The organism is Candidatus Symbiopectobacterium sp. 'North America', from assembly GCF_015762685.1.
Classification (GTDB): Bacteria; Pseudomonadota; Gammaproteobacteria; order Enterobacterales; family Enterobacteriaceae; genus Symbiopectobacterium.
On sequence record NZ_PEHF01000091.1, the window covers coordinates 1 to 45,785 of the forward strand.

Below are 45,785 nucleotides of genomic sequence, written 5' to 3' on the forward strand. Positions count from 1 at the left end.
CGTTGAAAAGTCAACGTTAATTTTTCAATTTCGCGTTTAACTTTCCGACTGTTACCGCAACCGCATGTTGCTGTTGCTGTTGCTGTTGCTGTTGCTGTTGCTGTTGCTGTTGCTGTTGCTGTTGCTGTTGCTGTTGCTGTTGCTGTGTCAGTGGAGCCGCATTATAGACACTTCTCGCGCCCTGACAAGGGCTAATTTCAATTTTATTTCTGAGTGGATGTTTTTTCGGCGAATCGCATAGCAAACCAGCATAGATGACGCTATTTCATCCCAATCAGCCCATTTTATACTGCGTCGTAAATCCCATTTACCGATGAGCCACCGACTCGCGCATCACCAACTCAGGCGTTAATACCAGTACCGTTGGCTCGATTTCAGGATGTTCCAAACGGTATAACAGCGTATCCACCGCCAGTTCCCCCAATTCATCTTTAGGTTGATGAATGGTCGTTAACGGTGGAGACATATAACGCGCCAGTTCGATATCGTCATAACCCACCACGGCCATATCCCTTGGAATAGACAATCCCGCCCGATAGAGCGCGTGATAAACCCCAACCGCCATAGCATCGTTACTACAGAACACAGCATCCGTCCTTTGCGCCAACGACAGTAGTTTACGCATCGCTTGGTATCCGGTTTTAAACTCGAAATCCCCTAACACCACGTAGTCATCAGGAACGGGCAAACCTGCACACTGCATCGCCTGCCGATAGCCTAACAGTCGGTTATAGGCCGTTGTTTTATCTTGTGGACCAGCGATACAGGCGATATTGCGGTAACCGCTGTCGATCAGATGGCGGGTTGCAATATCTCCGCCAAGCAGAGAATTGTCCTTGATAACATCACTCACGCCTTCAAACGGCGACCAGTCCATCATCACCAGTGGAATTGACGGGTAACGGCTAACGGTTTCCGAGGAAGGGCGGTGGTTCTCGGTACACATCAGTAACAAGCCATCAACCCGCTTTTGCATCAAGGTCTCCAGGCTACGGTCCAGGCGGTTATGGTCGCCTTCGGTATTGCACAGGATCAGGCTATACCCGCGCTCATAGCAACTGCGCTCAACGCCACGCACCACTTCAGCATAAAACGGGTTACTACTTGCCGTTAGCAACATACCGATAGTTTGCGTCTGATTGATCTTCAAACTGCGCGCCAGCGCAGACGGTGAGTAGTTGAGAGCATCAACTGCCGCCAATACCCGCTCGCGCACCGTGTCACTAACAAAGCGATCATTATTGATTACATGTGAAACGGTTGACGTCGACACGCCCGCCAGGCGAGCAACATCCTTCATTGTGGCCACATATCACCCCTGGGAGTGTAAAAATGCGTCGATCTCATTGCGCCACGGCACAGAGGACTGAGCACCAGCGCGAGTTACCGCAATGGCAGCGGCAGCATGAGCAAATTTCACGGCGGCTTGCATCGGTTGATTTTCCAAAAGTGCAGTGACCAGCGCACCATTAAAGGTATCGCCCGCCGCAATCGTATCTACGGCCTGAACCTGAAAACCGGGAATACGCTGACCTTGCCCGTTTTCACTCAGCCATACGCCGCGACGACCCAATGTAATCAGCACGGTAGTAATACCTTTATTATGCAACAGTTGCGCAGCCTGTGCGGCATCTTGCTCGTTCTGCACGGTGACACCGGTCAGACGCTGCGCTTCCGTTTCATTCGGCGTAATCATATCCACCAGCGCCAGCAGCTCATCCGGCAAGTCACAGGCGGGAGCCGGGTTTAAAATTACACGCGTTTGGTGCTGGTGCGCCAACTGTGCAGCGGCAATAACGGTCTCCAACGGAGACTCGAGCTGCATTAATAAAGCAGAAGCATCAATGATTTTTTGATGGTGACGCGCCAAAACATCGGGAGTGATCGCCGCATTGGCACCCGCGTTAATGCCAATCATATTCTCAGCATCGCCATTCACAAAAATCAGCGCAACGCCCGTGGTTTCATCGGCAACGGTTTCAACAGCAGAAACGTCTATCTGATCACGAGACAACTGCTCGCGAATACGGGCACCAATATCATCCTCACCCACGCCAGCGATAAAGGCAATATCGGCACCACTGCGTCCGGCAGCGACCGCCTGATTGGCACCTTTACCACCAAAAGCGACCTGATATTGCTTACCGATCACCGTTTCGCCCGGTTGAGGGAAGTGTGTCAGATTGAGGATATGATCGGCATTAATACTGCCCAACACCACGAGTTTGCCCGTTTTCATAAAATCGCCCCAAAAGTGATTAAAAGCGCCGCCTTGTTCCGGCGGCGCTGCTTGTCGTTGTTATGCGTTATTCTTTAGCAACCAGTTTTAGATCAACCGGGATAATCGCCTGTACCTTTTCACCTTTGATGACCTTATCAGCGGTTTGCACGCCAATTTCACCGATTTTTTCAGGACGTTGTGCAACAGTGGCAGCCAATTTCCCGCCCTCTACGGCTTTTACGCCATCCTGCGTGCCATCAAAACCAACCACCATGACATCTGTTTTACCCGCAGTTTGCAGAGCACGCAGCGCACCCAGTGCCATTTCATCGTTTTGTGCAAACACGGCTTTTACATCAGGGTGTGCGGTGAGCAGGTTCTGCATCACGTTCAGCCCTTTGGTACGATCGAAATCAGCAGGCTGGCTGGCCAGCATGACAAATTTGTTTTTCTCAGCGGATTTCATAAAACCGGCTTCGCGTTCACGGGCAGCAGAGGTTCCGGCAATACCTTCCAACTGAATCACCTTGGCACCCTCACCCAATTTTTTCGCGATGAAATCGCCAGCAACTTTGCCACCGAAGGCATTATCAGACGCCACGTGGCTTACCACCGTGCCGCTGCCCGCTACGCGGTCCAGGGTAATCACCGGAATGTTGGCCTGATTCGCCAGTTTCACCGCGTTACCTACAGCATCAGAGTCTGTCGGGTTGATGAGTAGCAGTTTGGTACCGCGCACGGTCAGATCCTGAACGTTGGAGAGCTCTTTTGCCGAGTTGTTTTGCGAATCCAACACCACCAGGTTGTAGCCCAATTTATCAGCTTCTTTTTGCGCGCCGTCTTTCAGTGACACGAAGAACGGGTTATTCAAGGTAGAAACCACCAATGCTATCGACTCTTTCGCCAGCGCATTGGCGCTCACCATGGCACTTAATGCAACAGCAGAAACCAGCGTAGCCAGTTTTTTCATATTCATAATACAATTCCTATGCGTGAGAATGAAGGTTATTTACTGCTTTTGTTATCTACCAAAACCGCCAGCAAAATAACGGCTGCCTTAACGATCATTTGGTAGTAAGAAGAAAGACCTAACAGATTCAGTCCATTGTTGAGGAACCCAAGAATCAGCGCGCCAATGAGAGTGCCGACAATGCGCCCTTTACCGCCCGCCAAACTGGTCCCTCCCAGCACCACTGCCGCAATCGCATCCAGTTCATACCCCGTGCCTGCCGTTGGTTGTGCCGATGACAAACGCGCGACTTCGATAATCCCAGCCAATGCGGATAACAACCCACATAAGGCGTAGACGATAATCTTGACTTTATCGACTCTGATGCCCGACAAGCGGGTTGCCGCTTCATTGCCGCCCAACGCATAGATATAGCGCCCGAGCCGCGTGTGGTGCAGCATGTACCAGGCAGCGATAAAAACGATAACCATCAACCAGATCGGTGTAGGAATCCCCAGAGGGCGACCAATGCCAAACCAGCCAAAAGTATCGGCAACGTCAGAAAAACCGGTGTTTATTGGGCTGCCGTTGGTGTACACCATGGTGACGCCGCGCAGCAGCAACATCATCACCAGCGTGGCGATAAACGCCTGCACCTTTCCTTTCGCGACAATCACGCCAGTGCCCGCCCCGATTGCCGCACCGAGCGCCAACGCGCCAAACACCGCCAACAGCGCATTCACTTCCAGGCCAACAATCGATGCCGCCACCGCGCCAGTCAGCGCCAACAATGACCCGACCGACAAATCGATACCCGAGGTCAGAATCACCAGCGTCATCCCTACCGCCATGATGGCGTTCACCGATGTCTGTTGCAGGATATTGAACAGGTTGTTGACCGTGAAAAAGTTAGGGCTCATAGACGAAACCACTGCGATCAGGATCAGCAGGGCAATCAGCGACTTTTGCTCCAACAGCCACTCTTTACTGAACCAGCGCTTTGCCGTGATAGATTCGGAACTCACGTCTGACTTACTCCTGCTTTACGCTATATTGCTTGCCAACCGCCGCCGCCATCAGCACTTCCTGAGTGGCCTGCTCAATGGAGAATTCACCGCTCAAACGGCCTTCATGCATCACCAAAATACGATCGCTCATACCGATTACTTCCGGCATTTCCGATGACACCAAAATGATGCTGAGGCCTTCTTCTTTGAACTGGTTGATTAACTGGTAGATCTCTTTTTTGGCCCCCACATCGACGCCGCGCGTAGGTTCATCGAGGATCAGCACTTTCAGCCGCGTCATCAGCCCGCGAGCAATCGCGACCTTCTGCTGATTTCCGCCGGACAACAGGCCAATGGGCTGTGCCATTGAGGGAGTTTTAATATTGAATAAACGGATAAAATCACTGACCGCGGTGCGTTCGTCTTCATGTTTGAGTGCGCCAAAGCCACGGCTGAAATAACTCAATGCCGTCAGCGACATGTTCTCTTTGACGGACATCCCCAACACCAGGCCATCGCGTTTGCGATCTTCGGAGATATAAACGATGCCGTTTGCCAGCCCATCCTGCGGACTGCGCGTCACCACCTCACGGCCATCAAGCGCCACATCACCGCGCGTGCGGGGAAGTGCGCCATACAGGATCTTCATCAGTTCGGTACGCCCTGCGCCCATCAGGCCGGACACACCAAGAATTTCCCCCTGCCGCAGCGTAAAACTGACGCCTTCAACACCCGGCCCCGTCAGGTCTGTAACGCTCAAGCGAATATCGCCCGGCACGGTATTCAACCGAGGGTACTGCTCTTCCAGCTTACGCCCCACCATCATTTCAATGAGCTGCTCTTCATGCAGCTGGTTGACCGGGAGCTCACCGATAAACTGGCCGTCACGCAGCACGGTCACGTCATCACAAATCTCGAAGATCTCTTTCAGGCGGTGGGAGATATAGGCGATACCGCAGCCCTGTGCGGTCAGTTCCTTAATCACGGTAAATAAGGACGCGGTTTCGGTATCCGTCAGTACATCCGTGGGCTCATCCATGATGATCACTTTGGATTCAAAACTCAGCACCTTGGCAATTTCGACCATTTTCTGGTCACCAATGGACAACTCGCCGACCAGTCGGCGGCTGTTGTAACGCAGGTTGAGCTTTTTCAGCAGTTTATCGGCTTCGGCGTACATCTTTTGCCAATCAATGCGCCCCAAGACTCCGGTAAACTCACGGCCAAGAAAAATATTTTCGGCAATCGTCAGTTGAGGAATCAGGTTGAGTTCCTGGTGAATAATACCGATACGCGCGTGCTGCGATGATTTTAGCCCGTTAAAGGCAACCTCCTGCCCGAGAAAGCGAACATGACCGGCATCTTTGCGGTAAATACCGGTGAGCACCTTCATCAGCGTTGATTTCCCGGCACCGTTCTCCCCCACCAGCGCCATCACCTTGCCGGGATAGACATTCAGGGCAGCACCGGACAGCGCTTTTACACCGGGAAAGGTTTTTACTATTCCCTGCAACTGTAATAAAGGTTCCATCTCGGCCTCAGAAGGTTACGCCAGCACACAAAATATATTGGCATAGGGCGAGCATTCACCGCTGCGAAAAACGGCCCTGCTCTGCCCGCTTTGCGTCTTGAATGCCTCATGACTGACATAGTGCAACGCAATGGTGTTTCCCTGGTGTTGTTCAAGCTGTTGCAAATGCTCACGAATAGCTTCATGGAGCACTGGGTTCTTCTCGATAATCTCTTGCGCAACAATCGCCGCTTCTACCTGCATCTCCTGCGTAATCACGCTCAGCACCTGTATATAGGCACATTGTGTGTTAACGCCAGATCTACACGGGCGGTGGTGGCAGGGATGGGTAACCCTGCATCACACACCACCACTTGGTCAGTGTGTCCAAGTCGGGCAATCACGCTCGAGACTTCGGAATTGAGTAATACGCCTTTTTTTATTATGTCACTCGTTTTGATAACGACAGCGAAACGTTTCGCTATCACAAAAAAGAGATATAAGAAAAACATTAGGTTAGAAAATAGCCGCTGACCACCGGTGTCGGAAGATTGATCGTTATCACAAATGAAAAAACAATGAAACAATATAATTAATTTATTAAAATATTGTTTCTTTTTTCGCATGATTTACCTCACTTCCTAAAGCTCACATCACCATACTCACAATTTAAACAATAACGGCACTCTGACGCCTGCCGAAAAAACTCTGGTTTGTTAACAAGGACTCTAACGATGAAAAACATATCCCTCTCTTTGGCAACCCTATGCTGTATGGCTGCACTCACCGCTCAGGCGCACAGCGCCGATCGTTTGACGATCGTAAAACAGTATGCCGATATCGTCTTAGATAAAGCGGGAGACCATTATCACAGCACGCAGCCTTCACCGTTATTGGCGAGCGGTGTCGATCCGCGCACCGGTAAACAGCTTGAGTGAGTTTTCCCCGATGGGCGCACAGCGGTACTCTACAATTTTTCCGCTCAGCAAAACTTTATGCGCGTATTGGTTGGCCTCTCTAACCTGACGGGCGATGAGCGTTATTAACAGCGCGCCAAAACCAGCGTGCGTTACTATTTCGATCGCTATCAGGATAAAAGCGGTCTGCTGATTTGGGGGAACACCGTTTTGTCGATTTGAAAACGCTACAGCCCGAAGGCCCCAGTGAAAAAGAGTTGGTGCATGAGCTGAAAAATGCCTACCCCTACTACGAATTGATGTTTGCCGTGGATAAACCGGCGACGGTTCGCTTCATTCGCGCATTCTGGAATGCCCACGTTTATGACTGGCAAATCCTGGAAACCAGCCGCCACGGTCAGTACGGTAAGGAGATCGGTAAACTGTGGGACAACAGCTTTACCCAGCAACCGCCTTTCTTCGCCACCAAAGGGCTGAGTTTTCTTAACGCCGGTAATGACCTGATCTATTCCGCATCCCTGCTCTATAAAAACAACCATGAAGCCGGCGCGCTGGTATGGGCAAAACGGCTGGCGGAGCAGTATGTGTTGCCGCTCGATAAAAAAACTGGCCTCGGCGTTTACCAGTTCACCCAGGCATTAAAACGCGCTGAAACCAGCGATGACAGCGATACCAACTCCAAATACGGTGACCGTGCTCAACGTCAGTTCGGACCAGAGTTTGGGCCTGCTGCATTGGAAGGCAACATGATGTTGAAGGGGCGCACCAGCACGCTCTATTCCGAAAATGCGCTGATGCAGTTACAACTGGCGAAAGATCTCGGTAAAGACGGCGACGATATCAAGAAATGGACGCTGGACGGCCTGAAAGCGTTTGCCAAATACGCCTATGACGAAAGCAACAACACTTTCCGTCCGATGCTGGCCAACGGCACCGATCTTTCCAACTACACGCTGCCGCGCGATGGGTACTACGGTAAGAAAGGTACGGTGCTGAAAGCCTACCCAGCCAGCAGTGATTTCCTGTTGTCCTACGCCCGCGCTTACACGCTGGAGAAGGATGCCGATTTGTGGAAAGTGGCACGCGGTATCGCCAAGGGGTTGGATCTGGGGGATATAGGATCAGCACCGGGTAAAGGCGTCAGCGTCAATGTCAGCACCAAGAACAGCGACCCGTATGCTATTTTTGCGCTGATCGATCTGTGGCAGGCAACGCAGGATAAAACCTACCTGACGGTGGCCGACAACATTGTCAGCAATAATCTGCACAACGGCTTCTTTATGAACTCCGCCAAATATCAATATGCATCCATTGATAGCATCGATCCTTACGCACTGCTGGCACTGGAAGCCACACTGAAGAACAAACCGCAGGCCGTTGCCCCGTTCCTCAACGGCTCCGGCTTCACCGAAGGGGCTTATCGCATGCCGGACGGCAGCCCCCGCGTCTCCACCCGTGATGATGAGCTGTTTGCCCTGAAGGAAGGGGAAACCTTAAAACCGAACGGTAAATAGAACGGTAAATAATTACCAAAAATGACGCCCTCTTTTTTGAGGGCGTCATACACTAAATTTCTACCTGAATCCCCAGCTCTATCAGCCGGTTCGGCGGTATCTCAAACTGATCGGTCGCGCGCAACGCATTACGACTCAGCATCATAAACACCTTGCCGCGCACGCGCAGATACCAGGGCCGTTTGCCCATGGTCAGCGACTCATTGGACATGAAAAACGATGTTTCCATCATTTGGCAAGCTAGCCCCTCCTGCCAACAGCGGTGAAACACCTCTTCCACGTTGGGCGTTTCCCGCCAGCCGTAGTTGGCAATCACGCGCCAAAAGGTCGGGGAAAGCTGTTCAACCGTAAGGTGCTGCACATTATGCACATAGGAAACCGCTTCGGTACGCATGGTCAGCAGCACCACCCTTTCATGCAACACTTTGTTGTGTTTGAGATTATGCAGTAATGCAAACGGGATGACGTGCGTCACGCGCGCGAGATAGACCGCCGTACCCGGCACCCGCACCGGCTGGTTTTTTTCGAGTGAGGCAATCATCGCATCCAGTGAATTACCATGCTCATGCAAACGACGCAGCAAACGGAAACGCTCGCTTTTCCAGGTCGTCATAATGGTGAACATGATTAATCCCAGCGCCAGCGGCAACCAGCCGCCGGAAAGGATATTGACCACGTTGGCAAGAAACGGCGGGATATCAATCAACAACATCGCCACCAGCAGCAGCCAGTTTATCGCTGGAATATAAATCTGCTCGGATTCCATGTCTGATGTATGCACAATGCGCATCGGCGGCAGATACCCCAAACGCACCTCCTGGCGCGTCAGCGAGAATACGCCCGAGATAACGGCCTGAGAGGCGATGATGGTCGCCAGCGTTGCCAGGATCAGCAGCGGAATCAAAGCCCAATCGCGAGCCAGCAAAAAGAAGGGGTTTTTGATGGCTTCCGGGTTACACAGCAGTAACGCACCCTGACCAAAATAATTGAGCACCAATGACGGCAACACCACGGTAAACCACGCCAGGCGAATAGGGAATTTACCAAAATGCCCCATATCCGCGTAGAGCGCCTCCACCCCAGTGATCGCCAGCACCACAGCACCCAGCGCGAAGAAAGAGATAAACTTGTACTCTATAAAGAAACGCACGGCGTAAACCGGGTTCAATGCCTGAAGCACTTGCGACGTGTCCATGATGCTGCGCACTCCCAGTACCGCCAGTGTTAAAAACCAAATCAGCATCACTGGCGCAAACAGCTTACCCACACTGCTGGTACCGTGTTTCTGAATGGCAAACAGCAAGGTCAGCACAATCACCGACAGCGGCACGATGTAGCTATCCAACTCGGGGGCAGCAATCTCAATCCCTTCCATTGCTGAAAGCACCGACATCGCCGGGGTGATCACCACTTCGCCATAAAAAAACCCGCCGCCAATCAGCCCCATGATCACCACGATGGATGTCATGCGATCGCTGGTGTGGCGTCCGGCCAGTGACATCAGGGTCAAAATCCCCCCTTCTCCGGCGTTGTCGGCTCGCATCACATAGGAGAGATACTTGAGCGACAACACCAGCACCAGCAACCAGAAGATCAGCGAGAGAAAACCAAATACTGAATGCTGCTCGACGCCAAACCCAAACTGTCCGGAAAGGCATTCCCTTAATGTATAAAGTGGGCTGGTGACGATATCCCCGTACACCACGCCAATAGCTGCCAAGGTAATGGCAGGAAGCGATTGCTTATGCTCTGAGCTCATAGCGCCTATCTTCTGTTTTCACTTTGCGACTTCCGCTGTTTTCACTGCGTAGAGAGCAACGCGTTTTTCGTAGACTTAGCCCGAAAGCGCACAGTATGCATATATTCATGCAAAAACCTATCCCTTCACTCCGTATCGAAACATCCAGAAATAAACTGGTTTATTGATTAATATAGCCAAAAATGGCAATAATCGATGGAGATACGATTAAAAAAAATCTGTGATCTGCCGTATATTATTGCATCATCGTTGATGACTTTATCGCTTGCCACCCTGTTTTGCGTCATCAGAGTAAAAACGGATCTCTTATGCTTCAATCAGCCTCTTTGGCCGATCGTATTACACACCTCAGCCAAGCCCTTGAACACGGCCTGTATGAACGTCAGCACGCTATTCGCCTGTGCCTGCTCGCCGCGCTCAGCGGCGAAAGCGTGTTTTTGCTGGGGCCGCTGGGCATCGCCAAGAGCATGATCGCGCGTCGCCTGAAGTTCGCGTTTCGTGACGCCCGCGCTTTCGAATACCTGATGACACGCTTCTCTACCCCGGAAGAGGTGTTTGGCCCGCTGTCGATTCAGGCGCTAAAAGATGAAGGGCGTTATCAGCGTCTTACCGGCGGCTACTTGCCGGAGGCAGAAATCGTTTTTCTGGATGAAATCTGGAAAGCCGGCCCGGCCATTCTCAATACCCTGCTGACAGCCATCAATGAGCGGCGCTTTCGCAACGGCAGCCATGAAGAAACCATCCCCATGCGGCTGCTGGTAACGGCCTCCAATGAACTGCCTGAATCAGACAGCAGCTTAGAAGCACTCTATGACCGCATGCTTATTCGCCAGTGGCTGGATAAAGTGCAAGAAAAACAAAACTTCCGTGCATTTTTGACGCACACCGGTAGCGATCGCGACAACCCAGTGCCGCTGTCACTGAGCGTCAGTGACGAAGAGTACCAGTCATGGCAAAGCGCCATCGATCGCATCGCCTTGCCGGATGCCTGCTTTGAACTGATTTACGCACTGCGCCAACAGTTGAATACCACCGACAACGCGCCGTACGTTTCCGATCGACGCTGGAAGAAAGCGCTGCGACTGCTGCAAGCCTGTGCGTTTTTCTCTGGCCGTGAAAGCATTGTTCCGCTTGATATCATCTTGCTGAAAGATTGCCTGTGGCATGACAGGGATTCACAAACGCTGGTGGAACAGCACACCGAGCAGCTCATCACCGCACACGCCTATCAGCAACAGGCACTGCTGTTCCGCTTGCAGCAGTTAAACGTGAAACGGCAGCAATATCAGCAGCAAGAAAGCGAGTTGCAGGCTATCACTGTCGAAAAACAGGGGGCATTCCTCAGCCGTAAAGCCCTCTACCTGCTGCCAGACGCCCTGAGTAAAGAGACGCTAACCGTGGTGTTGCAGCGCCCGCTGGTACTGAATAATATTGATGTGACACATATTGTGTTAGAAAAAAACGCCTTGCAGTCATGGCTGCAAAAAGGCGGAGAAGGCGAAATCAGGGGAAAACTCAACGGCATCGGGTTTACCCAGCACCTCGACATGTACGTGGATGACCACCTTCATCTTGCGGTGCGCGATATCAGCCTACAGACCACTATTCTTTCTTTACCTGAAAAACGAGACTGTACCTTACCGACAGAACTTACTGATGAATATGAGAAATTACGTCAACAACTGCGCGAGCAGCAACGTCTGTTTCACCACCATCAGCCGTGTTTGTTCATCCCTGCTGACTGGCTGGCAAAAATAGAAGATAGCCTGCAACAGGTCGACGAACAGATACAGCTCTCGTTACAGGATTGATCAAATGTTGACGTTGGAATCGCTGGAAATGCTGTTGTCCATTGACGAAAACGAGCTCTTGGACGACCTGGTTCTCGCGCTGTTGGCGACGCCGCAGCTTGCGGCCTTTCTTGAACAGCACCGGAGAATGAAAGCGGCGCTGCTGCACGATCTGCCCGAATGGAAAGCGTCACTCAAACAGCGCCTGCGTGCAACCGTGGCACCCGCCGATCTGGAGCGGGAATTTACCTGCTATCAAAATACCCAGACCATCGACAATCTGACCTTTCAGTCACGTATTCCCCGTATCGTTGATACGCTACAAACGGTGGACTCGCCTTTTCTTTCTCAGGCCAACAAGCTGATCGCTCAGACAGAACCGACGCTTGGGCAGCGGTTTAGCAACGCCTTCCACGCTTTGTTCTTGCAGCGCTGGAAAATGAGCCTCTCTTTGCAAACGGTCTCCTTGCACCATCAATTGATGGAGGCAGAAAAAGAGATCCTGCTCGATGAATTACAGCAGCGGCTAACGCTGACCGGCAAACTGGAAGCCGTTCTGGCGGAGAACTAGACAGCCGCCGGACGATTATGGGATCTCAGCGCGGGAAAATTGATAAAAACCGAGCAGCAAACCCTGATTAACTTCTGCGACTTTCTACAAAAGCAGCCTTCATTGCAGCGCCTGGCCGAGCGTTTAGGTCGCAGCCGGGAGACCAAATCCATTCTCTCCACTGAAGCACCGCGCGAAGCGTTCCGCGTGATGGTTCGTGAACCGGATACGGTGCCAGAGCAAGTGGATGGCATCCATCAAAGCGATGATATTCTGCACCTGCTCCCCGCCGAATTGGCCGACATGAGCATCAAAGAGCTGGAATATGAATTCTATCGTCGCTTGTTGGAACGGCGGTTGTTGACCTATCGGTTACAGGGGGAAAGCTTGCACGAAAAGGTAATAGAGTGCCCGGTTTCACATCAGCAAAACGAACAGCAGCCCAGAGGCCCTTTTATTGTTTGTGTAGATACTTCAGGGTCGATGGGCGGTTTCAATGAACGCTGCGCCAAAGCCTTCTGCCTGGCACTCATGCGCATCGCCCTTGCCGATAATCGCCGCTGCTACATTATGCTGTTTGCCACCGACATCGTGCGCTACGAGCTGACTGCCGTCACCGGTATCGAACAGGCCACGCGCTTTCTTGGTCAATCATTTCGTGGCGGCACCGATATGGCAGCCTGTATGTCAGCGCTGCTGGACAAACTGGAAGATGATGTGTGGCACGATGCCGATGCGGTTATGATTTCTGATTTTATCGCACAGCGCTTGTCTGAAGAGACAGTGCAACGCGTGCGGCAACGACATCACCATCGTTTTCATGCCGTTGCGATGTCACAGCATGGAAAAACCAGCATCCTGCACATTTTCGACCATATCTGGCACGTGGATACCGGGTTAAAAGGACGTTTACTGCGGCGATTGCGCCACGCCTGAGCGTAGCGCTTCTACAGCAATTACAGCAATGCAGGCACGGATTCTCTGACCGGCTGTGGCCATACACCGCACTGCACCTGACCAATGTGCGCCAGTTGCAGTAGCAGCACCGCCACCAATGGTTTGCGGCATGTCACCACGCATCAGCGCCTGATGCCACTCCAGTGCCAGACGATCGACATCCCCCGTCAGCGTCAATTGACGTTGGAGCGCCTCAGCATCGACACAAATCCCCATGGAAGAGAGCTCGAAAGCATCGTTTAACGCCGGGTTCCACACCAGGATATCATCGTTCAACCCTTTCAGACCCTGTTCACCCGCTGACGACCAGTCATCATAATCCGGCGCACGCACATCATGACGCTCACCGTGAGACAATGCCCCGCCAATGCCTATTAGGAGTACGGCACCCAGCTCTTTGGCGATGGCACGTTCGCGCCCTTTGGAATCCAGTTCAGGATAACGCTTGAGCAGCGTATCGCTGTAAACAAAATGAATGGTTTCCGGCAGGAAAGGGGCCAGACCAAACTTGCTGCTAACCTCGGCTTCGGTGCTTTTTATTGCCTGATAAATATTGTTAACGGTGGATTTCAAATAACCGATGGAACGCTCGCCATCCCCCATTACGCGTTCCCAATCCCACTGATCGACATAAACAGAGTGGATCGGGCTCAAGCGATCTTCATCCGGGCGCAGTGCCTTCATGTGGGTATAGATCCCTTCCCCGGCGCTAAAATCATAGTCACCCAAGGTTTTACGCTTCCATTTCGCCAGGGAGTGCACCACTTCGAACGTGGCGTCAGGCAATGCTTTCACGTGTACCTGTACCGCTTTCTCGCTGCCGGAAAGGTTATCCTGAGTACCATCGCCCACGCGGCTCAGTATCGGGGCCTGAACTTCAATCAGACCCAGTTTCTGCGCTAACTGTACGGAGAAAAAGGATTTCACAAATGCAATTTGTTGTTGTTTTTCGATATAGCTCTTTTTCATTTACCCATGTCCGTCGTCACTGTCTATTGTGCAATTAAGCAATATAATGGCGGTGAAACTCAATAATCCAGCAAAGAAACAGGCATCGTGGTTTTGATTCCTCATTTAACGCATGCTAAAAATGAGAAAGAGCTAAATATAAGGAAAAATTATGACTGAAATTTATCAGATCGATAATCTCGATCGCGGCATTCTAAACGCTTTAATGGAAAATGCCCGCACCCCTTATGCCGAATTGGCCAAGCAGTTTTCGGTGAGCCCTGGCACCATCCACGTTCGCGTCGAAAAAATGAAGCAGGCAGGCATTATTGTCGGCACCCGGGTTGATGTCAGCCCCAAGCAACTCGGTTATGACGTGTGCTGCTTTATCGGCATCATTTTAAAAAGCGCCAAGGATTACCCCTCAGCCCTGGAGAAACTGAATAACCTGGAAGAAGTGGTAGAAGCCTACTACACCACCGGGCATTACAGCATTTTCATCAAAGTCATGTGCCGTTCCATTGACGCACTGCAACACGTACTTATCAACAAGATCCAGACCATCGATGAAATTCAGTCCACGGAAACCCTGATCTCGCTACAGAACCCGATCATGCGGACGATCACCCCGTAAACGTCAACAGGTATATCCCTATTATCCACAGGTAGATAACAGCTCGATCACAGCGTACAATACCGCATCTTTTATTCGGACGGGATCGAGCATGGCAGACATTACGCTTATCAGCGGCAGTACGTTAGGCAGTGCGGAGTATGTGGCAGAACATCTGGCCGAGTTACTGGAACAGCAAGGCTTTTCCACTGATGTTCAGCATGGCCCGCAACTGAACGACCTCCCGCAGAGCGGAGTATGGCTACTGGTGAGCTCAACCCACGGTGCCGGTGAATTACCGGATAACCTGCAACCGTTGTTTAAGCAGATTAGCGATCGGAAAGCGGATCTTTCGCAGGATCGGCAGCAAAGAGTACGACACCTTCTGCGGTGCGATCGTTACCGTGGATCGAATTCTTGCGGATCGTGGCGCAAAAAGGATCGGCGAGATGTTGCAGATCGACATCACCGAGCACGATATTCCCGAGGATCCAGCAGAAATCTGGTTGGCTCCGTGGGTAGAATTACTCGATTAAGCGGTTTATTTAGCCACTTAATTGTGTATAACGTTATGTATATCCGGGTGAAAACCGGTAGTTATCCCAATAACTACCGTTGTTCGTTTTTTGTCATGTGAATAACCAACTGTTTTGATCCCAAGCTATACGGTACAGAATAACCGATCATTCACAGCAAACGATCATCAACAATTTGTTGATCTTCATCTGGAAAAAGTACTTATCCACAAGCAGTATGGATCATAATAATAGATCCAATAAAAAGATCTCTATATAAAAATATCTTTCTTTAACTACCGACGATCCAACGGGCTTGTCGTTTGCGTAAACTTGAGTAGAATCCCCTTCCCCAAGGCAAGCAATGATCTTAGGCACACATCGTTAACCCGACTATTCTCGTTAACACCACGCGAGGTGCAGTACCATGTTTTATCCAGATCCTTTTGACGTCATCGTGATCGGCGGTGGCCATGCGGGCACAGAAGCCGCCATGGCAGCTGCACGCATGGGGCGTCAAACCCTGTTATTGACACACAATATCGATACACTTGGACAAATGTCCTGCAATCCGGCTATTGGTGGGATCGGAAAGGGACATCTGGTTAAAGAGATCGACGCCATGGGCGGCCTGATGGCTCGCGCGGTCGATCGGGGCGGTATTCAGTTTAGAATACTAAACAACAGTAAAGGTCCTGCCGTTCGTGCTACCCGTGCGCAGGTGGATCGCGTGCTTTATCGTCAGGCAGTACGCACTGCGCTGGAGAACCAGCCGAACCTGACTATCTTCCAGCAGGCGGTTGACGATCTTATTGTTGAGAACGATCGTGTGGTCGGTGCTGTCACCCAAATGGGACTGAAATTCCGCGCCAAAACGGTGGTGCTGACCGTGGGGACATTCCTTGATGGTAAAATTCACATCGGTCTGGATAACTACAGTGGTGGACGTGCTGGCGATCCGCCCTCCATACCGCTATCGCGCAGACTGCGTGAGCTGCCGTTGCGTGTCAGCCGCCTTAAAACCGGTACTCCACCGCGTATCGATGCGAGCACCATTGATTTCAGCGTGCTGGGGCAACAGCACGGTGATAACCCAATGCCGGTGTTCTCGTTCCTGGGGAACGCCAGCGAGCACCCGGCGCAGATGCCGTGTTACATTACGCACACCAATGAAAAAACCCATGAGGTGATCCGCAATAACCTGGATCGCAGCCCGATGTATGCCGGTGTGATCGAGGGGATTGGTCCGCGTTATTGTCCGTCGATCGAAGACAAGGTGATGCGCTTTGCCGATCGCAATGCGCATCAGATTTTCCTTGAACCTGAAGGGCTGACCAGTAACGAGATTTACCCCAACGGTATTTCGACCAGCCTGCCCTTCGACGTACAGTGGCAAATCGTTCGTTCGATGCAAGGCATGGAAAACGCCAAGATCGTGCGCCCTGGCTATGCTATCGAATACGATTCCTTCGATCCGCGCGATCTTAAACCTACGCTGGAAAGCAAATTCATCCACGGTTTGTTCTTTGCCGGACAGATAAACGGCACAACCGGTTACGAAGAGGCCGCTGCTCAGGGCATGTTGGCTGGCTTGAACGCCGTACGTCTGGCGTTCGATCAGGACGGTTGGTTCCCGCGTCGCGATCAGGCGTATCTGGGTGTGCTGGTGGACGATCTGTGTGCGCTCGGTACCAAAGAACCCTACCGCATGTTCACCTCGCGTGCCGAATACCGCCTGATGCTGCGCGAAGACAACGCCGATCAGCGTCTCACTGAAATTGGCCGTGAACTGGGGATGGTAGACGATTATCGTTGGGCGCGCTTCAACGAGAAGCTGGAACAGATTGAGCAGGAACGCCAGCGTCTACGCGAAATTCGCGTGCATCCCCACATTGAACAGAGAGAGGCGGTGAACGCGTTGCTGAAAACGCCGCTGTCGCGAGAAGCGACTGGTGAGGAACTGCTACGTCGCCCTGAGATGGATTACGCTACCCTGACCTCGTTACCGATGTTCTCGCCCGCGCTGACGGATGTTCAGGCGGCAGAGCAGGTTGAAATCCAGGTGAAGTATGAAGGGTACATTGCGCGTCAGCAGGACGAGATTGAAAAACAGCTGCGCAATGAGAGTACCGTGCTGCCAGCGGATCTGGATTATGGTCAGGTGAGCGGGCTTTCCAACGAAGTGAAAGCCAAACTCAACGACCACAAACCGGGATCTATTGGTCAGGCATCGCGTATTTCGGGAATTACCCCAGCAGCGATCTCTATTCTACTGGTTTGGCTGAAAAAACAAGGGCTGCTGCGCCACAGCGCCTCATAACCGATGCAGATAGGCGCACTGTGGTGTGCCATTTTGTGGCTGTTCCTGGCAGCCACGTTTCATCAGATATGGAAGGATAAGCGCGTGAAACACAAATTAGACGCTCTGTTGCAGCGGGCTGGCATTTTGATCAGTGAACAACAAAAAAATTCGCTAATCCAGTATGTCGAACTGCTTCACAAGTGGAACAAGGCTTATAATCTCACGTCAGTGCGCGACCCGCAGGAGATGCTGGTACGGCATATCATGGATAGTATTGTGGTTGAGCCGCATTTGCAGGGCGATTGGTTTATCGATGTGGGAACCGGGCCGGGATTACCGGGTATTCCACTGGCTATTGTACGCCCCTCAGCTTCATTCACTCTGCTAGATAGCCTGGGAAAACGTGTGCGTTTTCTACGTCAGGTTCAGCATGAACTCAAGTTGGATAATGTCTTTCCGGTGCAGTCTCGGGTCGAGGAATTCACCGCTGAACCGCCTTTCGATGGCGTTATCAGCCGTGCTTTTGCCTCTTTGCTTGATATGCTTGCGTGGTGCAAACATCTGCCTGCACCGGCAAACGGACGTTTTTATGCCCTGAAAGGGGTAGTGCCGGAAGAAGAATTAACCGCATTACCTACATCGATAGCGGTAGAGCGCATTGTACGTTTATCGGTACCTGAATTGGACGGTGAACGCCATTTGGTGATTCTTAAAGCAAACTAATTTTGCGTTTTATCAAATAAATTATAACTAATTGTATCAGAGAGACCTTTTAATCCCGAAGGGTATTATTTGAGAAAAAATGGACACCCGATCACCATTTTTTACAAAACCTGGCAGCCTTGCACACTATTTGTTTCTCTTCGAATAGTAACCTAAGAAATTAATTGCCGTTGTAGATTGCAGATGAAAAATCCAGATGTTAAAGACATAAAAAATAATGTTAATGATGTCAATACGCAGTGCACGGGATGTTTTCGGGGCGTTTTAAAAAGAGTCGTTATTTAACTATTTGAATTTAATTAAGATAAATAGCTATTTTTGCTAAAGACTTAAAAAAATCAGATCTGATATAAAGCCTATATGTCATTTTTATGTGATTGATATCACATATTATCGGGTTATTGAAAGGCTTACGGGCCGCGGTTGCCGCCTGGATTGTTAGTAAAAATAGGGCTTGAATAAGAGATTTAAATTATTGTTCACCTTTTTGCTACTTATCGATTGAATTCGCAGGCGTGAACCGTATAATTTGCTCGTTTTTTGCCGCTTGACTCGATGGAATAAAGGCAGTTTTATACGTCAGTCAGCCTCTGGAACAGGAATGAAGAGCAAAACGCATGTCTGTCTCCCTTTACAGTGTAAAACCGGCCTTTTTGGGGTTGATGCTACAGGCGGTTACGTTCGTTTTGGTCAGCGCTGTTTTTTGCCTGCGGAGCGTTGAGGTGGGGCTTCCGCTTTAGCCGGGGGACTGGCGGTGTGGCTGCCGAACGTGTGCTTTGTGCTGTTCGCCTTGCGGCATCAGGCGGGTAAGCCCATAGAGGGGCGCGTTGCCTGGTCGTTTGCTATTGGCGAAGCGTTAAAAGTATTTATCACCATCGCGTTTCTGGTGGTGGCGTTAGAGTTGTTCAAGGCGGCGTTTGTTCCCCTTGGTCTGACCTACCTGGCGGTGCTGATCATGCAGATAGTGGCGCCAGCCATCGTTAACCGTTACCGTATTAACAACAACAGGGTAAGGAACATCATGTCTGCATCTACTCCCCAAGAGTATATCGGTCATCACCTGAAACATTTACAGGTAGGTTCGGGGTTCTGGTCGATTAACGTCGATTCTATGTTTTTCTCAATCGCACTTGGGATCCTGTTTCTGGTCATTTTCCGCAAGGTTGCAAAGAACGCGACCAGCGGCGTGCCCGGTAAACTGCAAACCTTTGTGGAGATGATCATCGGTTTTGTTGATGGCAACGTGCGTGACATGTTCCATGGCAAAAGCAAACTTATTGCCCCTTTGGCGCTGACCATTTTCGTTTGGGTGTTCCTGATGAACGCCATGGATCTGTTGCCGATCGATCTTCTGCCCTTTATCGGCGAGCATTGGATTGGATTGCCTTATCTGCGCGTAGTACCAACGGCGGATGTCAACATCACACTGTCAATGGCGTTGGGCGTGTTTATCCTGGTGCTGTTCTACAGAATCAAAATGAAAGGCGTTGGCGGTTTTGTTAAAGAACTGACCATGCAACCTTTCAACCATCCGGTCTTTATTCCCATCAACCTGATTCTTGAAGGTGTCAGCCTGCTGTCCAAACCGGTTTCACTCGGCTTGCGACTGTTTGGCAACATGTATGCGGGTGAGTTGATCTTCATCCTGATTGCCGGTTTGCTGCCGTGGTGGTCGCAATGGTTGTTGAATGTGCCTTGGGCAATATTCCACATCCTGATCATTACGCTTCAGGCCTTTATTTTCATGGTTCTGACGGTTGTTTATCTCTCGATGGCATCTGAAGAGCATTGATTTTTCTTTCAACACAATAACGTTCTAACTGAAACAAACTGGAGACTGTCATGGAAAACCTGAGTGTGGATCTGCTGTACATGGCTGCCGCGTTGATGATGGGTCTGGCGGCGATCGGTGCTGCGATCGGTATCGGCATTCTGGGTGGTAAATTCTTGGAAGGCGCGGCTCGCCAGCCTGACCTGATTCCTCTGCTGCGTACACAGTTCTTTATCGTTATGGGTCTGGTTGACGCCATTCCGATGATTGCTGTTGGTCTGGGCCTGTATGTGATGTTTGCGGTCGCCTAACCCGGTAACACCGGTTAGGTATTTAACATCAATTATTTAACTTAAAAGAGGCATTGTGCTGTGAATATTAATGCAACAATCCTCGGCCAAGCCATTGCGTTCGTCCTGTTTGTCTGGTTTTGCATGAAGTTTGTATGGCCGCCGTTAATAGCTGCCATCGAGAAGCGTCAGAAAGAGATTGCTGACGGTTTGGCTTCTGCGGAACGTGCCAAAAAAGATTTGAACTTAGCTCAGGCCAATGCCACCGATCAGCTGAAAAAAGCCAAAGCGGAAGCTCAGGTGATCGTCGAGCAAGCCAATAAATGTCGTGCTCAGATCCTGGATGAGGCCAAAGCGGAAGCAGAAGCTGAACGTAGCAAAATCGTGGCGCAGGCGCAGGCTGAAATTGAAGCCGAACGTAAACGTACTCGTGAAGAGCTGCGTAAACAGGTTGCCATGCTGGCGATTACCGGTGCCGAGAAGATTATTGAACGTTCCGTGGATGAAGCTGCTAACAGCGACATCGTTGATAAACTGGTCGCTGAACTGTAAGGAGGGAGGGGCCGATGTCTGAATTTGTCACGGTAGCTCGCCCCTACGCCAAAGCAGCTTTTGACTTTGCGGTTGAACATCAGGCCGTTGAACGCTGGCAGAACATGCTGGCGTTTGCCGCTCTGCTGTCCGGTGCTATGGCACCGAATCTGCTGGCGAGCACTTTCATTGACGTGTGTGGCGATCAGCTGGATGAGTCCGGCCAGAACCTGATTAAGGTGATGGCGGAAAATGGGCGTTTACTGGTGCTTCCTGAAGTTCTGGAACAGTTTGCGCAACTCCGCGCCGCGCAGGAGTCGACGGTTGACGTCGAAGTCACCTCCGCGAGTGCACTGAGTGAACCGCAGCTGGACAAGATTACTTCCGCCATGGAAAAACGCCTGTCACGCAAAGTGAAGCTGAATTGCAAAATTGATAAGTCTGTTGTCGCAGGCGTGGTGATCTGCGCGGGCGATATGGTGATAGATGGCAGCATTCGCGGCCGTCTGGAACGCCTAGCAGACGTCTTGCAGTCTTAAGGGGACTGGAGCATGCAACTGAATTCTACCGAAATCAGCGAACTGATCAAGCAGCGCATTGCTCAGTTCAATGTGGTGAGCGAAGCTCACAATGAAGGTACTATTGTTTCCGTCAGTGACGGGATCATTCGCGTACACGGCATGGCCGATGTGATGCAGGGGGAGATGATCTCCCTGCCCGGCAACCGTTACGCTATCGCCCTGAACCTGGAGCGCGACTCTGTTGGTGCGGTGGTGATGGGTCCGTACTCTAACCTCGCCGAAGGCATGAAGGTCAAGTGTACCGGCCGTATTCTGGAAGTGCCGGTTGGCCGTGGCCTGCTGGGCCGCGTGGTGAACACCCTGGGTGCACCTATCGACGGCAAAGGCCCGGTTGAGAACGACGGGTTCTCTCCGGTAGAAGCGATCGCACCGGGCGTTATCGAACGTCAATCTGTTGATCAGCCGGTACAGACGGGCTACAAGTCCGTTGACGCCATGATCCCGATTGGTCGTGGTCAGCGTGAATTGATCATCGGCGACCGTCAGACGGGTAAAACCGCACTGGCTATCGACGCCATCATCAATCAGCGTGATTCCGGCATCAAGTGCGTGTACGTTGCCATCGGCCAGAAAGCTTCCACTATCTCCAACGTGGTGCGTAAACTGGAAGAGCACGGCGCATTGGCCAACACCATTGTTGTGGTCGCAACGGCGTCTGAATCTGCCGCACTGCAATATCTGGCTCCGTATGCCGGTTGTGCGATGGGTGAATACTTCCGTGACCGCGGTGAAAATGCACTGATCATTTACGATGACTTGTCCAAACAGGCCGTCGCTTATCGTCAGATTTCCCTGCTGCTCCGTCGTCCGCCAGGTCGTGAAGCTTACCCTGGTGACGTTTTCTACCTCCACTCCCGTTTGTTGGAGCGCGCGGCACGCGTTAACGCCGATTACATAGAAGCGTTTACCAAGGGTGAAGTTAAAGGGAAAACCGGTTCATTGACGGCGCTGCCGATCATCGAAACTCAGGCAGGTGACGTTTCCGCGTTCGTTCCGACCAACGTAATCTCGATTACCGATGGTCAGATCTTCCTGGAATCGAACCTGTTCAACGCCGGTATCCGTCCTGCAGTTAACCCAGGGATTTCCGTATCCCGCGTGGGTGGTGCAGCGCAGACCAAGATCATGAAGAAACTGTCCGGTGGTATTCGTACCGCTCTGGCGCAGTATCGTGAATTGGCGGCGTTCTCCCAGTTCGCTTCGGATTTGGATGATGTAACGCGTAAGCAGCTGAATCATGGTCAGAAAGTAACTGAACTGCTGAAGCAGAAACAGTATGCGCCGATGTCGGTTGCGCAGCAGTCTCTGGTGCTGTTCGCCGCTGAACGTGGCTATCTGGCTGATGTTGAACTGGCGAAAGTAGACAGCTTCGAAGCGGCGCTGTTGGCGTATGCCGACCGCGAACACGGCGATCTTCTGCAACAAATCGACCAGACTGGTGTTTATAACGATGAGATCGAGGGTAAGTTCAAAACTATCCTTGATACCTTCAAGGCAACCCAGTCCTGGTAACGCCCGTAGGCCTGCCTGATGGCAGGCCTACGGGCATTGAGGAGATGCAAAGATGGCCGGCGCAAAAGAGATACGTAGTAAGATCGCAAGCGTCCAGAACACGCAGAAGATCACTAAAGCGATGGAAATGGTCGCCGCTTCCAAAATGCGTAAATCGCAGGATCGTATGGCGGCCAGCCGTCCTTATGCAGAGACCATCCGCACGGTGATTGGGCACCTGGCGTTAGGGAATCTGGAATATAAACATCCGTACCTGGAAGAGCGTGACGTTAAGCGCGTCGGGTATTTGGTGGTGTCCACGGACCGTGGCCTGTGCGGTGGCTTGAACATTAACCTGTTCAAAAAATTGCTGGCAGACATGAAAGCCTGGAGCGATAAAGGCGTACAGAGCGATCTGGCGATGATCGGTTCCAAAGGGGTTTCGTTCTTCGGTTCTGTGGTCGGTAACGTTGTTGCTCAGGTTACCAGCATGGGGGATAACCCTAGCCTGTCCGTACTGATCGGGCCGGTAAAAGTGATGCTGCAAGCCTATGACGAAGGTCGTCTGGACAAGCTGTACATTGTGAGTAACAAGTTCATCAATACCATGTCTCAGGAACCCCAAGTGGTTCAGCTTCTGCCTCTGCCGCCTGCGGACGATGGCGAACTGAAGAAGAAATCCTGGGATTACCTGTATGAACCCGATCCTAAGTCGCTGCTGGATACCCTGTTGCGCCGCTATGTGGAGTCTCAGGTTTATCAGGGCGTCGTAGAAAACCTGGCCAGTGAACAGGCCGCTCGTATGGTTGCGATGAAAGCCGCAGCGGATAACGGCGATAGCCTGATCAAAGAGTTGCAGTTGGTTTACAACAAGGCTCGTCAGGCCAGCATCACGCAGGAACTCACCGAGATCGTATCGGGAGCCTCCACGGTTTAAACCAGGTTTACGAATTAGGTATTGTCGAATTACGTAGAGGATTCAAGATGGCAACTGGAAAGATCATCCAGGTAATCGGCGCCGTGGTCGACGTCGAGTTCCCGCAAGATGCCGTACCTAACGTGTACGATGCGCTTGAGGTTGAAAACGGTGCTGAAAAACTGGTGCTGGAAACGCAGCAACAGTTGGGCGGCGGCGTTGTTCGTTGTATTGCAATGGGTTCTTCTGACGGTTTGCGTCGCGGGCTGAAAGTGACCAGCCTGGGTCATCCGATCGAAGTCCCGGTAGGTAAAGCCACGCTGGGCCGTATCATGAACGTACTGGGCGAACCGGTCGACATGAAAGGCGAGATCGGCGAAGAAGAGCGTTGGGCGATTCACCGCCAGGCGCCGAGCTACGAAGAGCTCTCCAACTCCCAGGAACTGCTGGAAACGGGTATCAAGGTTATCGACCTGATGTGTCCGTTCGCCAAGGGCGGTAAAGTGGGCCTGTTCGGTGGTGCTGGTGTAGGTAAAACGGTAAACATGATGGAGCTGATCCGTAACATCGCGATCGAGCACTCCGGTTACTCCGTATTTGCCGGTGTAGGGGAACGTACCCGTGAAGGTAACGACTTCTACCACGAAATGACCGACTCCAACGTTATCGACAAAGTATCACTGGTCTACGGCCAGATGAACGAGCCGCCAGGCAACCGTCTGCGCGTAGCTCTGACTGGCCTGACCATGGCGGAAAAATTCCGTGATGAAGGCCGTGACGTATTGCTGTTCGTCGATAACATCTACCGTTATACCCTGGCCGGTACGGAAGTATCCGCACTGCTGGGTCGTATGCCTTCAGCGGTAGGTTATCAGCCGACGCTGGCGGAAGATATGGGCGTGCTGCAAGAACGTATCACCTCCACCAAAACCGGTTCTATCACGTCTGTTCAGGCCGTATACGTCCCTGCGGATGACTTGACTGACCCGTCGCCAGCCACCACCTTCGCCCACTTGGATGCGACCGTGGTACTGAGCCGTCAAATCGCGTCTCTGGGTATCTACCCGGCTGTTAACCCGCTGGATTCCACCAGCCGTCAATTGGATCCGCTGGTGGTTGGTCAGGAACACTACGACGTTGCGCGTGGCGTGCAGTCCATTCTGCAACGCTATCAGGAACTGAAGGATATCATCGCGATCCTGGGTATGGACGAGCTGTCTGAAGAAGACAAACTGGTCGTTGTCCGTGCGCGTAAAATCCAGCGCTTCCTGTCGCAGCCGTTCTTCGTGGCAGAAGTATTTACCGGTTCTCCGGGCAAATACGTGTCACTGAAAGACACCATCCGCGGCTTTAAAGGCATCATGGACGGTGAATACGACCATCTGCCGGAGCAGGCGTTCTACATGGTTGGCTCCATTGACGAAGCAGTGGAAAAAGCCAAGAAACTGTAACGTCTGTTAGGAGGTTGATATGGCTATGACTTACCATCTGGATGTCGTTAGCGCAGAACAGGAAATGTTCTCCGGCCTGGTGCAAAAGATCCAGGTGACGGGGAGTGAGGGCGAACTGGGTATCTACCCTGGCCACGCCCCGCTGCTCACTGCCATTAAACCTGGTATGGTGCGTATCGTTAAGCAACACGGCGAAGAAAAGTATATCTATCTATCAGGCGGCGTTCTTGAGGTGCAACCGAACTCCGTGACCGTGCTGTCCGATACCGCCATCCGTGGGCAGGACCTTGATGAAGCGCGCGCGCTGGAATCCAAGCGTAAAGCGGAAGATCACATTCGCAATTCGCATGGAGATGTGGATTTCGCACAGGCTTCCGCAGAATTGTCGAAAGCGATTGCGAAGCTGCGTGTTATTGAGCTGACGAAAAAAGTGATGTAACTTGCTCAGTTAAAAAGGCCGATCGATAGATCGGCCTTTTTTTATAGACAAAAAACGGCGGGGTTATCCCCGCCGCTTATCCGGACTTTTTTCAGTCAATCATTTCTTCTTGAGGAAATCACCCAGTACCAGGTTGCCTTTCGCATCGCGTGCGAAGGTTTCCGGCACTTTGACGGAGACAAAGTTCTTCACGGTGATCTCTTTTCCCTGAGCGTTAACAGAGCGACCGTCTTTGATAAAGAAGTTGCTGTTGTCCACGTTACCCACCACGGCGTCGTCGTACTTGCCTTCTTGAGTTTTCAGGGACACGTTATTTTTAAACACGCCTTGTTTTTCCGGGCCAGAGTAAGGACTTGGACGGAAAATAAAGTTGAAGCGTTGGTTATCCAGCGCCGTGTTGTTTTCTACCACCAGCGCGCCGGGGTTGACGTTATCAGTAAAACCATCCAGTTGGTTGCCAACAGCGATGCTGTTTTTCACTTTGTGCGCAACTGGCTGACCTTCGCCGCCCATTTTGAAACCGTTGCTGGTGTTGTTAATGGCAATTGAATTCTCGATCACCACAACGCCGTTAGCGCCGTCTTCAATCTTGTTGAATAGGTCAAAACCATCGTCGATGTTGTTGTGAGAGAACGCACCGCGAATCACGTTGCCTTCACCCACGCGCATTTTCACCGCAAAACCGTCGGCGTTGATTTTGCCTGGATCCTGGTTGCTGTGTGATTCCGAGTTCAGAATCAGGTTGTGGCTTGCCCACAGCGGACGGCCTACGTCACCGGAAGAAGAAACCTGAATCCCTGTGTCGTCACAGTGGTGCGCCAGTACTTGTTCGATGGTGTTGTAGCTGCCTTCGATACGGAACGGCTTCTCAGTGATTTCGACGCCTTTCACATGCCAATGGCTGGCATTCAGTTGCAGGCCGTGAATCACTGCTTTTTTGTCCTGAGCGAACAGTTTTTTCGGTGCTTTCTGGCTACCGCTGGCGCTGACGGGAATGGAAGAAGCACTGTAATCGCCGTCTGCTAGCCATAAGGTTGCTCCTGCTGGCAATACGTTAATAGCGGTTGCGAAATCTAACGGGGCAGTTTTGCTGCTATCGTTGCTTGCCTGACCTTGCGCAGAAACATAGACATTTTTGGCATCGGCCAGTTTGACTTTCTTTACGCTGAACGTTGCTTCTTTCGCTGTTTTATCATCGCCTTCTGTTGGCAGATAAACGATTTTGAAGTCACTGCCTGCGCTCAGCTTGGCAGGAACGCTGAGCGTCTCACCGGCTTTAAAGGTATGTGCTGCGCCCAGCGCTTTATCGCCCTGAGTGATGGTGACGGTACCAGCATAGTTGGCACGTAGTTGCACGTCATAGTTATCGCTCGTGCTCTTGGTCGAGGACATCACCTGCAATACCGGGGCAAATGCGGAAAATTTGAATTCCGGAGACGCTTTGGTTTGTGCCGGAGACGTAGTCAACTGCGCATCACTGACAGTGATTTTGGCGTTACGTGATGCGAAGAAGCCCACATAGTAATGATCTTTATCCAGTTTGGTGACGAGGTCCGCCCCTTTCACGTCTTTGCTTACCCAGTTGTCGCTGTCTTTGGGCGCATAGGATGTCACAAAACCGTCATTGGTACGTTCCACCTTCATACGGAAAGAAGGGGTCTGTTCCAGGTTAATTTTTTCCTGAATATTGGTCTTGATGATCTTGGCACCCGCGTTAACCCACGGTTGCAGCACGCCGTTACGCACTATGGCTTGCAACCGGACTTCCGTATGGGATTTCTTATCCTGCGTCATGATGGCATTCATCACCATATTGTAGGCAGCAGGGAACTCCTCATAGCCTTCCTTCAACGGATTTTGACGCGGTGCCCCAATAATGTCGCGCACCAGAATCCCAGCCCCTTCCTGTGCGGCCGGTTTAGCGCCATTTTCGGGGCCAAACTGATCGACGGTCACGGTGGCTTGCAAGGTAAAGTTCACATTGGCAGGCAGCGTAGTGTAGAAGAAGGTTAGTCCATCGTGCGTGTTGGCGATTTTACCGCCGCGGCTCTCGATAGTGATCGGCTCTGAGAGGTCGGCCTTATCGTCAACCGTCAGTTTTTTGCCGTTGATGGTGACATCGTTAACGCCAACTTTTTCCGGCAGAACGTTGGAGGAGAAGTTAACGTCGATCGATTGGCCGAAGGCGATGCTGTGGCATACCGGAGCGGGTTGTTCAGTTGCGTGTGCAGTCATGCTAAGGAACAGAAAGGACGGCGCCAGGGCTACCGTGGCAAGCTGTAAAGCACTGAGTTCCATTGTATCCCCTTGGGTATTGTTTATTGAGTTGTGGGGCTATGATGACATAAATGAAACGATGTTTCTTTTATGTTTGTCACAAATGGAAACATATAAAACAAAAGTCTTTTTTTCATGAAATAGGAATTCACTATCCGCCGTCGCGTTTTAGCCATTTTTCGGAAAAGATGAATTAAAAAAACCACCAGTGAGGTTTAGATTTGGGTACACTTTCTTTTTCCTCGCCACGCGCGGCATTGTGGTATTTTTCGTTGAAAAATATGTAGTAATCCGCAGCGATAACGGGTTTACTTTCATCCAATTGAATCCGTGGGTTATCAATTCGTTTCATCAGGGTGGTGCATGTCTAACAGTGTCATAAGCGTGGTTATCCTTGCCGCTGGCAAAGGAACACGTATGTATTCCGATCTTCCAAAAGTACTTCATCCGCTCGCTGGCAAGCCGATTGTTCAGCATGTGATTGATGCGGCTATGGAAACGGGTGCCAAACAGGTGCATTTGGTCTACGGACACGGTGGCGATTTACTGAAAGACAGGTTAACCAACCCGGATTTGAATTGGGTTCTGCAAGCGGAGCAACTCGGCACCGGGCACGCCATGCAGCAGGCGGCGCCGTTTTTTGCTGATGATGAAGATATTCTGATGCTGTACGGTGATGTTCCTTTGATATCACCCGCCACGCTGGCGCGCTTGCTGGCGGATAAGCCACAGGGCGGCATTGCGCTTCTGACGGTGAAACTGGACGACCCCACCGGTTATGGCCGCATTGTGCGCGATGAGAACGGGTCTGTGGTCGGGATTGTCGAGCACAAGGACGCGACGGAACAGCAGCGTCAGATTAACGAAATCAACACCGGCATTCTGGCAGCAAACGGTCAGGATCTGAAACGCTGGCTGAGCCAGTTAAACAATAACAACGCGCAAGGCGAGTATTACATCACCGACATTATCGCTATGGCCGCTTCAGAAGGCCGCCGTGTTGAAGCTGTACATCCTGATAATCTGAGCGAAGTGGAAGGGGTTAATAACCGCCTGCAACTGGCGACGCTGGAGCGTGTCTATCAGCGGGAACAGGCCAATAAACTGCTGCTGGCGGGCGTCATGTTTTTCGATCCCTCTCGTTTTGATCTGCGTGGGACATTGACGCACGGACGTGATGTGAGTATTGATGCTAATGTGATCATTGAAGGCCAGGTCTCATTAGGGAATCGGGTTGAGATTGGTGCAGGCTGTATCATCAAAGACAGCGTGATCGGTGATGATTGTGTCCTCAGCCCGTACACCGTGTTAGAAAATGCGGTTCTGGACGCTGAGTGTACGGTAGGGCCCTTTGCGCGCCTGCGACCGGGGGCCGAGCTGGCACAGGGTGCACACGTTGGCAATTTTGTTGAGTTGAAAAAGGCGCGCTTGGGTAAAGGTTCCAAAGCAGGCCATTTGACCTATCTTGGCGATGCGGAAATTGGTGATGATGTGAATATTGGTGCAGGCACCATCACCTGTAACTATGACGGTGCCAACAAGCACAAAACCGTGATTGGAGATCGGGTGTTTGTCGGTTCTGACAGTCAACTGGTGGCTCCTGTGACCGTAGCCAGTGGCGTGACCATCGGTGCTGGCACCACGGTAACGCGCGATGTGGAAGAGAATGCGCTGGTGATAAGCCGGGTAAAACAGCGTCATATTTCAGGTTGGGCGCGGCCCGTTAAGAAAAAATAAGTGATCTCGCCTCCCATTTCGTGGAGGCAGTTTTGCATAGTGTTTTAGGCTAAAGCACTCCGCAAAACATAATAATCCCTCACTCTCTACAAGGCTCAGGGACGCCGGAAAAACCGGCACGATCAGGTCTAAGACGTCGAAAGTGACACAATATGTCACGCGTATAGGAATACACATCCATGTGTGGAATTGTAGGCGCAGTTGCGCAACGCGATATTTCTGAAATTCTGTTAGAAGGGCTTCGCCGCCTTGAGTACCGTGGTTATGACTCTGCGGGGTTGGCGGTGGTTGACGCAGAGGGGCTCGTTGTCCGAGTACGTCGGTTGGGTAAGGTACAGATGCTGGCGCAAGCGGTGGAAGAGCATCCGCTGGCGGGCGGTACGGGCATTGCTCATACCCGTTGGGCAACGCACGGTGAGCCGTCAGAAGAGAATGCGCACCCGCACGTCTCCGGCCCTATTATCATCGTTCACAACGGCATTATTGAAAACCACGAACCGCTGCGTGAAACGCTGATCGGGCGCGGCTATCGCTTTGTTTCTGAAACCGATACAGAAGTGGTTGCACACCTGGTGCATTGGGAACAGCAACAGACCGGCGGCGCGCTGGTTGACGTGGTCAAACGCGTGATCCCTCAACTGCGTGGCGCTTACGGCATGGTGGTGATGGACAGCCGCGATCCGAGCGTGCTGGTGGCTGCCCGTTCCGGTAGTCCGCTGGTGATTGGTCGTGGTGTCGGTGAAAACTTCCTCGCGTCTGACCAACTGGCTCTGCTGCCGATTACCCGCCGCTTTATGTTCCTCGAAGAGGGCGACGTGGCTGAAGTGACGCACCGCACTGTGCGTATTTTCAACCGCGCGGGCGAACTGGTTGAGCGCGAAGAGATTGAGTCCAAAGTTAACTATGACGCCGGCGACAAGGGCGCTTACCGCCATTACATGCAGAAAGAGATTTACGAACAGCCGATGGCGATCAAAAACACCCTGGAAGGGCGTTTTAACCACGGTGAAGTGAATCTGTCTGAACTGGGTCCGAAGGCGGATGAATTGCTGGCTAAAGTGCAGCATATTCAGATTATTGCCTGCGGCACGTCCTACAACTCAGGCATGGTTTCCCGTTACTGGTTTGAAGCATTGGCGGGTGTGCCTTGTGATGTGGAAATTTCCTCTGAATTCCGCTACCGCAAACCGGCAGTGCGCGCCAATAGCCTGATGATCACTCTCTCTCAGTCCGGTGAAACGGCGGATACGCTGGCAGCGCTGCGTTTGTCCAAAGAGCTGGGGTATCTGGGATCGCTGGCCATTTGTAACGTGGCGGGATCTTCGCTGGTCCGTGAATCCTATTTGGCGCTGATGACCAAAGCCGGTACGGAAATCGGCGTGGCGTCTACTAAGGCGTTTACCACCCAGTTAACGGTGCTGCTGATGCTGGTGGCGCGTATTGGCCGTCTGCGCGGTATGGATGCCCAGATAGAGCACGATATCGTCCACGGCCTGCAAGCGCTACCTGCGCGTATTGAGCAGATGCTGTCGCAGGACAAGCTGATTGAGTCTCTGGCAGAAGGTTTCTCTGATAAGCACCATGCGCTGTTCCTGGGGCGCGGCGATCAGTACCCTATCGCAATGGAAGGGGCGCTGAAGCTTAAAGAGATCTCCTACATCCATGCAGAAGCCTACGCGGCGGGTGAGTTGAAGCACGGCCCGCTGGCGCTGATTGATGCGGATATGCCTGTGGTGGTGGTTGCGCCCAACAATGGGCTGTTGGAAAAACTGAAATCCAACATCGAAGAAGTGCGCGCGCGCGGCGGTGAGCTGTATGTGTTTGCCGACGAAGAAGCGGGCTTTACCAGCAGCGAAAACATGCGCATCATTCTGCTGCCTCATGTGGAAGAGGTGATTGCCCCAATCTTCTACACCGTGCCGTTGCAGTTGCTCTCCTACCACGTAGCTCTGATCAAAGGCACTGACGTTGACCAACCGCGTAACCTAGCGAAATCGGTGACGGTAGAGTAACTGCCGTTATACTGCGCTGCATAACAGGACCTGCCCTATATGCGCAGGTTTTTTTATGTGATAAGCGTTCAACGTCGCGCCAAAGCCAACAACATCCCCAATCCCATCAATACGCCGCCAAAGGTTCTGTCGATCCAATGACGCACGTCGAGCAGTCGTTCACGGATCGCGCCGGAAGAGAAGAACAGGGCGACCAGACAAAACCATGAGATGTGCGCTACCGAGATAAAAATACCGTAACCGATTTGCACCGCCAATGGCGTCTGTGGGCTTACTACCTGCATAAACAGGCTGACGATGAATACCGTTGCTTTGGGATTTAACGCATTGGTGAGAAAGCCGGTCCGTAGCGCTATCCAATCAGAGACGGAGGCGATACCGGTATCGGGCTGGGCGCTGGCGGGTTTGGCTCGAACCATTTTCACTCCAAGCCAAATGAGGTATGCCGCGCCAATCAGTTTGATCATATTGAACAGCCACAGTGATTGCTGAATGATCAACCCGATGCCTATCAGGGTATAGCTCACATGGACCAGAATGCCACCACCGATCCCGACAGCTGTTAAGATTCCCGCACGGCGCGACAGCATCAGGCTATTGCGCGTCACCATGGCAAAATCAGGTCCTGGGCTAATAACGGCAAACAGTGTTATTGTGAATACAGCGAGATATTCAAACATACATAACCTTTTTTAACATCGAATTAGATATCAATATACTATGCAAACGATGTAGGGATAACTAACGATGATTTCTGACAGTAATGGTGAGTTAGACTCACCATTAGACGTAAATCAAAACCGCCTTCCTTCACTGATCGCCTTGCGCTGTTTTGAAGCCGCAGCACGGTTTGAGAACTTCACGCGTGTCGCCGAAGCGTTACATCTTACGCACGGTGCAATTAGTCGTGCGGTGCGTATGCTGGAGGATGATTTAGGTGTTGCGCTGTTTGAACGGCGCAGTCGTCGTGTTTTTCTGACGCAAGCAGGCCGCACGCTGGCACAGGCAGTACATGAAGGGCTGACGGCAATGCAGCGCGCCACCAGTGAACTGCGCGCCAGCAGTGGCGCTGGGTGGTGTCATGTGAACCCACATTGCTGATGCGTTGGCTGATCCCCCGTTGGCCAGCGTTTCAGGCAAAACATCCGGATCGGGATATTCATCTGGTTGCTGGCGGAGGCGCATTTTCATTTAACACTGGCATTGATTTGGCTATTCGGCGCGATGATTTCCCGTTACCTGACGGTTACCATGCAGAATACCTGTTCAGTGAAAAAGTCGGGCCTGTGTGCCAGCCTGATAACGTGACTGACTGGTTTTCTCCCGCTGGAAATGGGTTGTCATTGCGAACCGCTGCGCCCCGTTTACACAGCCGTACGCGTTTAAGTGCTTGGCAAACATGGAGTGCGGTCACACAACACCCGCTGTATGACAATAGCGGACAAACGTTCGAGCATTTTTATTTCAGCTTACAGGCTGCCGTTGCCGGATTAGGGGTTGCCATTGGGCCGTGGAAATTGGTCAGAGATGATATTGCCAGTGGCGTTCTGGCTGCACCGCTGGGATTTGTCGAGGAGGGTTCCTGTTACTGCCTGCTGTCGCCTTCCCCTTTATTATCTGATACTTTTCAGGCAGATTTATTGGCTTGGTTACGCGCTATGGCCTGAATCAACGTCGCGCGTGTTCAGGTAAAATGCCGCGTTTAATGCAATTGATCGTGAACATTTTTTGTATGTCATAAAACTGTCACATTCAATACATTTTACTGTCATGTAATTGTCCTATTTTTCCTCCTGCGAACTACACTCTGATCAATAAAGAATCTGGGTCGACACCTTTAAAAAATCCCACAGGAGGGATTATGAAACTGATGCGTACCACGATTGCCGGTCTTGTTATGGCAACCTTTTCCCTGACGGCGGTCAACGCCTCAGCTGCCGTTAACCTTACGGGTGCAGGTGCTACGTTCCCAGCGCCGGTCTACGCAAAGTGGGCAGACTCTTACCAGAAAGAAACGGGTAATAAAGTTAACTACCAAGGTATTGGTTCTTCTGGCGGCGTTAAGCAGATTCAAGCAAAAACCGTTGATTTCGGTGCATCTGATGCGCCGCTGGCTGATGAGAAACTGGCTGAAGATGGCCTGTTCCAGTTCCCGCCCGTGATCGGCGGGATCGTTCTGGCCGTTAACGTCCCAGGCATTAAATCTGGCGATCTGACGCTGGATGGCAAGACGCTAGGCGATATCTACCTGGGTAAAATCAAGAAATGGAATGACCCGGCTATCACTAAACTGAACCCGAATGCCAAGCTGCCGGATCAGGATATTGCTGTTGTACGTCGTGCTGACGGTTCTGGTACGTCTTTCGTGTTCACCGGCTATTTGGTGAAAGTAAACCCGGAATGGAAAGAAAAAGTGGGTTCCGGTTCTACGGTTAACTGGCCTACCGGTCTGGGCGGTAAAGGTAACGACGGTATTGCCGCGTTCGTTCAGCGTCTGCCGGGCTCTATCGGTTACGTTGAATACGCCTATGCCAAGCAAAATAACCTGGCATACACCAAGCTGGTTTCTGCCGACGGTAAAGTGGTTCAGCCTACCGGCCAAACGTTTAGCAACGCGGCCAAGGGCATCGACTGGAGCAAGTCTTTTGCCCAGGACCTGACCAACCAACACGGTGCTGACGCATGGCCCATCACGTCTACCACCTTCATTCTGGTTCACCAGAAACAAGACAAACCAGAGCAGGGCGCTGAAGTGCTGAAGTTCTTTGACTGGGCGTTCAAGAAAGGCGGTGAGCAAGCGGTAGCGCTGGATTACGCTACTCTGCCAAACGAAGTGGTTGAGCAGATCCGCGCGTCGTGGAAAACCAGTGTAAAAGACAGCAGCGGTAACGCGCTGTTTAAATAAGCACTGAAACGCTATGCAAGCCCTTGAGCGGTTAACAAGGCACTGACATCAGTTATGGCGGATGGGCGGGAAGCCCGTCCGCCTTTGCCTGTCAAATGCAACATACCCAAATTGATTGGGTATAACACTGAAGAAGAGAGCCCTATGGCGGAGTATAAGCCAACCATGAAAGCCCCCGGAAAGCTGGGCGATGTGATCTTTAGCGCGATGGTAAGAGCTTCTGCGCTGCTGACGCTGCTGCTGCTGTGTGACATCATCGTATCCCTGATCGTGGCATCCTGGCCGAGCATTGAGAAGTTTGGTCTGGCGTTCCTGTGGACCAAAGAGTGGGACGCGCCTGCCGGGCAGTTCGGTGCACTGGTACCGATTTACGGCACCATTGTGACCTCTTTGATTGCCTTGATCATTGCTATCCCTATCAGCTTCGGTATCGCCTTGTTCCTGACCGAACTGGCACCGAACTGGTTAAAACGCCCATTGGGTGTTGCCATTGAATTATTGGCCGCCATTCCGAGTATCGTATACGGCATGTGGGGTCTGTTTATCTTCGCACCGTTGTTTGCCAAATACTTCCAGCAACCAGTCGGAAGTATCCTGTCCGGCATTCCTATTTTGGGCACACTGTTCTCTGGTTCGGCGTTTGGTATCGGTATTCTGGCCGCCGGTGTGATTCTGGCCATCATGATCATTCCTTATATCGCTGCCGTAATGCGCGACGTGTTTGAGCAAACACCGGTAATGATGAAAGAGTCAGCCTACGGCATAGGTTGCACCACCTGGGAAGTGATTTGGCGCATCGTATTGCCTTACACCAAAAACGGGGTGATTGGTGGCGTCATGCTGGGGTTGGGGCGTGCACTGGGTGAAACCATGGCGGTGACCTTTATTATCGGTAACACCTACCAGTTGGACAGCCTGTCGCTGTTTATGCCGGGTAACAGTATCACTTCCGCGCTGGCGAACGAGTTTGCCGAAGCGGAATCTGGCCTGCATACGGCGGCATTGATGCAGCTTGGTCTTATCCTGTTTGTGATTACCTTTATCGTGCTGGCGCTGTCTAAGTTGATGATTATGTGTTTGGCAAAAAATGAGGGGGCACGCTAATGACGGCGTTAGGAATGGAACAAGAAGCCACACTGGCGCGTACCCGGCAGAAAATGCAGGCTTGGCGTCGCCAGAAGAACCGCATTGCGCTATGTCTCTCCATGACCACCATGGCGTTTGGCCTGTTCTGGCTGGTGTGGATCCTGTTCTCCACCGTGGTGAGAGGGATCGACGGCATGTCGCTGGCGCTGTTTACCGAAATGACGCCGCCGCCCAATACCGTAGGTGGTGGGCTTGCCAACGCCATTGTTGGCAGTGGGTTGCTGATTTTCTGGGCTACGGTCTTTGGTACACCGCTCGGCATTATGGCGGGTATCTACCTGGCGGAATATGGTCGAAAATCTATTGTTGCCGAAGTGATTCGCTTTATTAACGATATCTTATTGTCAGCACCTTCGATTGTGGTTGGCTTGTTTGTCTACTCGATTGTCGTGACAAAGATGCAGCACTTCTCGGGGTGGGCGGGGGTGATTGCGCTGGCGCTATTGCAGGTGTCTATCGTGATTCGTACCACAGAGAACATGCTGAAACTGGTTCCCGATAGCCTGCGTGAAGCGGCTTATGCGCTGGGAACTCCGAAGTGGAAAATGATTTCGGCCATCACATTGAAAGTCTCTGTCTCCGGCATTATTACCGGCGTGCTGCTGGCCATTGCTCGTATCGCCGGGGAAACCGCACCGTTGCTATTTACGTCGCTGTCCAACCAGTTCTGGAACACCGACATGATGCACCCGATTGCCAACCTCCCCGTCACCATCTTTAAGTTTGCCATGAGCCCGTTTGTCGAGTGGCAGCAGCTGGCCTGGGCGGGGGTGCTACTGATTACGCTGTGCGTGCTGCTGCTGAACATTGTCGCGCGTATTTTGTTCGCGAAAAAGAAACATTAATGGATTCAACGGTGTGTCGGACGACACGCCAGTTAAAAGAGAGAAGTCTTAATGAGTATGGCTACCGAGACATCCAACAACAAAATTCAGGTGCGCAATCTGAATTTCTATTACGGAAAATTCTATGCGCTGAAAGACATTACGCTGGATATTGCCACTAATCAGGTGACCGCGTTTATCGGCCCGTCTGGCTGCGGCAAATCCACGCTGTTGCGCACGCTGAATAAAATGTATCAACTGTATCCGGAGCAGCGCGCGGAAGGGGATATTTTGCTGGATGGCAACAACATTCTTACCGACAAGCAGGATGTGGCGTTGCTACGTGCCAAGGTGGGCATGGTGTTCCAGAAGCCAACCCCGTTCCCGATGTCGATTTATGACAATATTGCCTTCGGTGTGCGTTTGTTCGAAAAACTTTCCCGCGCCGATATGGATGAGCGCGTGCAGTGGGCATTGACCAAAGCCGCATTGTGGCAGGAAACCAAAGATAAGCTGCACCAGAGCGGATACAGTCTCTCGGGTGGTCAGCAGCAGCGTTTGTGCATTGCGCGCGGTATCGCTATCCGTCCCGATGTATTGCTGCTTGATGAACCGTGTTCGGCGCTGGACCCTATCTCTACGGGCCGCATCGAAGAACTGATTTCCGAATTGAAGAAAGATTATACCGTGGTGATCGTCACCCACAACATGCAACAGGCGGCACGCTGTTCGGATCATACGGCATTTATGTACCTGGGCGAACTGATCGAATTTAGCGATACAGATACCCTGTTTACCGCGCCCAAACAGAAACAGACCGAAGACTACATTACCGGTCGCTATGGTTGATTACAGGAAGCATCATGGACAATCTGAATCTGAACAAACACATTTCCGGGCAGTTCAACGCTGAGCTTGAGCACATTCGCACCCAGGTGATGACAATGGGCGGTTTGGTTGAGCAGCAACTGACGGATGCCATTACGGCAATGCACAACCGTGACGCGGAATTGGCCCTGCGCGTGATTGAAGGTGATGCCAAGGTGAACTTGATGGAGGTGACCATCGATGAAGCCTGTGTGCGTATCATCGCCAAGCGTCAGCCAACGGCGAGTGATTTGCGTCTGGTGATGGCAATCATCAAAACCATTTCTGAACTGGAGCGTATTGGCGATGTAGCGGATAAAATCTGTCGCACTGCGTTGGATAAATATTCGCATCAGCATCAGCCTTTGCTGGTTAGCCTGGAATCGTTGGGTCGTCATACGGTAGAAATGCTGCATGACGTACTGGACGCCTTTGCGCGCATGGATCTGGATGAAGCTATCCGTATTTATCGCGAAGACAAGAAGGTCGATAAAGAGTATGAAGGCATTGTGCGCCAACTGATGACGCACATGATGGAAGACTCACGTACTATTCCGAGCGTATTGACCGCGCTGTTTTGCGCCCGCTCAATCGAACGCATTGGTGACCGTTGTCAGAACATCTGCGAGTTTATTTTCTACTTCGTTAAAGGGCAGGATTTCCGCCATATTGGTGGTGATGCGCTGGAAAAACTGCTGGAGAAAGAGAAAAACGGACCTGCACCTCAGTGATTTTCACTGATAAATATCCCCCGTCGGGGTGTGTTCAGACTGCTGACAAAATCACTCTACCCCTCGTCATCCGCGCGAAGGCGGGGATCTCTGTGTGAATAAACGCGTTTCTTCGGCAAGAGATCCCCGCCTTCGCGCGGATGACGGTGGGAGTCGGACCGTTTATCAGCAACCTCATACGCCCCGTCAGGGGCATTTTGTTAATGATTGGATGCAGAGGTTTGTGTGTGTTAGAGCATAATATCCATTACTTGATTTTCACGCTGAATAGTCAGTGCCAATGTTCCTTTGGGCTCCTGAAGTAACAGTTTTCTCACTGTTTTTATTTTTTCTGGTGCATACTTGGTGTTGTTGATGGTTAATATCTTATCACCATTTTTTAATCCGTATTTTTGTATTTCTTCATTATTGTTGTAAAACACTTCAATGCTTCCATCCATATAGCGAACTGCAATGTAACGTTCATGAGGAATACTGTTTTTTTCAATAGAGTTAGCGTCATAGCAAAACATCATGCGCGAAGGTATAAACGTATAGCGTTTAAACCGAGACAGGAAATCCATCCCGACATGAAATTTTCCTTCCTGATTATCTGAAAACTCCATTTTATTTAATGGCAACCCATTAAATACAAAGTCCTGTAAGATATATTGGGTGCTTTTTGTTAAGCCACCCGCTTCAGCCATCGGTTCATTGCTAGACAATAATTCAATCGATAGCTTGTTCTCTTTGATATAATTGAGAAATTAATTGGAAACGAAGTTATGATCAGCGCCGGTATCCATGCGAAAGGCCACATCATTATTTTTATATTTAAACCAGCGTTGTGGCATTCGGTTGTAACTGTCATCATAGCCAGTGCACGCCTGATAATTTGATGCGGAGGGGAGCGTGTCGAAAATAATAACTTTTTTTTGTCATTATCGATTTTTCAATTGAACCGTCTAAACGTATCAATACCGATAATGCCGTCTATTTTTGTTCCCATCGATTGCGTCAGCAGTGATAAATCGAGAGAAACCCATATGTCGCTGTCATTGATCTCTTTTGTGCCGATGATGAAGGTGGTTGGTTTCAATAGGGCAAACTGATGGCCCTCCAATCGTCCAGAAACCGTCGTGACGTTTGAAAATTCCTAGCGATAATTCTGTGGAATTTCTGATGAGAGTAAGGGGCGTGTTATCGTGTTCGCTATTTTTTCATCAATAAAGGTTACGCTGGCACCAGTATCAACGAGAAAGTTTAATGTTTTGTTGTTTATCACGACGGGGATGACGATATCATCTTCAATATTTGTGTCGAGAACGGTACCGGTTTTTTTATTATTTTGGGTTTCACGCTCGTTCTTTTCCAGAGAATCACACCCTGTCACACTTGATAAACAAAGTAATATGGATGCTATTTTGGTTATTTTTCGTGACTTAGAGGCATATTTATTCCCTTTGTATACTGGTTTTTTTGAAAATTCTATTGTTTTAATTTTAAACGAAATATAAACAATGATTAGGTTTGTGAGAATTAAACATATTTTTAAGTATAATGCGCGACCTTGATTGAAAGGCATGTATCATGGCAAAGGAATGCTTTTTAATGTTGAAATTATTGCCGTTTATCAGAAGCTTCTAAGCTGATGCTCATCTTGAAAAAATAATATTTACTCTACGGCGGATAGCCTTAAATCGCTTGTCAAGATATCGAACTGTCATTGTGCGTAGCCTCTAAGCGTATATTGATAACCGCTCAAGATGGTTGTAATTTAACTAATTGATAAACAATATATTAATCATTGGTTGACTCGTTATCTTCTTATGGGGATAAGAGAAAAGTGCTTAACCAAAAGAAAGAGAATCGTGTAATGCAATTTAAGTTTTATCTGTGGCTTTATCTACTGTAGCAGACACCAGACTGGGTGTTTTTCCCGATGGGAAATTGAGTGGGAATATTGGTTTGGGAACCCTGAGCGGGAAAACCAAAGAACGTGTATACGATCCCGATGAAGGGGGCAGAAAGGGGAGTCAACTTGACTGGAAATATAACAATGCGGCCATCGTAAAAGGCTCTCTCGATTGGGATGTCATGCCTTGGGTATCCGTCGGTGCATCAGGTTGGACGACCATCGCCAGCCGAGGTGGTTTTATGAAAGATACTGACTGGTTTGATGAAACTAAGCTGGAATGGACGGATAAAAGCAAGCATCCCAACACACGCTTAAATTTTGCCAATGAGTATACCGACAGAAGTGAGAACCTAGGTGGCATCGAGAACTACAACTTTATCACCACGATTGGTATGCAATACACGTTCTAAACCCGCTGGTCGGACGAATCGTCCGGCTTCTCCCTTCATGGCTTAGGTTTTATCTTTCCCTAAACGCCTTCCCCGAGTCTGAAACTCGGCTATGTGACATAATTATAATATTATCCATTTTTATTATTTCCTGATTGCCGCGCGGGCTGTTAGCTTGCTGGCTAACAAAACTTATAAGGGTGACAAGGGAAATGGTGAAAAAACAAGTTGTTGCATTAACGTTATTAGCGAGTTTAATTTCTGTTTCCGGTATCGCTCAGGCGGACAAGCTGGATGATATTCAGAAAGCGGGCGTAGTGAAAATTGCGGTATTTGACAGTAACCCGCCGTTTGGTTTTGTCGATCCGCAAACCAAAAAGCTGGTGGGCTATGACGTGGACATCGCGGAAGCCATCGGCAAAGCGCTGGGTGTGAAAGTCGAACTGCGTGCCACCAACCCGGCTAATCGTATTCCTTTGCTGACCTCGCAGAAAGTCGATTTGATTGCCGCCAATTTCACCATTACGGATGAGCGTGCCAAGCAGGTTAATTTCAGTATTCCCTACTTCGCCACCGGACAGAAATTTATCGCCCGTAAAGGTGTGCTGAAAACGCCGGAAGACATTAAAGCGCTGCGTATCGGTGCGGATAAAGGGACCGTGCAAGAGATCACGCTGCGTGAACATTATCCGACGGCAAAAGTCATCTCTTATGACGACACACCGCTTGCTTTCGCCGCTTTGCGTAATGGTAACGTACAGGCCATTACTCAGGATGACGCCAAGCTGGTTGGTTTACTGGCCAACGTGCCAGATGCACAAAAAGCCGAGTTTGAGATCTCTCCGTTTAGCATCACCAAGGAATACCAAGGGGTGGGGGTTCTTAAAGGTGAAGATCGCCTGACACAGAAGGTGGATGAAACGCTGTTGCAACTGGAAAAAACCGGTGAAGCGAAACAGACCTACGATCGCTGGTTTGGGCCGACCACAAAATCTGCTCAACCACGTGGTGATTTCACCTTTGCGCCATTGGATAAACAGCCTAAAGCCTGATGCCATTATCCGTCCACACGTGCCAACGTGAGGCTACAGGTCGTTTCAGGTAACACCGCATTCTGCCCTCTGTTGAACAGAGGGCATTGTCGTTTCTGCAACAAAGCGTTTTTACTACCGCGAACAGGGTATGACATTGACTGAAAACGTTGCTTCTTTTTTGGAAAACGGGCTGCTGGCATCCCGTTATCTGTCATGGTTGTGGCATGGTTTTTTGCTGACACTGTGGCTTTCACTGTGTGTGGTTGTTCTATCAACGTTGCTGGGAATGGTGCTTGCCGCCGCAAGAGATAGCTATCGTAGCCTTTTGCGCTGGCCGGTAATCGCTTACAGCGCCTTGTTTCGCAATACGCCGTTGCTGGTGCAGTTATTCTTCTGGTATTTCGGCGCGGCGCAGTTGCTGCCGGGTGCACTGTTGCAATGGCTGAATTCACCCCACGATGTGGCCATTGCAGGCCTGGTTTTGAGTTGGCCCTCTTTCGAGTTTCTCGCCGGATTGATTGGCCTGACGCTCTATTCCAGCGCGTTTATCGCCGAAGAGATTCGTGCGGGAATAGGCGGCGTCGCGCGCGGACAAAAACACGCATCGCTGGCATTGGGGCTGACGCCCTGGCAAGCCATGCGTTATGTGGTGCTGCCTCAGGCGCTGAAAATTGCTATGCCACCGCTGCTGGGGCAATACATGAATATCATCAAGAATTCCTCTCTGACGATGGCGATTGGCGTAGCCGAGCTCTCTTATGCATCTCGTCAGGTTGAGACGGAAACCTTGCGAACCTTTCAGGCGTTCGGCGTTGCGACGGTGCTGTATATCGCGATCATTGCGCTGATCGAAGGCTGGGGTATGTGGCGGCAGCAACGTCAATTGGCGCGGGGGCACTAACATGGATTTTACGATTATTAGCGATAACCTCAGCTATTTGTTGTGGGGCACGTTTCCTGATGGCCCAATCGGTGGAGCCGCATTGACGCTCGTTATCAGCGCATTGGCCGGTATCGCTTCTGCGATGTTGGGCACGGTGCTGGGCGTGGCGCTGGCGATGTCTCGCGGTTGGCTAGGCGCGCTGTTGGCGCTGGTGCTGGGTTTTTTCCGAGCTATTCCGGTGATCATGCTTATTTTTTGGACTTACTTCCTGCTGCCCATTGTATTTGGTGTCGATATTCCTGAAATCACCACCGTGGTATGTGCGCTGGCGTTTATTGGCGCGGCCTATCTGGCGCATGGCGTCAAAGCGGGGATTGTTGCTATCAGTCAGGGGCAGTGGCAGGCCGGGCTGTCGTTGGGTTTCAGTCGCTGGCGCGTACTCTGGTTTATCGTGTTGCCCCAGGCGCTACGCATGATGGTCCCATCGTTTATCAACCAGTGGATTTCCTTAATCAAGGATACATCGCTGGCGTATATCGTGGGCGTGGGGGAATTGACGTTTCTGGCTACACAGGTTAACAACCGCAGTATGGTCTATCCCACCGAAGTGTTCCTGTTTGTGGCGCTGGTTTACTTTGTTTTTTGTCTGGCCCTGGAGCTATTGGCGCATCGCGTGAGCCAGCTCTATGCGGTGCACGCGCGGGTTGACGCGCCAAAACGGCGGTTTTGGTGGTGCTGGCGGCCGCGCCCAGCCTAGCGCGGCCAACCGCCGTCAGGCGGTGATGTTACAGCCTTTGTCGCGCCACAGTTGCGGTAAGTCACGCATCGTGTGGAAGGTGGTGACCAGCGGGTGATCGATGGGCGGGTTGTGCGGGTCGGCGCAGTAGTAGTACACCGGAATGCCCGCAGCGATACCCGCTTCCACGCCTGAAAACGAATCTTCCACTAGCAGGCAGTTCTCTAGATTGACCCGCATCTGCTGAGCTGCGTGATAAATAACGGCGGGATCGGGCTTCCATTTTTTCAAATCGTAGCCGCTATACAGGCGATCGGCGAAGTGCTCACGCAGCCCGGTTAATCCGAGCGAATGGTGCATTTTGCTGACCGGGCCGTTCGATACCACGCCCATTGGCACGGTAATCGCGCCAAGCAGTTCTGGAATGGCGTCAATGGGTTGTAGTGATTTCTCAAACAGCCGGGCGATCTCTGCACGGAAGTGTTTTTCCAGCGTTTCAGGCACCACCGTCAGGCCATGTTGTGCACTCACACGATCGATAATGTCGTAGAGCTTGACGCCTTTGTAGGTCTTGATGACCTCCTCCAGCGACAACTGTAAGCCATACGGAATAAAAATATTCACATAGGCCTGGCAACAAATCACTTCGCTGTCGACCAGCGTGCCATTACAATCGAAAAAAACACAATCAATCGAAGACATGGGGTTCCTTATTGGTAACGCGTGTGGTTCACCCACTACTTTACCCCACTGTGTCAGTATTTTGACCTCACCGGGCGTAAACACGATAAAATACTGTTTTTAAACTGGTTTTCATCTTTTGTTCTGAAGGCGGAGAGTTATGGCTTGTTCGCTGTTTTTCTCGCGTATTTGCAGAAAAAAGATACCTGATGCCGTTGAGGGTAAGGGTTGTAATAACCTCTGCTTATGGCAAGAAAAAAAACCGGCCAATGGCGTTAATCTCTGTACATTTTGTTATAGGATACCCACCGACCATAATTCCTTATCTGGAACGTTGATAATGAAAACATCACAACCTGAGCTTGCGGGAGAGCAAAGCTTATTGGAGCGCGTATTCAAACTGCGCCAACATGGCACTACGGCGCGTACGGAAACGATTGCTGGGTTCACGACCTTTCTTACCATGGTCTACATCGTTTTCGTAAACAAACCCGCAGATTCTGGGTGTTGCGGGCATGGATACCCAAGCGGTGTTTGTGACCACCTGTCTTATTGCTGCGTTTGGCAGTATTTTGATGGGGCTGGTGGCTAACCTGCCAGTTGCATTGGCTCCTGCCATGGGGCTGAATGCCTTTTTTGCGTTCGTCGTCGTCGGTGCCATGGGGATCTCCTGGCAGGTCGCGATGGGGGCCATCTTCTGGGGCGCAGTCGGCTTTTTGATACTGACCATTTTCCAGATTCGCTACTGGATGATCGCTAACATTCCGATCAGCTTGCGTTTAGGGATTGCCAGCGGTATCGGTTTGTTTATCGGCATGATGGGCCTGAAAAACGCCGGTATCATTGTTGCTAACCCGGAAACGCTGGTGACCATTGGTAACCTGACGTCTCACCGTGTTCTGCTGGGCGCGCTGGGGTTCTTTATCATTGCGGTACTGGCCTCACGTAACATTCACGCCGCTGTGCTGATTTACATTGTGGTGACTACGGTCATTGGCCTGTTGCTGGGTGACGTGAAGTTTTCTGGCGTGTTTTCTATGCCGCCGAGCGTCACATCCGTTGTCGGTCAGGTCGATCTGGCAGGATCGCTGAATTTGGCGCTTTCCGGTGTGATCTTCTCCTTTATGTTGGTCAACCTGTTCGATTCCTCTGGCACCCTGATTGGTGTGACGGATAAAGCTGGGTTAGTCGACGCGCGCGGTAAATTCTCGCGTATGAAGCAGGCGCTTTACGTTGATAGCATCAGCTCGGTGGCCGGTTCCTTTATTGGCACTTCCTCCGTAACGGCGTACATCGAAAGCTCTTCCGGTGTTTCGGTTGGCGGACGTACCGGGCTGACGGCAGTTGTGGTCGGTATTCTGTTCCTGCTGGTGATTTTCCTCTCCCCACTGGCCAGCATGGTGCCCGCTTATGCGGCGGCAGGTGCGTTGATTTATGTTGGGGTGTTGATGACCTCAAGCCTGGCACGCGTGAAATGGGACGATCTTACCGAAGCGGTGCCTGCGTTTATTACTGCGGTGATGATGCCATTCAGCTTCTCCATCACCGAAGGGATTGCCCTTGGCTTTACTCCTATGTGGTGATGAAAGCAGCAACCGGGCGCTGGCGTGAAATCAGCCCTTGTGTGGTGGTGGTTGCGGTGTTGTTCCTGCTGAAGTTTATCTTTATCGACGCGTATTAATTGCATGCGCAGTCAGCCTCTTCGTCGTCCTCGGCGTAGGCCGGGGACCTCTGTCAGAATGAACGCGTTTAGCCTGTACGAGATTCCCGCCTGTGCGGGAATGACAATTTTAAAGTAGGTTTGTCTGCAACCTCAGCCCCGCTTGCGGGGCTAATGAGATGGTCACCCCCACCCTGCAGCGGTACGCTGACAGGGTGTTTTTCTTTCAGGAGAGGCCATCATGGAAAATGTTGCACTTAT

Annotated in this window: 36 protein-coding genes and 9 pseudogenes; 31 read left to right on the plus strand and 14 right to left on the minus strand. The window is 51.2% G+C overall.

Annotated elements, in window-relative coordinates:
• Positions 1–64: 64 nt before the first annotated feature.
• Positions 65–241 (plus strand): hypothetical protein, encoded by a 177-nt coding sequence (locus tag CS369_RS19450; RefSeq protein WP_196908347.1) that lies wholly within the window; start codon positions 65–67, stop codon positions 239–241.
• 66 nt (positions 242–307) lie between these two features.
• Here CS369_RS19450 and rbsR read toward each other — a convergent pair whose 3' ends face one another.
• From rbsR to rbsD, 6 genes and pseudogenes are all read right to left on the minus strand, one after another.
• A complete protein-coding gene (rbsR, locus tag CS369_RS19455; protein WP_244665117.1) occupies positions 308–1,309 on the minus strand; it encodes a ribose operon transcriptional repressor RbsR in 1,002 nt (333 codons plus the stop codon).
• 3 nt (positions 1,310–1,312) lie between these two features.
• Entirely contained in the window at positions 1,313–2,239 is a 927-nt protein-coding gene (gene rbsK / locus CS369_RS19460; protein WP_196908348.1) for a ribokinase, read from the minus strand.
• 67 nt (positions 2,240–2,306) lie between these two features.
• Positions 2,307–3,197 (minus strand): ribose ABC transporter substrate-binding protein RbsB, encoded by an 891-nt coding sequence (rbsB, locus tag CS369_RS19465; RefSeq protein ID WP_196908349.1) that lies wholly within the window; start codon positions 3,195–3,197, stop codon positions 2,307–2,309.
• Between the two features lie 29 nt (positions 3,198–3,226).
• The gene (gene rbsC, locus CS369_RS19470; protein WP_196908350.1) at positions 3,227–4,195 is read right to left on the minus strand and encodes a ribose ABC transporter permease; all 969 of its coding nucleotides are present in this window, start codon (positions 4,193–4,195) and stop codon (positions 3,227–3,229) included.
• A 7-nt stretch (positions 4,196–4,202) separates the two neighbouring features.
• Positions 4,203–5,708, minus strand: coding sequence for a ribose ABC transporter ATP-binding protein RbsA (gene rbsA / locus CS369_RS19475; RefSeq protein WP_196908351.1), 1,506 nt, complete (start codon positions 5,706–5,708; stop codon positions 4,203–4,205).
• Between the two features lie 7 nt (positions 5,709–5,715).
• A pseudogene (gene rbsD, locus CS369_RS19480) lies at positions 5,716–6,130 on the minus strand (D-ribose pyranase).
• A gap of 291 nt (positions 6,131–6,421) precedes the next feature.
• Between rbsD and CS369_RS19485 the strand changes: the two are divergent.
• A pseudogene (locus tag CS369_RS19485) lies at positions 6,422–8,118 on the plus strand (pectate lyase).
• 52 nt (positions 8,119–8,170) lie between these two features.
• On the opposite strand, the gene CS369_RS19490 reads toward CS369_RS19485, so the two are convergent.
• Positions 8,171–9,877 carry a low affinity potassium transporter Kup gene (locus tag CS369_RS19490; protein WP_196908352.1) on the minus strand — a complete coding sequence of 569 codons (1,707 nt, stop codon included), beginning with the start codon at positions 9,875–9,877 and terminating at the stop codon, positions 8,171–8,173.
• Between the two features lie 308 nt (positions 9,878–10,185).
• On the opposite strand from CS369_RS19490, the gene ravA reads away from it, so the two are divergent.
• Positions 10,186–11,688 carry an ATPase RavA gene (ravA, locus tag CS369_RS19495; protein ID WP_196908353.1) on the plus strand — a complete coding sequence of 501 codons (1,503 nt, stop codon included), beginning with the start codon at positions 10,186–10,188 and terminating at the stop codon, positions 11,686–11,688.
• 4 nt (positions 11,689–11,692) lie between these two features.
• Positions 11,693–13,153, plus strand: a pseudogene (gene viaA, locus CS369_RS19500) (ATPase RavA stimulator ViaA).
• A gap of 20 nt (positions 13,154–13,173) precedes the next feature.
• Here viaA and asnA read toward each other — a convergent pair.
• Positions 13,174–14,143, minus strand: a pseudogene (asnA, locus tag CS369_RS19505) (aspartate--ammonia ligase).
• Between the two features lie 151 nt (positions 14,144–14,294).
• Between asnA and asnC the strand changes: the two are divergent.
• The 13 genes and pseudogenes from asnC to CS369_RS19570 all read left to right on the plus strand — a co-directional run bounded on the left by asnC (position 14,295) and on the right by CS369_RS19570 (position 25,745).
• Complete coding sequence (asnC, locus tag CS369_RS19510; protein ID WP_195313263.1) at positions 14,295–14,756, plus strand: transcriptional regulator AsnC; 462 nt, start codon at positions 14,295–14,297, stop codon at positions 14,754–14,756.
• Between the two features lie 91 nt (positions 14,757–14,847).
• A pseudogene (gene mioC, locus CS369_RS19515) lies at positions 14,848–15,271 on the plus strand (FMN-binding protein MioC).
• Positions 15,272–15,677: 406 nt separating this feature from the next.
• Entirely contained in the window at positions 15,678–17,570 is a 1,893-nt protein-coding gene (gene mnmG / locus CS369_RS19520) for a tRNA uridine-5-carboxymethylaminomethyl(34) synthesis enzyme MnmG (protein ID WP_196908354.1), read from the plus strand.
• A gap of 84 nt (positions 17,571–17,654) precedes the next feature.
• A complete protein-coding gene (gene rsmG / locus CS369_RS19525) occupies positions 17,655–18,275 on the plus strand; it encodes a 16S rRNA (guanine(527)-N(7))-methyltransferase RsmG (protein ID WP_196908355.1) in 621 nt (206 codons plus the stop codon).
• Positions 18,276–18,892: 617 nt separating this feature from the next.
• A pseudogene (gene atpI, locus CS369_RS19530) lies at positions 18,893–19,269 on the plus strand (F0F1 ATP synthase subunit I); the annotation flags it as partial.
• A gap of 27 nt (positions 19,270–19,296) precedes the next feature.
• Entirely contained in the window at positions 19,297–20,067 is a 771-nt protein-coding gene (atpB, locus tag CS369_RS19535) for a F0F1 ATP synthase subunit A (protein ID WP_196908380.1), read from the plus strand.
• Positions 20,068–20,117: 50 nt separating this feature from the next.
• Positions 20,118–20,357: a F0F1 ATP synthase subunit C gene (gene atpE / locus CS369_RS19540; RefSeq protein ID WP_005976545.1), complete on the plus strand. Its 240-nt coding sequence runs from the start codon at positions 20,118–20,120 to the stop codon at positions 20,355–20,357.
• Between the two features lie 60 nt (positions 20,358–20,417).
• Positions 20,418–20,888 carry a F0F1 ATP synthase subunit B gene (atpF, locus tag CS369_RS19545; RefSeq protein ID WP_196908356.1) on the plus strand — a complete coding sequence of 157 codons (471 nt, stop codon included), beginning with the start codon at positions 20,418–20,420 and terminating at the stop codon, positions 20,886–20,888.
• Positions 20,889–20,902: 14 nt separating this feature from the next.
• Positions 20,903–21,406, plus strand: coding sequence for a F0F1 ATP synthase subunit delta (gene atpH, locus CS369_RS19550; protein WP_196908357.1), 504 nt, complete (start codon positions 20,903–20,905; stop codon positions 21,404–21,406).
• Between the two features lie 12 nt (positions 21,407–21,418).
• Positions 21,419–22,960, plus strand: coding sequence for a F0F1 ATP synthase subunit alpha (gene atpA / locus CS369_RS19555; RefSeq protein ID WP_196908358.1), 1,542 nt, complete (start codon positions 21,419–21,421; stop codon positions 22,958–22,960).
• A 52-nt stretch (positions 22,961–23,012) separates the two neighbouring features.
• Positions 23,013–23,876, plus strand: coding sequence for a F0F1 ATP synthase subunit gamma (gene atpG / locus CS369_RS19560; RefSeq protein ID WP_196908359.1), 864 nt, complete (start codon positions 23,013–23,015; stop codon positions 23,874–23,876).
• 47 nt (positions 23,877–23,923) lie between these two features.
• Positions 23,924–25,306 (plus strand): F0F1 ATP synthase subunit beta, encoded by a 1,383-nt coding sequence (gene atpD, locus CS369_RS19565; RefSeq protein ID WP_196908360.1) that lies wholly within the window; start codon positions 23,924–23,926, stop codon positions 25,304–25,306.
• 19 nt (positions 25,307–25,325) lie between these two features.
• Entirely contained in the window at positions 25,326–25,745 is a 420-nt protein-coding gene (locus CS369_RS19570) for a F0F1 ATP synthase subunit epsilon (protein WP_196908361.1), read from the plus strand.
• 99 nt (positions 25,746–25,844) lie between these two features.
• Here CS369_RS19570 and CS369_RS19575 read toward each other — a convergent pair whose 3' ends face one another.
• Together CS369_RS19575 and CS369_RS19580 are read right to left on the minus strand one after the other, a co-directional pair.
• Positions 25,845–28,043 (minus strand): right-handed parallel beta-helix repeat-containing protein, encoded by a 2,199-nt coding sequence (locus tag CS369_RS19575; RefSeq protein ID WP_196908362.1) that lies wholly within the window; start codon positions 28,041–28,043, stop codon positions 25,845–25,847.
• A gap of 172 nt (positions 28,044–28,215) precedes the next feature.
• Positions 28,216–28,374, minus strand: coding sequence for a hypothetical protein (locus CS369_RS19580; RefSeq protein ID WP_196908363.1), 159 nt, complete (start codon positions 28,372–28,374; stop codon positions 28,216–28,218).
• An 11-nt stretch (positions 28,375–28,385) separates the two neighbouring features.
• Between CS369_RS19580 and glmU the strand changes: the two genes are divergently transcribed.
• Together glmU and glmS are read left to right on the plus strand one after the other, a co-directional pair.
• Positions 28,386–29,759, plus strand: a complete 1,374-nt coding sequence (gene glmU / locus CS369_RS19585; protein ID WP_196908364.1) for a bifunctional UDP-N-acetylglucosamine diphosphorylase/glucosamine-1-phosphate N-acetyltransferase GlmU — start codon at positions 28,386–28,388, stop codon at positions 29,757–29,759.
• A gap of 179 nt (positions 29,760–29,938) precedes the next feature.
• A complete protein-coding gene (gene glmS, locus CS369_RS19590) occupies positions 29,939–31,771 on the plus strand; it encodes a glutamine--fructose-6-phosphate transaminase (isomerizing) (RefSeq protein WP_196908365.1) in 1,833 nt (610 codons plus the stop codon).
• A gap of 68 nt (positions 31,772–31,839) precedes the next feature.
• On the opposite strand, the gene CS369_RS19595 is transcribed toward glmS, so the two are convergent.
• Positions 31,840–32,451, minus strand: coding sequence for a LysE family translocator (locus CS369_RS19595; protein WP_196908366.1), 612 nt, complete (start codon positions 32,449–32,451; stop codon positions 31,840–31,842).
• A 67-nt stretch (positions 32,452–32,518) separates the two neighbouring features.
• On the opposite strand from CS369_RS19595, the gene CS369_RS24075 reads away from it, so the two are divergent.
• The 7 genes from CS369_RS24075 (at position 32,519) to phoU (ending at position 38,244) form a co-directional block, all read left to right on the plus strand.
• Positions 32,519–32,872, plus strand: coding sequence for a LysR family transcriptional regulator (locus CS369_RS24075; RefSeq protein WP_244665118.1), 354 nt, complete (start codon positions 32,519–32,521; stop codon positions 32,870–32,872).
• The gene (locus CS369_RS24080; protein ID WP_244665119.1) at positions 32,845–33,438 is read left to right on the plus strand and encodes a LysR substrate-binding domain-containing protein; all 594 of its coding nucleotides are present in this window, start codon (positions 32,845–32,847) and stop codon (positions 33,436–33,438) included. Before CS369_RS24075 ends, CS369_RS24080 begins: the two co-directional genes overlap by 28 nt.
• A 194-nt stretch (positions 33,439–33,632) precedes the next feature.
• The gene (gene pstS / locus CS369_RS19605) at positions 33,633–34,676 is read left to right on the plus strand and encodes a phosphate ABC transporter substrate-binding protein PstS (RefSeq protein WP_196908367.1); all 1,044 of its coding nucleotides are present in this window, start codon (positions 33,633–33,635) and stop codon (positions 34,674–34,676) included.
• A 144-nt stretch (positions 34,677–34,820) separates the two neighbouring features.
• A complete protein-coding gene (gene pstC / locus CS369_RS19610) occupies positions 34,821–35,780 on the plus strand; it encodes a phosphate ABC transporter permease PstC (RefSeq protein WP_196908368.1) in 960 nt (319 codons plus the stop codon).
• Positions 35,780–36,667 (plus strand): phosphate ABC transporter permease PstA, encoded by an 888-nt coding sequence (gene pstA / locus CS369_RS19615; protein WP_196908369.1) that lies wholly within the window; start codon positions 35,780–35,782, stop codon positions 36,665–36,667. Before pstC ends, pstA begins: the two co-directional genes overlap by 1 nt.
• A 51-nt stretch (positions 36,668–36,718) precedes the next feature.
• Positions 36,719–37,495 carry a phosphate ABC transporter ATP-binding protein PstB gene (gene pstB / locus CS369_RS19620; protein ID WP_196908370.1) on the plus strand — a complete coding sequence of 259 codons (777 nt, stop codon included), beginning with the start codon at positions 36,719–36,721 and terminating at the stop codon, positions 37,493–37,495.
• A 14-nt stretch (positions 37,496–37,509) separates the two neighbouring features.
• A complete protein-coding gene (gene phoU / locus CS369_RS19625; protein WP_196908371.1) occupies positions 37,510–38,244 on the plus strand; it encodes a phosphate signaling complex protein PhoU in 735 nt (244 codons plus the stop codon).
• A gap of 230 nt (positions 38,245–38,474) precedes the next feature.
• Here the strand turns inward: phoU and CS369_RS19630 are convergent, their stop codons facing one another.
• Complete coding sequence (locus tag CS369_RS19630) at positions 38,475–38,930, minus strand: hypothetical protein (RefSeq protein WP_196908372.1); 456 nt, start codon at positions 38,928–38,930, stop codon at positions 38,475–38,477.
• 449 nt (positions 38,931–39,379) lie between these two features.
• On the minus strand, positions 39,380–39,808 hold the full coding sequence (locus tag CS369_RS19635; protein WP_196908373.1) for an aspartyl protease family protein: 429 nt from the start codon (positions 39,806–39,808) through the stop codon (positions 39,380–39,382).
• Between the two features lie 311 nt (positions 39,809–40,119).
• Between CS369_RS19635 and CS369_RS19640 the strand changes: the two are divergent.
• From CS369_RS19640 to CS369_RS19655, 4 genes and pseudogenes are all read left to right on the plus strand, one after another.
• Positions 40,120–40,473: pseudogene (locus tag CS369_RS19640) on the plus strand (omptin family outer membrane protease); the annotation flags it as partial.
• Between the two features lie 269 nt (positions 40,474–40,742).
• Positions 40,743–41,582 carry an ABC transporter substrate-binding protein gene (locus CS369_RS19645; RefSeq protein ID WP_196908375.1) on the plus strand — a complete coding sequence of 280 codons (840 nt, stop codon included), beginning with the start codon at positions 40,743–40,745 and terminating at the stop codon, positions 41,580–41,582.
• Between the two features lie 130 nt (positions 41,583–41,712).
• A complete protein-coding gene (locus CS369_RS19650; RefSeq protein ID WP_196908376.1) occupies positions 41,713–42,465 on the plus strand; it encodes an amino acid ABC transporter permease in 753 nt (250 codons plus the stop codon).
• A 1-nt stretch (position 42,466) separates the two neighbouring features.
• Positions 42,467–43,114 (plus strand): annotated as a pseudogene (locus CS369_RS19655) (amino acid ABC transporter permease); the annotation flags it as partial.
• A 105-nt stretch (positions 43,115–43,219) separates the two neighbouring features.
• Here CS369_RS19655 and yieH read toward each other — a convergent pair.
• Entirely contained in the window at positions 43,220–43,885 is a 666-nt protein-coding gene (gene yieH, locus CS369_RS19660) for a 6-phosphogluconate phosphatase (protein WP_196908378.1), read from the minus strand.
• A 319-nt stretch (positions 43,886–44,204) separates the two neighbouring features.
• Between yieH and CS369_RS19665 the strand changes: the two are divergent.
• Positions 44,205–45,545 (plus strand): annotated as a pseudogene (locus CS369_RS19665) (NCS2 family permease).
• Positions 45,546–45,785 lie beyond the last annotated feature (240 nt).

Bases quoted from the DNA above. Each gene is read 5' to 3' on its own strand.
- atpA (WP_196908358.1), top strand. From the start codon at position 21,419: ATGCAACTGAATTCTACCGAAATCAGCGAACTGATCAAGCAGCGCATT.
- pstC (WP_196908368.1), top strand. From the start codon at position 34,821: ATGGCGGAGTATAAGCCAACCATGAAAGCCCCCGGAAAGCTGGGCGAT.
- yieH (WP_196908378.1), bottom strand. From the start codon at position 43,885: ATGTCTTCGATTGATTGTGTTTTTTTCGATTGTAATGGCACGCTGGTC.
- CS369_RS19650 (WP_196908376.1), top strand. From the start codon at position 41,713: ATGACATTGACTGAAAACGTTGCTTCTTTTTTGGAAAACGGGCTGCTG.
- pstS (WP_196908367.1), top strand. From the start codon at position 33,633: ATGAAACTGATGCGTACCACGATTGCCGGTCTTGTTATGGCAACCTTT.
- glmS (WP_196908365.1), top strand. From the start codon at position 29,939: ATGTGTGGAATTGTAGGCGCAGTTGCGCAACGCGATATTTCTGAAATT.
- ravA (WP_196908353.1), top strand. From the start codon at position 10,186: ATGCTTCAATCAGCCTCTTTGGCCGATCGTATTACACACCTCAGCCAA.
- rbsK (WP_196908348.1), bottom strand. From the start codon at position 2,239: ATGAAAACGGGCAAACTCGTGGTGTTGGGCAGTATTAATGCCGATCAT.
- atpB (WP_196908380.1), top strand. From the start codon at position 19,297: ATGTCTGCATCTACTCCCCAAGAGTATATCGGTCATCACCTGAAACAT.
- CS369_RS19595 (WP_196908366.1), bottom strand. From the start codon at position 32,451: ATGTTTGAATATCTCGCTGTATTCACAATAACACTGTTTGCCGTTATT.
- CS369_RS19450 (WP_196908347.1), top strand. From the start codon at position 65: ATGTTGCTGTTGCTGTTGCTGTTGCTGTTGCTGTTGCTGTTGCTGTTG.
- CS369_RS19490 (WP_196908352.1), bottom strand. From the start codon at position 9,877: ATGAGCTCAGAGCATAAGCAATCGCTTCCTGCCATTACCTTGGCAGCT.
- asnC (WP_195313263.1), top strand. From the start codon at position 14,295: ATGACTGAAATTTATCAGATCGATAATCTCGATCGCGGCATTCTAAAC.
- mnmG (WP_196908354.1), top strand. From the start codon at position 15,678: ATGTTTTATCCAGATCCTTTTGACGTCATCGTGATCGGCGGTGGCCAT.
- CS369_RS19580 (WP_196908363.1), bottom strand. From the start codon at position 28,374: ATGAAACGAATTGATAACCCACGGATTCAATTGGATGAAAGTAAACCC.
- CS369_RS19635 (WP_196908373.1), bottom strand. From the start codon at position 39,808: ATGCCTTTCAATCAAGGTCGCGCATTATACTTAAAAATATGTTTAATT.
- CS369_RS19645 (WP_196908375.1), top strand. From the start codon at position 40,743: ATGGTGAAAAAACAAGTTGTTGCATTAACGTTATTAGCGAGTTTAATT.
- CS369_RS19630 (WP_196908372.1), bottom strand. From the start codon at position 38,930: ATGGCTGAAGCGGGTGGCTTAACAAAAAGCACCCAATATATCTTACAG.
- atpG (WP_196908359.1), top strand. From the start codon at position 23,013: ATGGCCGGCGCAAAAGAGATACGTAGTAAGATCGCAAGCGTCCAGAAC.
- rbsB (WP_196908349.1), bottom strand. From the start codon at position 3,197: ATGAATATGAAAAAACTGGCTACGCTGGTTTCTGCTGTTGCATTAAGT.
- atpD (WP_196908360.1), top strand. From the start codon at position 23,924: ATGGCAACTGGAAAGATCATCCAGGTAATCGGCGCCGTGGTCGACGTC.
- rbsA (WP_196908351.1), bottom strand. From the start codon at position 5,708: ATGGAACCTTTATTACAGTTGCAGGGAATAGTAAAAACCTTTCCCGGT.
- CS369_RS19575 (WP_196908362.1), bottom strand. From the start codon at position 28,043: ATGGAACTCAGTGCTTTACAGCTTGCCACGGTAGCCCTGGCGCCGTCC.
- glmU (WP_196908364.1), top strand. From the start codon at position 28,386: ATGTCTAACAGTGTCATAAGCGTGGTTATCCTTGCCGCTGGCAAAGGA.
- pstB (WP_196908370.1), top strand. From the start codon at position 36,719: ATGAGTATGGCTACCGAGACATCCAACAACAAAATTCAGGTGCGCAAT.
- CS369_RS24075 (WP_244665118.1), top strand. From the start codon at position 32,519: ATGATTTCTGACAGTAATGGTGAGTTAGACTCACCATTAGACGTAAAT.
- phoU (WP_196908371.1), top strand. From the start codon at position 37,510: ATGGACAATCTGAATCTGAACAAACACATTTCCGGGCAGTTCAACGCT.
- atpH (WP_196908357.1), top strand. From the start codon at position 20,903: ATGTCTGAATTTGTCACGGTAGCTCGCCCCTACGCCAAAGCAGCTTTT.
- atpE (WP_005976545.1), top strand. From the start codon at position 20,118: ATGGAAAACCTGAGTGTGGATCTGCTGTACATGGCTGCCGCGTTGATG.
- pstA (WP_196908369.1), top strand. From the start codon at position 35,780: ATGACGGCGTTAGGAATGGAACAAGAAGCCACACTGGCGCGTACCCGG.
- CS369_RS19570 (WP_196908361.1), top strand. From the start codon at position 25,326: ATGGCTATGACTTACCATCTGGATGTCGTTAGCGCAGAACAGGAAATG.